The sequence below is a fragment of the Pseudomonas sp. RIT-PI-S genome (genome assembly GCF_025642975.1).
In the GTDB taxonomy this organism is placed as follows: domain Bacteria; phylum Pseudomonadota; class Gammaproteobacteria; order Pseudomonadales; family Pseudomonadaceae; genus Aquipseudomonas.
Genome location: NZ_JANZKJ010000022.1, coordinates 1 through 47,939, shown reverse-complemented (window position 1 = coordinate 47,939; position 47,939 = coordinate 1). Strand labels below are relative to the sequence as shown.

Here is a 47,939-nt window from a genome sequence, read left to right as displayed (position 1 = left end):
GACCTCACATCCTGTCAAGCGTTTATTTCGAAGTTTTCAGAATTTCTCGTTCAACTTCAAACACTTGACCGCTTCACTAGCTCTCGAAGCGGGAGGCGAATTCTACAGCACTACAACCTGCTGTCAACTGCCTTTTTCACCGCTGCCGATCCGCAGACCGAAGCCACTTCCACCGCTTCTTGAAAGCTAACCCTCTGATTTACAAGGAGTTTGCCGTTCCGTTGTCGCTGGAAGTGGGGCGCATTATAAGGGCTTTCGGAGGGGCGTCAACAGTTATTTTAAGCCGGCACCAAATTCCCTGCGTTGCCGAGACACGGCCATTCCGTGATCATGCCCCCTCGCACCTACATCCAAGGCTGATCATGGCTTCCCCGGCATTCCTGCGTTCTTCCCTGTTCCCCATCGGCCTCCTGGTTATCGCAATGGCGTCCATTCAGTCCGGCGCCTCCCTGGCCAAGTCGTTGTTTCCTTTGATTGGCGCACCTGGCACTACAGCCATCCGCCTGGTATTTGCGTCGTTCATACTCTTGGTCGTGCTCCGCCCCTGGCAGGCGCGCATGTCTTCCAAAGCGTGGCGTCACGTGGCGGTCTATGGCATGGCACTGGGTGGCATGAATTTCCTCTTCTATATGTCGCTGCGCACGGTTCCTATCGGGATCGCTGTCGCGCTGGAATTCACAGGGCCGCTGGCGGTAGCGGTACTCTCTTCCAGGCGCAAGGTGGATTTCTGCTGGGTTGGGCTCGCGGTGGCAGGGCTACTGCTGCTGGTCCCTGGCGCTACCAGCGCCGGCGCGGTCGATCCCACCGGGGGGTTGTTCGCGCTCGGGGCGGGCGCCTGCTGGGCGCTCTATATCCTGTTTGGGCAAAAGGCTGGCGAAGCGAATGGGATTCAAACCGCCGGCATTGGCGTCGCCATTGCCGCGGCGTGCATAGCCCCATTCGGGGTAGCGTCGGCAGGCAGTGCCCTGCTCAACCCGGCCATTCTCCCGGCGGCTATCGGCGTGGCAATCTTGTCCACCGCGCTGCCTTATAGCTTGGAGATGGTCGCACTTACTCGCATACCGGCGCGTACCTTTGGCATTCTGATGAGCATGGAGCCGGCCATTGGTGCGCTGTCCGGCCTGCTCTTCCTAGGCGAGCTACTGACGCTGAACCAGTGGCTCGCCATTGCCGCGATTATCGCCGCGTCCGCAGGTGCCACCCTGACCATGCCACGGCAACCGGCAGCCCCGGTGGCTGCCGATTAGCCCGCTTTTATATGGCAGCGGTGCGCTCGTTCAGCCAGGCGAGGGCGGCTCCACTAACCAGTGGGGCGATGCGCTCGCGAACCAGAGAATGGTAGCCATTGAGCCAGTCCCGCTCATGCGGGGCCAAGCGCTCAGGAAGCAGGCAGCGCGTATCGATAGGGCATAGCGTCAGCGTTTCAAAGCAGAGGAATTCACCAAACTCGCTGCGCCCCGCCGCCCGGCTGGCCACCAGGTTCTCGATACGTACCCCCCAACGCCCCGGCCGATAAGTGCCGGGCTCGATGGAGGTGATCATCCCCTCCCGCATCGCGGTGTGCGGCGCTGCCGCAGCTTGATAGGCGATGACCTGAGGCCCTTCATGCACATTAAGGAAGTAACCCACGCCATGCCCAGTGCCGTGGCCGTAGTTGACATTACCCGCCCACAGCGGCGCCCGGGCAATGGCATCGAGCAGTGGCGTGAGAATGCCTTCTGGGAATCGTGCCGCAGACAAGGCCATCATGCCCTGAAGCACCCGGGTGCAGTCTTCCTTTTGCTCCTGCGTGGGCTCGCCTACCGGAACCATCCGCGTGATATCGGTGGTTCCGCCCAGGTATTGCCCTCCTGAGTCGATCAACAGCAGACCGTTGCCTTCGATGACCGAGTGAGATTCCTCGGTCGCACGGTAGTGAGGCAGTGCGCCGTTCGCCGCGAACGCTGCAATGGTGGCAAAACTCGGGCATACATAACCTGGCTGCCGCGCACGGGCCGCGAGGAGCTGCTCATCGATGGTCACTTCAGTCACCCGTTCCTGGCCCAGGGCAGCCTCCAGCCAGGCGAAGAATTCGCAAAGGGCGGCGCCGTCATGCGCCATGGCGCGGCGAATATGGGCCAGTTCCGCCTCACTCTTGCTGGCTTTGAACAGGGTTGACGGGTTGATCTGCTCGATCAGTTGCACCGGAACCGGCAATGCAGAGATCAGCCCCGCGGTCACCCGGGCCGGGTCGATCAGCAGCCGAGTAGCGGGATCCACGGCCGCCAGGTCAGCCGTCACCTGAGCGTACTCGCGCACCTCGATGCCATCCGCCGCCAATTGCTGCTGCAAGGCCGGGGCGAGCTTCCCCTCCCCCACCCACAGCACAGCGCCCTGCTCCTTGACCAGGGCGAAGGAGAGGAAGACCGGGTTATAGCTGACATCGCTGCCACGGAGATTGAACAGCCACGCGATGTCATCGACGGTGGCGATGAAATGAGCATTCGCCCCAGCTTTCGCCATGGCCTGGCGCACCCGCGCCAGCTTGCTCGCCACAGGCTCGGTCGCTTCTGGAGCCAGATGCGCAACCACCGGCTGCCACGGCAACGCTGGCCGGTCGGTCCAGATGTCAGCCAACCAATCACGTTCAGCAAGCAACTTGATGCCACGCGGGTCAAGCTTCTGTTTCAGGCTGCGTTCGGTTTGCAATGCCAATACCCGTGCGTCAACGGCCACGCGGCCGCCCTCGGGTACTTGCTCGGCCAACCATTCCAGCGGGCCGGGTTCCCCCGGCTGAAGCTTCATCAGCACCACGCCGGTGTCGGCGAGTTCGCGCTCGGCTTGCTCCCAATAGCGGCTATCGGCCCAGAGCCCAGCGAAGTTTCCGGCCACCACCAGCGTGCCTACGGAGCCGTTGAAACCTGAAAGCCAGCGCCTTGCCTGCCAGTGCCCAGGCAGGTACTCGGACAAGTGAGGGTCGGCGGACGGCACCAGAAGCGCGTCGAGCTGCTCGCGCGCCATCAGGGCGCGGACGGCGGCAATGCGGTCAGCGACCGAGGCCAGGGGACGAGAAGACGGGTTCATCGGAACTCCAGCACCATGAATAAAGAGTAATGATGCGGCACCCGAGCCCGCAGCGGCAAGTCACCGGCCGGTGGTCAAAAGGCTGAACTTACCTAAAGGTGGCTCTTCATAAGTGAAGAGGGCAGCCCATTATTTGCCTCGGCCGCCCTACCTCGCACATCGCCAAGCTGGAGGTTCACCATGCCCCGTGGAAGCAAAGACAAGTACACCGACAAGCAAAAAGACAAAGCCGCGGCCATCGAGAAACAGTACGAGGCCAAGGGTGTGCCAGCCAAAACCGCCGAAGCCCGAGCGTGGGCCACCGTCAACAAGCAGTCCGGCGGCGGCGAGAAATCCGGCGGTGGACGCACCACCAGCCCACAGGCGAAATCCCGCGCCCGGCACGACAGCGCGGAGCGCGCCGCAGCCAGCCGCAAGGGAGAGTCCCGCTCTTCGACCCACGCTCTGGCAAGCCAGACCAAGGCGTCATTGCTGGCCGAAGCGCGGGCAAAGGGCATCGCCGGGCGCTCGACCATGGACAAGCAAGCGCTGATCAACGCCCTACACAAAGCCTCTTGAAACGGAAGCCCGCCATGACTGCAGCCGCAGCCTACGCCGGGGTGCAGCTTCTCGCTGGAGAACGCCCCACCCCGGAGCACGAGCAAAAGGTTCACGAGAAACTGGGCATCATCCTCTGTGACTTGCTGGAAATCCGCCCGCCTCGGCTCATCGAGGTGGGTGACACTCAGGCCCAACACCCGTATTACCTTCCCGCGCGGACCTTGACCGGCATTGTGGCCGAGCAGCTCGGCATCCGCTCCGAGCAGAACTTCTTTGGGGGCTGGGTCAGCGATCCCTTTATTGCCACCAAAGCCATTTCCCATCCTTTATTCCCTGGCAGCGGCGCCCCCAGCAGTTGGCATGCGGGTTTCGCCGACCTGGCCGGTGACGCACTGCTCCCCGGCTGGACGGTGTTCAGCAAGGCAGACGCCCGCCGCGCCGGCTTGGCCATGCTCGAGCGGGCGCCATTGCGGCTAAAGCCAGTACGTGCCACGGCCGGGCGCGGCCAGCAGGTAATTACGCAACTGCCAGCACTCGATGCCGCCTTGGACGCCATGGACGATACCGAGCTGGCCCAATGGGGGCTTGTGCTTGAAGAAAATCTTGCCGACGTTGAGACCTTCAGCGTCGGCCAAGTGAGGGTGGGCAGCCACATCGCCAGCTACCATGGCACCCAGCGCCTTACCCAGGACAACGCAGGGGAATGGGTGTATGGCGGCTCTAACCTGGTGGTTTATCGGGGTGACTACAGCGCCATTCTGGAGCAGGAGCTGGCGCCGGCCGTACGCACCGCCATCGAGCAGGCGCGTAGCTATGAAGCGGCGGTGGAGCGCAGCTATCCAGGCTTCTTCGCCTCCCGGCGCAATTACGACATCGCCATCGGCACCACGCATGAAGGAAAACGACTCAGTGGTGTGCTGGAACAATCCTGGCGAGTGGGCGGCGCCAGCAGCGCCGAGCTGCTGGCCCTGCAAGCGTTCAAGAATGACCCGACCTTACGCCGAGTGAATGCCTCGACGCATGAAGTGTTCGGCGCTGCCACGGTTCCGCCGGGCGCTGAACTGTTCTTTGAAGGTGACGACGCCGAGGTTGGCCCAATCACCAAGTACGCACGGATTCAAACCCATGGCCATAGTGAGTGAACCTATCGAGCTGGCAACGGACGATCAGACCATCGCCGGCACCTTGATAAGCCCCAGCCCAAAACTTCCCGGCATCCTGTTCGTACATGGCTGGGGCGGTAGCCAGCAACGGGACCTGGGGCGTGCCAAGGGCATTACCGGCCTTGGCTGCGTATGCCTGACGTTCGACCTGCGCGGCCACGCGCGAACCGAAAGCCAGCGGCAAACGGTTACCCGCGACCAGAACCTGGCCGATGTGCTGGCGGCCTACGATCGGCTGGTCAGCCACCCTGATGTCGATCCAGAATCCATCGCCGTGGTCGGCAGCAGTTACGGTGGCTACCTGGCCACACTGCTGACTGCCCAGCGTCGCGTGCGCTGGCTGGGCCTGCGGGTGCCCGCGCTTTACTGGGACAAAGAGTGGGACGTGCCCAAGTCTGCGCTGAACAAGGAAGGGCTCGCCCATTATCGGCGGACTGTGCTCACGCCGGCGGATAATCGGGCACTAGCGGCCTGCGCGGAGTTTTCCGGAGACGTCCTGCTGGTTGAATCGGAACACGATGACTACGTGCCGCATACAACGTTGATGAGTTATCGCTCGGCGTTCGTATGTGCGCACTCGCTCACGTACAGGATGGTTGACGGCAGCGACCACGCCCTGACCAGCGAAGCTTGCCAAAAAGCCTATAGCACCCTGCTCACCAGCTGGATCAGCGAAATGATCATCGGCTCGCGGCTTGAGAACTACCCGCATCATTCCGCGCTGTACTCCTGAATCAGCTGTCGCGGCCTGCCTGGGGCGCGGCGGCGTCCTGGGCCAGCCCAGTGGCGTTGACGTTCTGCCCGCGGATCAGTTTCGCCCGCGCCTGCATGTATTGGTCATAGGGCAACCCCTGCCGGTTCAACGCTTCCATGGACAGCTCGAAACGCTCTTCGGCGGTATAGGGGCGGGTTTCGGGCCCTGCGGTGGTGCAGCCCGCCAGCACGGCGGCGGATATGAGGGTAAGCAGCAGCATCGAGCGTTTCATGGGTACCTCCAGCCCCATCGGGCGGTTACGTTTCGGGAATGAACACAGGCTAAGGCCGTGCTCGTTCACCGAGAAATCACCGGGTCTGATAGTGGCTATTGCTCAAGCGAGGTACCGCAGCGGCTCACCCCGGCCGTGAGCACGGGCCGGGGCAGCACGTTAACGAAAGAGCGGCTAGAGGGTGCCCTGAACCTTGCCCGCCACGTCCGCGGGAAGCCAGGCCTTGAGCCACTCCGGATGGCTGCGCAGCAACTCGACGGCCACCGTGCGGGGATCCTGATGCTTCTGGCTCATGCCCGCCAATGCTTGGTTCAGGGGATCGATCGGCAGGTCAACCTTGGCAAAGAAGCCGGTGATGTCCGGATGCGCCTGCTCGAATGGCTGAGACACCCCGATTGACAGCCGTGAAGCCAGGGATCGGGTTGGCCTGGGGTTCGGATTATTGGCATCGGTGAGGGTGTTCCAGGCTTGCGCATCGAAAGGAGGCTCTTGCAGCTGCACGAAATCGTACCGGCCCAATAACGGCGTGGGGCTCCAGTAGTAGAACAGCACCGGCTTGCCGCGCTGCACCGCAGAGCTGATCTCGGCATCCAACGCAGCGCCGGAACCCGCACGGAAGTTGGTGAAGGTGTCGTTCAGGCCGTAGGCCTTGAGCTTCTGCCCATTGACCACCTCGGAGGTCCAGCCGGTAGGGCTGTTGAGGAACCGGCCCTTGTCAGGGGACTCAGGATCGCGGAAGACGTCCTTGTATTTGGCCAGGTCCGTCACGCTGTGCAGGTCCGGCGCCAAAGGTTTGATGCCTTTGGCGGGATCACCGTGAATCACATAGGCCGGGACCCACCAACCCTCGGTGGCACCTTTGACGATGTCTCCAAGGCCCTTCACCTGGCCCTTGGCTTCGGCGTTGATCCAGACCGGGCTGCGCCCCGCCCATTCCTCACCAATGACCTGAATATCATTCTTGGCCAAGGCGGACTCGAGCGTGACGGTGGTCCCCGGCAGGGTTTCAGTGGGCAGGCCGTAGCCCTTCTCAACGATATACCGAAGCATTTCGGTGATCAGGCTGCCGCTTTCCCAGTTCAGTTCAGCGAAGCGAACAGTCTCGGCTGCCTTGGCGTTCGCCGCGGCACTCAGGCCGACCGCGGCACACACGGCCGCGAGCCACATACTAGGTTTTTTCATTGGAGCACCTCAGGCTTGGACAAATGACAGACCACAGCCTAGTTGAGGTTGCGCCGCGCGCTGCGCTTACTGTTCGCTTGCTTTGAACGTCAGCTCGCCATTACGCCACTTCGCCGCCTTTGCCACCGCGGCCTTGAGCGGCTTGGTCAAGCCGCCCACAAGTTGCTCGTTGGCGGCGAAAATCAACATCACGCTCTGCCCTTGGCGGAACAGTACGCCGCTGCCAAGCGGCGTCTCCACGAAGGCATATTCGCCCAGGCCATAGATGGTGAACTTAAGGTCACGAAACTTGATTTCAAACTTGCCGCCTTCCCGGCTGGGCAACACGGCAGCGCGAAAATGATCCCCTACTTTCAGTTGCAAGCCGGGTTTGTCGTCGACCACCAGTGCAGCTTCGGTATCGACTTCAGCCATGTACAAGCTGTCTGCGGATTGTTCGGTAATGTAGACAAAACGTGATTGAAATAACTTAACCAACTTTGCGCGTAAATCGCCCAGCACAAATAGCGCGTGCATATCCAGATTGCTGACTGCCAACGAAAGATCCTCAACCAGATGAAAGAACCGGTCGCCACCGCTTCAGCCGCCTTGCAGTTGGCCGGCGACTCCGCGGAAAAAGCCCTTGGTCTGAACAACGGGCCGGCGAAAAGAAAAAGCGACCTGAAGACGGTCGCGGCCACATGACAGGCGCCGGTATCAAGGATTCTCATCAAAAACACTCGCGAAGAAAAGCCCTTTCCGATCATTGTGGAAATCTGTAGGAAAAACGGCGAACTCCTGGCGCGCCCTGAGGCTCAAACCAGCGATGTAATCCTGTTTACGGAACGTTCAATCGGAGGCTCCATGGAAGACGTTCACTTCACCCTTGAAAGTCTGTTCGCACAGCTAGGCCTGGGCACGACCGAGGAGGAAATCGACAAGTTTATCGACGAACATCAACTTCCTGCGGACGTGAAGGTTTCGGAAGCAAGCTTCTGGAGCGAATCCCAGGCCAGCTTCCTCAAAGAAGCGATCCAGGGCGACGATGAAAAAGCGCCTTGGGTAGATGAGCTCAACACCCGGCTTCACCATGAAAGTAACGCCAAGGCCAGCTAACGCTGGCTCACCCGCCGGCCGCCTGGGGCTTGTAGCCCAGGCGCAGGCCACCCCAATGGCGCCCGCGGAGCATGATCGGCACCGAGAGGTCATGCATCAGCTCTCCGGTATCGCGCGTATAAGTTTGCAAGAGCAAGGGCTTCTGGTGGCTGCCGCAGCGGATGCCGGTGCGATCGTCGAACTTGCGCTTGCTTCTTGAATACACCATGTCCTGCTTAAGGTCGCCGCTGGGTGGGCGGCTGAATGCCTGGTTGTGCGTGGGCACGTAGCCCTCGGGCGTGCAGGCGATCGCAAACACCATGCCCTCATGGCGTTTGAGCAGGGGTTCCTGGATCGCGGGCAGTACCTCGTCCGTATAGCGATCGAAACGGGTCTGATACTTGGCCGGCGCTGTGCCGGCAATCACCCGATACTGCCGGTCGAAGAGGTCTTCCAGGGTGATGCGGCCCGCTGCCAGGTCCTGCTCGAAACGCGCTTCTATCGCTTGCGCGCCCTCCACGGCCAGGCTGTACACACGCTGGTGATACTCATCCAGCCCGACCTCAGCCAACCGTTCGCTGATCACCTCGGCCTGGCGTTCCATCCGCGCCGCCGCCTCGGCCAATGCCCGGGTTTGCTGGTCACTGCTGGCGAGATCCTCGCGCATGCCGGCAACCGCCGAGAATAGTTCTTCGAGCTGCTGCTGGTTGCCCTGAGCGCCTTCGGCGATGGTCTGTACCTGCTGTTCTACGCCCTCGGCCAACCCGGCAATCCGTTCCAGCTCGCCGCCGGTATGCTCGACCTGCTCCAGACCGCGGTCCAGATCCTCGCTGAGCAGGCCGATCTGCTCAACCACCTCGGCGGTGCGTTGCTGGATTTCCAGCACCATGCGCCCTACTTCCTCGGTAGCGGTCGCGGTACGCCCGGCCAGGCTGCGTACTTCATCGGCGACGACGGCGAAACCGCGCCCGTGCTCGCCAGCGCGAGCAGCCTCGATCGCTGCGTTCAACGCCAACAGGTTAGTCTGGCTGGCGATGGACTGAATCACCAGCGCCACTCGCTGAATGTCCTCGCTACGCTGGCTGAGCACTTCAATGGACTGACGGCTGCGGTTGGCACGCTCGCTCAGCTGCTGCATCCGGCCGATGGATTCGGCCAGCACACCGCGGCCGTGGGCGCTGCTCTGCCGGGCCTGGGAGGCTGCTTCCAGAGCTTGCGCACTGAAGGAACTCGCCACTTCCTCGGTGCGAATCATGGCCTCGGCGTTGGCGACGATGCGCGCAGCGGCGGCAAGCTGGGACTGCACCCTCCCGGCCAGCTGGCGAACCGACCAGGCGACACCGGCCGCGGAAAGCGCATTGTGGCTGGTAGCTTTGGACAAGTCCTGGGTCAGGGCTGTCATGGCTGTTGCCGCTGCGGCATTGACTACAACGGCCCTGCCCCTCGGCACCATCGGTAACCATACGGCCAGCAAGGTCAGCGCCGCGGTAGCGAGTGGAGGCCATCCGGCCAGCGTGGCACCCGCCACCGCGGCCACCGCCAATACGCTTTGCAGCACCGCACGCCACCAATGCCGCGCAGCAGCGGTGGCCGGTACGTCATGGGAAGAAGGTAAACCCTGCACTGCACCAGGAAGGTTCATGCTCGCGACTCCAGCGGGGGGACGTTGTTATTGGTCTTCCCCCATCTTGGGCTATCGTCGCGAAGGCAGCCATGCGGCCTTGGTCGCACGCGATGACTGGTGTCGCAGGTCGGGCCTCAGGCCTGGCGCTGGTGGCGGTCGATCTGCTCGTGGCGCTCCTGGGCCTCGATGCAGTACTTGGTGGTCGGGCTGATCAACAGGCGCTTGAGGCCGATTGGCTCGCCGCTGTCTTCACACCAGCCGAAGGTGTCCTCGGCGATACGGCCCAGCGCTTGTTCAAGCTGCGGCAGCAGGCGCTGATCGCGTTCGATGGCGTTGACCAACCAGTGGCGCTCTTCTTCCACGGAAGCGGCATCTGCCGGGTCTGCCGGGGAGTCCAGGCTCTCGATGGCCGAACGGCTCTCGTCGATGCGCGCCTGGGTTTCGACCTTCATGGCCTGCAGCAGCTTGGTGAAGTAAGCCTGCTGGTCGGCGTTCATGTAGTCATCGGCCGGCATCGCCAGCAACTTTTCCTTCGTCATTGATATCTCGATAAACCTGGTGAGACGGATCGGTGGCCGGTCACCCTGGCAGGGCCGGGCGACGGTAATAGTCAAATGAGGGGCGGGAGTCTACGGCCGCGACGGGCAAGCAGCAATACCGCTGGCGCAATTGGCCGCCGTGGGGTGCATAGGTGCCCTCTGTCGGGAAGCGGCTGGAAACATGAAACTTCCCGGCGAGCGAGTTCAATAATGAGTCTCATTATGTTACAAAACGAAATCTCATTACCTTTACCGCGGTGCCAGATGCTCGTCCCGTTCCTGATCATGCTGCGCGAAGGCATAGAAGCTGCGCTGATCGTCGGCATTATTGCCAGTTATCTCAAGCAGACCGGCCGGGGCGAGTGGATGCCCGCCGTTTGGGTAGGGGTATTTCTTGCCTGCGCGCTGGCATTGCTGGCCGGGGGCGGGCTGGAGCTGGCCAGCGCCGAGTTCCCGCAAAAGCAGCAAGAGTTATTCGAGGGCCTGATCGGCCTGGCGGCGGTGGGCATTCTCAGTTCGATGGTGTTCTGGATGCGCAAGGTCGCACGGTCGATCAAGCAGTCGCTGCACGCTTCCCTTGACCAGGCCTTGGCGGGGTCGCGCAACCAGGTGTTCGCTCTTATCGCCATGGTGTTCTTCGCCGTCGCGCGGGAAGGCTTGGAAACCGTGTTCTTCCTGCTGGCGGTGTTCCAGCAGAGCGACGGTGCCAGCGCTCCGTTGGGCGCGCTGCTGGGGCTGATCGCGGCGGTACTGGCAGGCGTCGCCCTGTATCGCGGGAGCCTGAAACTCAACCTGTCGCGGTTCTTCCGTTGGACAGGGCTGTTCATTCTGGTAGTCGCGGCCGGCATCCTCGCTAATTCCGTGCAGGCGCTGCACGAAGCAGGCGTGTGGAATGGCTTGCAGCAAGTGGTATTCGACTGGAGCGCCCAGTTGCCAGTCGACAGCCCTACCGGGGCAATCCTGGCCGGCATGTTCGGCTACCAGGACACCCCGACCATAAGCACTCTCGGCGCCTGGGCCGGCTACCTGGTGGTCGCTCTCGTGCTGTTCTTTACCCCGGATCGCGCGCGCCGTGGCGCCGCACCTTCTGTCAGTCACCCTTAAGGGTCTTTCATGCCCAACTCTGCACCTCGGCCGCCCCGCCTCCTGCGCGTGGCGGTTGCCGGTTCGGTGGTCTTGATGATCGCCGCAGGCGGCCTGTTCTACTATGCCGCGAACGTCGCCACGCAAAAGCGCAAGGCGCACGCTGGCCAGGAAACGCTGGTTACCATCCTTGATCACAGCTGTGAACCCGCAGCGTTGAGCGTACCCGCCGGCAAGGCGGCGTTTCGCATCGTCAACGCCTCCGACCGTGCGGTGGAATGGGAGATCCTCGATGGCGTGCTGGTGCTCGAGGAGCGCGAGAACATCGCCCCCGGCATGAGCCAGCTGATCAACGCCAGCCTTGAGCCCGGCCACTATGCAATCACCTGCGGGCTGCTCAGCAATCCACGTGGCAGCCTGACGGTGACTGCCACCGCCGAGTCCGACGCCCGCGCGAAGGCGCGCCCGTCGCTGACCACCTTTATCGGCCCGCTCTCCGAATACCGGGTGTACCTCAGCCAACAAGGCTCGGCATTGATCAAGGCCGTGGGGGAGCTGACAGCCGCGCTAAGCGCCGGCGACCTGCCCCGCGCCCGTGAACTCTATGCGCCCGCCCGGGCCGCTTACCAGCGCATCGCCGGCGCGGCGCAACGCCTGGCGGAACTGAACAATGCCATCGACGCCCGTGCCGATTACTACGAGCAGCGCGAGCAAGACCCAGCCTTCGCCGGTTTCCACCGCCTGGAATACGGGCTGTTCGGCCAGAACGCAGGTGCTGCGCAGGCGCTGGCACCCGTTGCGCAAAAGCTGCTAGCCGATGTGAACCAGCTCAGGGCCCAGCTTCTCGCTCAGCCCATCCCACCGGACCAGCTGGTCGCCATGGTTTCGCGCAATCTGCGCACCCTGGCCGAGCACCGGTTCAACGGCGAAGAGGAGCGTTACAGCCATCAGGACCTCAATGGCTTCGCCGCCAACCTCGAAGGCACCAACAAGGTGATTGGGCTGCTGCGCCCCCTGGTGGAGAAGAACGCCGGCGACCTGCAAGCCAGGATCGACCAGGCCAGCGCCGCGCTCGCCGAGCAGCTGCAAGCCCAGCGCACCAATGGCCAATACCCCCCCTATGACCAGCTGGCCCAGCCGCAGCGCCAAGCCATCGCCGACCGCGCGCGCGCCCTGGCCGACGCCCTGGACGGCATCGACCCGGCCCTCGGCCTGTCCGATCTGTGAAGGCATGCAATGACTGACAAACCTATCCTCCCCTCCCCCGAACGTCGCCGCGTGCTGCTTGGCCTGGGTGCCGCGGGCGCAGCCCTGGCCGGGAGTGGCCTGGGCTGCCCGATGCTGGCGCAGGCTAACGAGGGCAAGGTGACCGAGGCGCCGAAAAGCGAGCGCACTGGGGACCGTCATCCGTACGAAGGGCTGCATCAAGCCGGTATCGTCACGCCACGCCCAACCGCGGGCATGGTGGTCGCCTTCGATGTGCTCGCCAATGACCGGGGCGATCTGGAGCGGCTGTTCCGCACCCTGGACGAGCGCATCCGTTTTCTAGTCCAGGGCGGCCCTGCCCCGGCCCTGGACCCGAAGCTACCTCCCGCCGATTCCGGCATCCTCGGCCCGGTGGTGAGCCCGGACAACCTCACCATCACCGTTTCCGTGGGCGCTTCGCTGTTCGACGACCGCTACGGCCTGGAAGCGCTCAAGCCGCGCCGGTTGAGCCGCATGGTGGGCTTCCCCAACGATGCGCTCGAAGAAGACCGCTGCCACGGCGATCTCAGCCTGCAGTTTTGCTCGAACACCGCCGACACCAACATCCATGCGTTGCGCGACATCATCAAGAACCTTCCGGACCTGCTCTTCGTGCGCTGGAAGCAGGAAGGCACGGTGCCGCCGCAGGCGCCGACCAAGCCGGGCGAGCCGGCACAGAACGCGCGTAACTTCCTGGGCTTTCGCGACGGCAGCGCCAACCCGGACTCTACCGATCTGGCCCAGATGGATCGCCTGGTGTGGGTGCAACCGGCCAGCGACGAGCCCGCTTGGGCGGCGCATGGCAGCTACCAGGCGGTGCGGATCATCCGTAACTTCGTCGAACGCTGGGACCGCACGCCCTTGCAGGAGCAGGAGGGGATCTTCGGCCGCCGTAAGGACAGCGGCGCGCCCATGCACGGCGGCAACGAGTTCACCCTGCCCGATTACCAGAACGATGCCGAGGGCAAGCTGACCCGGCTGGACGCGCACATCCGCCTGGCCAACCCGCGTACGCCGGGCAGCGAGGCGAACCTGATCCTGCGCCGCCCCTTTAACTATTCCAACGGCGTGAACAAGAACGGCCAGCTGGACATGGGTTTGCTGTTCATCTGTTACCAGGCCGACCTGGAGCAAGGCTTCATTACCGTCCAGCGCCGCCTCAATGGCGAGCCGCTGGAGGAATACCTCAAACCCACCGGCGGGGGCTACTTCTTCACCCTCCCCGGCGTGCGCGGCCCCGAAGACTTCATCGGCCGCACACTGCTACTCGCTACGCCTTCCAACAACACCACCACTTGACCTAGGGGATGCTCCATATGAAACAGACCTTGCTCGCGTCCATGATTGCCATGACCGCCCTCGCAGCACCCGCGTTCGCCGCGGCGCCAGCGGCCCTGGACCTCGTGCAGCCGATCTCCGACTACAAAATCTACGTGACCGAGGAAGTGGACAAACTGGTCACCGAGACCCAGGCCTTCACCGACGCGGTCAAGGCTGGCGACGTCGCCAAGGCCAAGAAACTCTATGCCCCCACCCGCGTGCACTACGAGGCGATCGAGCCTATCGCCGAACTGTTTAGCGACCTGGATGCCTCCATCGACTCGCGCGTGGATGATCATGAAAAAGGCGTGACCGCCGAAGACTTCACCGGTTTCCATCGGATCGAGTATTACCTGTTCGACAAGAACACCACCAAGGGCTCCGAAGCTTTCGCCGACCAGCTGATCAAGGACGTCAAAGACCTGCAAGGGCGCATCGCTGGCCTGACCTTCCCGCCTGAGAAGGTCGTGGGTGGCGCTGCCGCGCTGCTCGAAGAAGTGGCCGCTACCAAGGTCAGCGGCGAAGAAGACCGCTACAGCCACACCGACCTGTATGACTTCCAGGGCAACGTGGACGGCGCGAAGAAAATCGTCGAGCTGTTCCGCCCGCAGATCGAAACCCAGGACAAAGCCTTCGCGGCCAAGGTCGACAAGAACTTCGCCACCGTGGAGAACATCCTGGCCAAGTACAAGACCAAGGACGGCGGCTTCGAAACCTATGACAAGGTCAAGGAACGCGACCGCAAAGCGCTGATCGGCCCGGTGAATACCCTGGCCGAAGACCTGTCCACCCTGCGTGGCAAGCTGGGCCTGAACTAAGGCCGCGGCGCCCTTGCCTGTGCAGGCACAGGCGCTGGCCCGAGAACCGCTGCGAGCGGGTTCTCGGGCTTAGCCTGCTCCTGCAAACGTGTATGCCCCTCCAACACGCTGCTTGATAACACCCCTGCTACCCTTGTTCCGGCCCGGCTCGGCAATTAGATTGCCCAGCCATGAGCCATTCAACCCAAGGGACCCGCATGGCGCTCAACGATCAGACCATTAGCTTGCGCGAAGGCGAGGAACTCGATGGCCACGCCGTCGACGCCTGCCTCAAGGCACACCTGCCTAACCTCACCGGTACGCCGGCCATACGCCAGTTTCCCGGAGGCGCCTCCAACCTGACCTACCTGCTCGCCTACCCTGACCGCGAGCTGGTGCTGCGCCGCCCGCCCTTCGGCCACAAAGCCCGCAGCGCCCACGACATGGCGCGCGAATACCGCATTCTGGATAAGCTCAGCCGCGGCTTCGGTTATTGCCCGCGGCCGGTGCTGCTGTGCACCGATGAAAGCGTGATTGGCGCGCAATTCTATGTGATGGAGCGGCTGCGTGGAGTGATCCTGCGCAAGGACCTTCCGCCCGAGCTTGGCCTCGACGCCGAAGCGACCACGGCCTTGTGCAAGAGCTTCATCGACCGCCTGGTCGAATTGCATCAGGTCGACTACACCGCCCTCGGCCTGGCCGACCTGGGCCGCCCGGAAGGCTACGTGAAGCGGCAGATCGACGGCTGGTGCGAGCGTTACACCAATGCCATCACCCCGGATGCGCCGGCTTGGGAAACCGTCATGGCCTGGTTGCGTGACAAGATGCCCGCCGACAGCGGTCATGCCAGCCTCATCCATAACGACTACCGCTTCGACAACGTGATACTCGACCCGGCCAACCCCACGCGCATCACTGGCGTGCTGGACTGGGAGCTGGCCACCCTTGGCGACCCCTTGATGGACTTGGGCAATTGCCTGGCCTACTGGATCGAAGCCGGGGACCCGCAACCCGTGCAGCTCACCCGGCGCCAGCCGAGCAATGCGCCAGGCATGCTCACCCGGGCCGAAATGGTCGCCTATTACGCGGAGCGTTCCGGGATTGCCGTCGGCAACTTCGACTTCTACTACGTGCAGGGGCTGTTCCGCCTCGCCGGCATCGTGCAGCAGATCTACTACCGCTACTACCACGGGCAAACGCGTGACCCGCGTTTCGCTCCGTTCATTGGCATGAACGCCTTGCTCGAACAGATGAGCTTGCAGGCGATCGGCCGCTCGGCCCTTTGACAGGAGGTTTCATGTCCACCGACCTTTTCGACCTTTCCGGCAAGATCGCCTTCGTTTCAGGCGCCAGCCGCGGCATCGGCGAGGCTATCGCCCGCCTGTTGGCCCGCCAGGGTGCCCATGTGATCGTATCCAGCCGCAAACTGGAGGGCTGCCAGGCTGTCGCCGAGGCCATCGTCGCCGAAGGGGGCCAAGCCACCGCCATTGCCTGCCACATCGGTGAGCTGGAGCAGATCCAAGCGACCTTCGAAACCATCAAGGAACGCTTCGGCCGCCTCGATGTACTGGTCAACAATGCCGCGACCAACCCGCAGTTCTGCCATGTGCTGGACACTGACGTGTCGGCCTTCCAGAAGACTGTCGACGTGAACATCCGCGGCTACTTCTTCATGTCGGTGGAAGCCGGCAAGCTCATGCGCACCCATGGCGGCGGCAGCATCATCAACGTCGCCTCGATCAACGGCGTGACCCCAGGGGCCTTCCAGGGCATTTATTCGGTCACCAAGGCGGCAGTGATCAACATGACCAAGGTGTTCGCCAAGGAGTGCGCGCCACTGGGCATCCGTTGCAATGCCCTGCTGCCGGGCCTGACCGACACCAAGTTCGCTTCGGCGCTGGTCAGCAACGAGAAAATCCTGTCCCACGCCTTGACCCATATCCCGCTGGGCCGCGTGGCCGCTCCAGACGAAATGGCCGGCGCCGTGCTGTACCTGGCCAGCGCGGCTTCGAGCTACACCACCGGGACCGCGCTAAACGTGGATGGGGGCTACCTGTCCTAACCTGTGCGCGTGTGATTCGCGGGCTGCGCCAGCACCTACCCGGTTCAATCCATCGAACAGGGCGGAGCCTGTGAAGCCCGCGAACCTGCGGCGCGTGCGAACACGGCGGCCGCCTGGTTCGCAGGCTGGCGCCCGCTCGCGGAACATGGGGTAGAATGCCGCACCGTTCCCAAGCAGCCCACCCCATGCCTTTCGATCTCAGCGTTGCGCCGACCACCCTCGCTATTCTCGCCGCTGTTGCCTTCCTTGCCGGTTTCATCGACGCCATCGCAGGCGGAGGCGGCTTGTTGACCACGCCGGCGCTGCTCACCGCCGGCCTGCCGCCGCATTTGGTGCTGGGCACCAACAAGCTCAGCTCAACCTTCGGTTCGGCAACCGCCAGCTTCACCTATTACCGGCGCAAGCTGTTCAACCCCCGGCAATGGCGCAACGCGCTGGTATGCACGGCCATAGGCTCACTGATCGGCGCCGTGGTCGCCCACTACCTCCCGGCGCAATGGCTGAACAAAATGCTGCCGGTGATCGTGTTCGCCTGTGGGCTTTACCTGTTGTTCGGCGGCACCCCGAAGGCCCCCCTGGACAGCAACGCGCTCATTCGTAAAACCTGGCAAGGGCCACAAGGGCTGGGGCTGGGGTTCTATGACGGGGTAGCCGGCCCAGGCACCGGTGCCTTCTGGACCGTCAGCACACTGCTGCTGTACCCCATCGACCTGGTCAAGGCCAGCGGCGTGGCGCGCAGCATGAACTTCGTCAGCAACATCGCTGCCTTGGTGGTGTTCATTGCTAACGACCAAGTGGACTGGCTGATTGGCCTGAGCATGGGCTTGAGCCTGATGGTGGGCGCCTTCCTCGGCGCGCGCACCGCAATCAGCGGTGGCGCGGCGTTCATCCGCCCGGTGTTTATCTGCGTGGTGCTTGCGCTGACGGTGCGCCTAGCCTGGCAGCACTGGTTCGGCCAAGCCTGAGCGGCGAGCCACATAAAGGTCGATCAGATAGCGGGCGATCGAGCGAGCGGCTGGCAGAGGCGGCAAGGCATCGATGCGGAACCAGCGCGCATCCTCGATTTCGTCCACCTGCGGGATGATCTCGCCACTGGCGTATTCGGCATGGAAGCCCAGCATCATCGAGTGGGGGAACGGCCAGCACTGGCTGGCGATGTACTGGATGTTGCGCACCTCCAGGCTGACCTCTTCGCGAACTTCGCGGATCACACATTCCTCGGCGGACTCGCCCGGCTCGGCGAAGCCCGCCAGGGTGCTATAGACCCCCGTGACGAACCGTGGCGAGCGCGCCAGCAGTATTTCATCGCCACGGGTGATCAACACGATCATGCTCGGCGAAATGCGCGGGTAGCTGCGCAGGTCGCAGCGATCACAGTACATGGCGCGCTCGCCGGGCACTTGGACCATAGGCTTGCCACAGCTGCCACAAAACCGATGCTCCCGGGCCCAGGTGCCGATCTGCGCGGCGTAGGCCAACATGCGGAAGTGAGCAAAATCGGCCTGCAACATAAACTTGCGCAGCCCTTGCCACTGGCAGTTGTCGACATGCACCGGCCCCTCGAACTCCACCAGGTATACCGGCTGGTCATCGAGGCGGCCAATGCCATGCTCGAACAACACCGGCAGCCCCAGGCCCTTGAGCCAGTCGCGGGCGAACAGTACGCCCTGGCTGTCATGCATGAAGCCTTCCGGGCTACGGGCCACGGCCCAGCCGCCGGTGGGCGTGGTATCGAGTACAGCAGTGCTCCAGCGATGTTCCATGTTCAAACCCTGCCAATGAGCGCGGTCAGTTGAACCAATCTGCGAGGCCCAGCCTGCGATGCCCGGTTTGCGAGACCCGGCCTGCGAGAGACGCGATCAGTCTTCGAATCGCGCGGTCTGTTTGCTCATGCTTGCCATCATGGCCAGCTTGAGGTCGGCCGACTGCAGCATGGCGGCATTCCAGGTAGCGACGTACTCCAGGCCATCGGCTACCGAATGGTCGCGCATGTAGCTGAGCATGCGCTTGGTGCCAGTTACCGCGATGGGAGACTTGCAGGCAATCTGGCCGGCCAGGTCGAATACTCCTTCCAACAGCGCCTCAGAGGTAGGGAACACCTGGTTGACCAGCCCCAGGCGCAGCGCCTCGGCGGCCCTCACTTCGCGCCCGGTATAGGCAAGCTCGCGCAGCATGCCGTCGCCGATGATCCGCGGTAGCCGCTGCAAGGTGCCCACGTCAGCGGCCATGCCCATGTCCACTTCCTTGATGGAGAACCGTGCGTCTTCGCTGCAATAGCGCATGTCGCAGGTGGCGATCAGGTCCACCGCCCCGCCGATGCAGTAGCCCTGGATAGCCGCGAGCACCGGCTTGCCGCAACGTTCCACGGCCGTCAGCGCGTTCTGCAGGGAGTGGATCTTGCGGCGCAGCAGGCGCGCGTTGCGCCCTACGTCCGGGCCGAGTTCAGCGGCCACGCCTGCCAGCAAGGCAAGGTCGATGCCGGCGCTGAAGTGCTCGCCCGCGCCGCTGAGCACCACGGCGCGAACGTCGTCAGCGGTGTCCAGCTCGGTGAAAATGGCTTCGATTTCCGTCCAGAACGCCGCATTCATCGCATTGCGCTTTTCTGCCCGGTTGATCTGCACGTGGGCCACCGCCCCCTGCCGCTCCACGCGAAACGCACTGTACTCGGTCATCGCCAGCTCCCTGATTATTATTGAGGCCGGACTATACCAAGCCGCCCGGCCCGGGTCATCGCTCGCCAGCGGGCAGCCCCCGGGGCAGGATAAAGCGCTCGATCGCCGTGGCGACCCCATCTTCCTCGTTACTGCCGCTGACCTCGTCGGCGGCGGCGCGCACCTCACTGGAGGCCTGCCCCATGGCGATAGCCAGGCCCGCGCGCTTGAACATGGCGATGTCGTTATGGCCATCGCCGAGCACCGCGGTGGCCTCCAGCGCGATGTTCAAGTGCCTCGCCAGGCGAACCAGCGCTTCGCCTTTGTCCGCCTCTAGCGCAGTCACATCCAGGTAGTAGGCTTGTGACCGCGCCGCGTGGGCTTGGCCCGCCAGCAAGGGCTGAAGCGCCGCTTCCAACCGCTCCAGCAGCGCGTGGTCCGCCGTGGTAGCGACGATCTTGTCGACCCGGCCCAACCATGGGCTGAAGTCGCTGACCTGCACCGCGTCGTAGCCCAGCGCGTGGCGTTCGGTTTGCAAATGCGCGGCGGAAAAGTCCTTGAGCAACCATTCACCGTCGGCGAACAGCCACACGTCCACCGGATGCTCGGCAAAGAAGGCCAATGCGGTGCGGACTGCCTCTGGCGCGATGGTGTGGGCCTCAAGGACGCGCCCGTCAGGGCAAACCAGGCGGCCGCCGTTGAAGCCTGCCAGCGGTGCGGTGATGCCCAACGCTCGCGCCTGCTCCAGCATGGCCCGGGGCGGTCGCGCGCTGGCCAGGGTGAACAGCACGCCGGCGTCATGCAAGCGGCCAACCGCGGCCACTACCGCGGGCGCCAGGCTGTGGTCACGGCGCAGCAGGGTGCCGTCCATGTCGCTGAGTACCAGCTCGATCGGCGCGCTCATCCCAGCGAATGCCAGGCGCGGCCGTCACGGGCCAGCAGCTCGTCCGCCCCTGCCGGGCCGTCGGTGCCCGCCGGGTACTCCTCCACCTGCGCATTGCTGGCCCAGGCATCGAGGAAGGGCTGCACGGCGCGCCAGCCGTTCTCGATATTGTCCGCCCGCTGGAACAGGGTCTGGTCGCCGGTGAAGCAATCGTAGAGCAAGGTCTCGTAGCCGGTGGAGGGCTGCATCTGGAAGAAGTCCTTGTAGGCGAACCCCAGCTTGACGTTATCCACCACCAGCGCGGGCCCTGGCCGCTTGGCCTGCAGGTCGAACCACATGCCTTCGTCCGGTTGAATCTGGATATGCAGGAAATTGGGCTTGATGTAATCCACGTTGGTGTCGCGGAACTGAGCATAGGGCGCCGGCTTGAAGCAAATGGCGATTTCCGTGTCCCGCACGCTCAGCCGCTTGCCGGTGCGCAGATAGAACGGCACGCCCATCCAGCGCCAGTTATCGATCATCACCTTGAGTGCCACGTAGGTTTCGGTCTGGCTCTGCGGGTCTACCCGCTGCTCTTCCCGGTACCCCGGCATGCCCTGCTCCCCCGCGCGGTACTGCGCGCGTACGGAGTTGGCCAGCGCCTCCTCCGTCGACCACGGGCGGATCGCACCTATGACCTTGGCTTTCTCCCCGCGTACCGCATCGGCGCCGAAGGCGGCCGGCGGCTCCATCGCTACCATTGCCAGCAGCTGGAACAGGTGATTGGGCACCATGTCACGCAGCGCGCCGATCTGGTCGTAGAAGTTACCACGGGTTTCCACGCCCACGGTTTCTGCGGCGGTGATCTGCACGTGGTCAATGTAGTGGTTGTTCCAGAAGGCTTCGAAGATGCCGTTCGAGAAACGGTTGACCATGATGTTCTGCACGGTTTCCTTGCCCAGGTAATGATCGATGCGGTAGATCTGCCGCTCGTCCATCACCTCCAGCAATTGCCGGTTCAGCTCCTGGGCGGTGGCAAGGTCAGAGCCGAACGGCTTCTCCACCACTACCCGGCGATACGCCTGGGGCTGCTCGTAAAGCAAGCCGGCGCGGTTCAGCCGCTGCGAGACTTCAGTGAAAAACCGCGGGGACGTCGCCAGGTAAAACACCGCGTTACCCGTCCCGTTCGCCTGTAGCTTGCGGGCAATCGTCTGGTAGGTTTCGTCGTCGGTGAAGTCGCCGGTCACATAGCCGATCCGCTCGGCCAGGGGCCCCCACACCGCGGGGTCGATAGCCGTATCGGCTTGTTCGGGATGCTTGGCGCGGACCTGCTCGACGATAAACGCCTTGAGCCGCTCAGCGAATTCGGCGTCGCCGACCGGGTTATGGTCCACACCGACGATATGCAAATGGGGATCGAGCAGGCCGTCGCGCGCCAGGTTATAGATCGCCGGCATCAGCAGGCGCTTTACCAGGTCGCCATGGGCGCCGAAAAGAAAGAGGGTAGCCGGTGGGGCCGGATCGGCCGTGGTTTTGCCTCGCTTCATACTGGTGTCTCCAGTGTTGGGGGCATAGCTGCGCGGCCAGTGGCGCGAGCAACGTCAAGTCGCCATGGCCCGGCGCGCCGCCTGGGCCATGGCTTGAGGGTTATTTCTTCACTTCGATGTGGCCGCCGAAACCAAAGCGCATCGCCGAAAGCATCTTGTCTCCATAGGTGGCTTCCTGGCGGGAACGGAAACGCGCAAACAGCGAGCTGGCCAGTACCGGCACCGGTACGGCCTGCTCAACCGCTGCATCGATGGTCCAGCGACCTTCGCCGCTGTCGGACACCGAGCCGGAATAACCCGCCAGCTCGGGATCGGACACCAGCGCATCGGCCGTCAGGTCCAGAAGCCAGGAGGACACCACGCTGCCGCGGCGCCACACCTCGGCGATTTCCGCAAGGTTCAGGTCGTAGCGCTGGTCTTCAGGCAGTTGTGGGGAGTTCTTGGTCTTGAGGATGTCGAAGCCTTCAGCGAAGGCCTGCATCATGCCGTACTCGATGCCGTTGTGAATCATCTTCACGAAGTGCCCAGCGCCGGCAGGCCCCGCGTGGATGTAGCCCTTTTCGGCGCGCACGTGCTCGGCTTCGCGACCCTTGGTACGGGGGATCTCGCCCACGCCAGGAGCGAGGGTCTCGAACAGCGGCTCCAGGCGCTCGAAGACGGCGGTTTCGGCACCGATCATCATGCAGTAGCCGCGGTCCAGCCCCCATACGCCGCCGGAGGTGCCGACGTCTACATAATGCAGTTGTTGCTCAGCCAGCGCCTTGGCGCGGCGGGCGTCGTCTTTGTAGAAGGTGTTGCCGCCGTCGATGATGACGTCGTCCGGCTCCAGCAGGCTAGCCAGCTCGTTGATGGTGTCTTCGGTAGGGGCGCCAGCGGGCAGCATGACCCATACCGCGCGCGGCCGCTCGAGCTGAGCCACAAGATCGCCCAGGCTCTTCGCGCCTTTGGCTCCATCCGGCACCAGGGCCTGTACGGCTTGGTCATTACGGTCGTATACCACCGTGTGATGGCCGTTACGCATGAGGCGTCGTGAAATATTCCCACCCATGCGACCCAAGCCCACGATTCCCAATTGCATGCCGGTAACTCCAGAAAATGTAAGAAAAGCCGTTACAGCTTATAGCAGCCCGCCGCTGAAGGTTAGTCCGGAGCGCCTCCGGAAGGTTTCAGCAGCCCCAGGAAATCTTCCCGACAAACGGCAAGATGGCTCAAAGCCACGTGCGACGTGGGTTTGGCGCCATTTCCCTGCCGGGCAGGGCGACAACCTCAAAATAAAAAGTTCCCAAAGCTCATTAAAGAAATCAGAATCGGAGCCGATCAAGGATGTAACCCGGCGGGGAACCCCCCACGAGGTAATCCTTAACGTAGTGGTCCGCCATCTCGAGGTGTGCAATGGGTAACGTAGTCGTAGCAAAACAACCTCAAACGCTGTACGTCACTATCCGCCGTGATGAACTGCACGACCTCAAGGCCGAGCGCGATCAACTCAAGCGCAAGGTTGCCCAGCTCACCACCATGCTCGCCGGAGCCAACCAGGGCGTTCTCGACTTCGCCCCGGTCGCCCGCCTCGCCTGATGGCTACCACAAGGCGCGGCCCATCGGCCGTGCCTTGCAGGTTTTCAAGGTAGAACGAAGAACAGCTCCCTCGCATTAACCGGGTCGATCCGGCTTCGATAGATCTTCACCACTTCAGCATTACTCGCCGCCTGCGCCATTTGGGTATTGAGCCCAACGAATCGCTGGCTGGGGGTTTTCAAATGCGCGGCCAGGTATTGGCCATCTTCGGCCTCCAGGTTGGGGTAGTGGAAATGCGCATACCACAATGTGGCGCCACTCAGCTCCTGCACTGCATATTCCTGCACGATATCCTTACGCTTGCCTTGCCCTTTAAGCGCTATGCGACTGCCAAGCCGGCGGATCCGCGCCTCGCCCTCGTTCACCAGATAACGCACCCGGGCAATGGTCGGTAGCGAGGTTTTCGTCAAGCGAATACGCAGCGCGCGCCCCTCCTCCTTGAGCTTGACAGCCATTTCGCGCAATGCCTTGGCCTTCGCCTCCGCGCTGCCATAGCCCCGCACACCTACATCGGTTTCATTGATGCGAGTCAAGGCTCTGTCGATACGCTCGGCCACGCTCGATAGATCCCGGGCAGCGTTGTTCAGCAGTTCTTCTAGCTCCAGGGGAATCCGCGTGACCTGCGCCAGCCGAGGCGCCTGCTCCAGTTGGCGCCTGGCGCTCTCCAAACGGCGGTCGGCTTCCTGTACCAGGCGCTCGACATCGGCTTGGCCGGCGGTGCCGGAATCGCTGTCGGGGTCTGGCCGCGGCCCACCCAAGGGCTGCTGCACCCAATCGCCAAGGGCCTGATCATGGGAAAACCGCGCCACTACCGTGTCACCCAGCGGCGACACGATCTCGGCCACTTCCTCGGTCGGCTGGCCCGTTACCTTGCGGACCTTGGCAACCAGAGCGCCGCGGTTGCGAGTACGGATGAGCCTTGGCCCGCTACCCTTGCGCGGCGGCTGCTTGGTAGGCGGGGCCGTAACCTGTTCGGCGGTCTGCTTGATCAAGCTGCTGAGCCGCCCTTCTGCCTCCTCCCTGACTGCCACGATCCTTTCTACTAGCTGGTCCATGCCAGCGCTGACATACCTTGGCTCGAGCGTTTGCTTAAGCCATGCCACGGTATCTTCAGCGGCTTGATAGGTGCTGATAAGGCCGTCCAGCAGCTCAACGGCATGCCCTTCGGCCAGCGTTGGGTCCTGGGCGATTTCCCGGTGCGTGGTCATGCCGAGAACCAAAGGTGTCATTGCTTCACGCCACCCGTCACGCACCTGGTCGTCATGAATCATCGGCTCTTCGAGCAGGCTCAGCTGAATGTACAGGCGGAGTATCTGGTATTCGACCCTGCTGCGCAGCGAAGAAAACTTAGGCTTGAACTGCGCCAGCAGACGCGGCCCGAACACGGGTATTTCAGCCAGGCGCGAGAGCCGCTCTTCGAGCCGGGCTCGCCATAGCTCTGCCGCTTCAGCGCTTTCAATGTGTTCGTGGAGAAACGCAAACCACTCCCGAGCCTGCTGGGCGTTCATGAAACCCGCTTCCCCGCTCGAAGAAAACGCCGAGTGGGCTTTGAGGTTATCCAGCAGGCGCTCCCGGCTTAGGTACAGGTAGGAACCGCAGATGTTGATTTCCCCGCCCAAGGCGGTGCTGAGGTGGCGGCTGTAGTCACTGAGCGCCACTTTCTTGCCGATGGCCTCATAAGCGTCGCGCAAGCGCACGCCGTTGTCGAAAGCCTCCTCCAAGCGGTGCTGCTCGGAAATCCGCCGCGCTCGGGCGGTGGCCAGATCACCAGCCTTCACGGCGTTATCGATTACCCTCTCGCTCTCCTCTCCCCCCTGGCGGAAATGACGGTAGTTTTGCTCGATGTCTCGCAAATGCTGATCTGCCTGGGCGCGTAGCTGCTCATTCAACTGCCGTTGCTGCTCCAACCTGCGCTTGGGGCCGCCACCCCGCAGGCGCAAGCGTAAGTCGAGGCGCCAGCGCCCGCTTTCGTCCCGACGCAGCCAGGGCCCCTGGCGGTCTGCCGCGGCGGGGTCCAGCACCACGGCTTCGCCGTCGCCAGGGGTGACCTCGAACAATCGGCCATCTACCTGGGCCAGCCAGCGCTTGCCCACCAGCACCAGGCCGCGAAATGGACCGGAGGGCACCGGCGAGGGCAACTCGGCGGGCCCTTGCACCACTAGAGCCTCCAACCGCTCACGCAGCTGCGGGGTCAACGTCTGCACCGCGGTAGCCCAACGCGTATCCAACTCAGGAACCAAGGCGCGGGACCGGGCCCGCTCGGTGCCCGCCGCGATATCAGGCAACCCGCGGGTAAGCGCACGGTTAGCCCCTTCTGTCAGGAGCGCGAGAATCAGGACAAAGATCAGCTCCTCATTGCTGAAGGCGTCGCTCACTTCAGTGGCGTCGGCGGCGTTGTAATGTTCATCCAGTGAATGGCCGAGCTGGATCAGCCATGCCGCGGTGGCAGCAGTGCCGCTGATAAACGGCAAGGTTTGATTGAACAACAGCCACCCCAACTCCCGGGCCGAGATCCAGAAGCTTTCCCGGTTAGACACGCTCTGCCGGTCAGCGGCGAGGGTGATGGCTTGAACCACACCGTCATAAAGCGCGTCGAGCGGGTCGCCCTCTACCGCGACCGGCATCAGCCTGGCTGGTGCTATCGCCGGCGCCGGGGCGAATTCGTCGCCCAGGCCGAAGCGCAGCCAGTGTGGCGCTTGCAGGCCGCCGTCGCGATAGCGCGCCTGGGCCGTATCGCTGAGCCAAGTCAACACGGTATGGCGCAGCTCAGGCTCGGCGACGATAGCGTCCATCAGCGCGGCGCGCTGTGGGAACTGACGCAGCGGCTCTCGCCCCAGAGGTGTATAGAGAACCGTCGTGCTACCGACGGCGGGATCGAACAGCACGAACATGCCGGCTACAACATCGGGCGCCGCACCTGGGGTCGCTTCCAATGCCAGGCGAGCCACCATCGGGCGAGCGCCCTGCGGGGTACCGCTAAACGCCCTGCGCACCAAAGCGATGCCCGCTTCATCCACCCCGCTTTCGCCCCTGAGCTTGAGTTCCAATGCCAACAGCGGCACCTGCGCCGCCACGGTCGCCTTGAACACCTGCCTGCGCCTGGCCGCCTGTGGCCCGATGCTCAGCGCGCCCCGTAGCAAGCCCAGGTAGCTGGAGCCCACGTCGATGGCCTGTACAAGTGCCAAGGCGCTAGTGTCGTCCAGCCAGGCGGGCAACGTCTTGCCTGGCCGGGGAGCCACCTCCATCCAGCCTGGGGGCCTTCCTCCGGTATTCAGCAAGCTCAGGTCGACCAGGCTGATCTTCTGTTCTTCCAGCGTCACCGTGCCTCCGCCACCGGCGATCGAGATAAGCGCATCATCGGAGCGAGAGAAAATACTCACAACCACGTCATCGGGGTCGTGCAGGGGGGCTTCGGGATGCTCGATCGCGGCTTGTTCGATCAAGCGCCGTCGTGCATAGGCTTGCACTGTCGGGATACCTGCCAGGAACGGCATTCCTGCACTGGCCTGCTGCGCCTGCAGCACTTGGCGCAACGCCAGCCCATAACGCAGCCGGTCAGGGTCGCTCGCTTGTGACAGCCACTGGGGCAGGCGCGACGAGATGGCCTCGCTGCGTTGGGCATGCGTGGCGTTGTCGAGCAGCAGGGCTGCGGGAAACGTATTCATCACCGCTTCGAACGTAGCAGGGTCGGCATGGGCGTTGCGCATCTCCACCGCTCGAGCGCGCTGCCGGGCCAGATGACCGTCGAGTATTGCCCCAGCCCAGGCACCGAAAATATCCTGCGTGAGCGGATGCTCCTCCCCTTGGGCCGGCTCGAAACCCGCGTCCGTTTGCCCCAGGTAAGCGGTAAGCGCTGCCAGGCGGTCGAAGCTGGCAAAGCCCCGGTTAGGCGAATATAGCACCCAGGCCGGTGTTGGCCCGCTTCGCTCTATCAGCAGCATCGGCACCGGCCACTCTATTGCAAACACCAATCGCGCCTGCCAGGCCTGTTCCTCGGGGTGCCTGGCCTGCGGATCAACCGGGCGAAGGCCAAGCGCCATCGCGACGTGCGGGGCATGCGCGGAGTCTACTGTGCCAGCTACCGTGGCGGCCCGCAGCCCATGAGAAGCCCTTCGGCGCAGGTCGTCGGCGAGCCATGCCCAAGGGCTCTGCCCGTCTGGCCCGGGCTGCCCCCAGAATGCCGCCAGCCGATCGCACCAGGCATCCACGATAAAAGGTCCGATCAGGTCAATTTCTTCAGCTAGCGCTCTGAGGTTGGCGGTGAGGTGCCGGGGGTATTCGCTACCCGGGTGCTCAGTGACGAAATTGAGTTCCGTATAGAGGTCGATTGGCACGCCGGTCAGGTAGCGTTGATACACCACTTGAGCTAGCGGCTGCAGCGCATAACCAATGAACGTTTGCTCGTCGCCAGAGGTGCGCCACAGGCTGGTGCCAAGCGTGAGGGCTTCTGGCTGAGCGGCTTCTTTGATCGCCATCGCGACCGTCGATCGCAACAGGTCACAGGCCACCATGGCGAGGGTGGGTTGGGCAGCCATACGCTGCACCACTGGGCCTGAAAGGCGTTGGATGAACACATCTGAGTCAGTCAAGGTCAGGGCTCCTTCGAAGATGAGCCCCAGTCTTGTCTGGGGTGCCCTGGCCGGGGCAGTACGGGGGTACTACCTCGGCCTGCGGAGGGTCAAGGCAGGGACAGGAACAACTGTCGGGCCAACACCGGGTCGATCCGGCTGCGGTAGATGCCCACCACTTCCTGATCATTGCGTGCCTGCTGCAGCTGTCGCTGGTAGCCGTCGAAACGTTGGGTCACCGTCTTCAGGTGCGCGACGGTGTAGTGCTCAGGCGCAGCGCTGGCGGTGTCGTAGTGAAAATGGGCATACCACAAGGGGTGTTGCTGACGGTCGACGATCTCATACTCCTGTATGAAATCCCGGCGCCCCTGCCGCCCTATGGGAGCCCGGCGGCCGATGCGGCGAATGCTGACCTCGCCGGCATCGAACAGGAACTTTACCCGCCCTGCCGTCGGCATCATGCTCTTGCTCAGCTCGATGCGTGCCTCGGTACCGATGCGCCGGGCGGTGCTCGCCTGGGTTCGCAACTCCCGCGCTTTCACCTCTGCCGATCCATGCTCTTCAGTGACTGCATCGGTGAGGTTCATCCGGGTCAGGGCCAGCTCTACCCGTTCAGCCAGCGCCTCCAGGCTGGCGGCACGCAGGTGGTACTGGTCTTCGATGTCGGCGGGTACACGCGTGGCTTGCTTGAAACGGTTGATCTGGCTTTCCTCGCGCCGTGCAGTCCTCAGTGCCTGGTCGGCCTCCCTCACCAACGTATTGAGCCTCAGGTTGCTCTCCGGGGAGGGGCGCAGCGGCTCACGTGCCGGTTTGCTCCAGAGGCCGGTGGTAGCGTCCTGACGCCAACTGGCTAATACCCGACCGTTGGATACGACTTCCGCGATCATCATTTTCGTTTGTGGATCGGTGCGTACGTGCGCCAGGACCGATCCGCCGTCGGCCGTGCGAATGACCTGGAGCTCGCCCCTGCCCTCAGTGGCCGGCTGCTCGCTTGGGCCAGGCCCTCCATCCGGGCGCCTGGCACCGCCGCGCGACCCGCCTGGCCTCGTGGCCGGCCGTGGACGCGGCTGGCCGGTACGCCGCCCCGCCTGGGTGGATCGCGCAGGCTCGGCCGCGGTGCTGCGTATCAATTCGCCCATACGCTGTTCGGCATCTTTGCGCAGTGCCGCAATCACCTCCTCCAACCGGCGCATCGCCGGTGATTGCTGCTCGGGCGTGAGGGTCTGCGCAAACATCCGAAGCGCATCTTCGCCCCGCTGGTAATGATCGATAGCGGTGTCGAACACACGAGTTCTTTCTTCCGGGGTGAGCGCGGTGTTCTCAACAGAATCAGCATGTGAGGCCGAGTGCACCAGCACCGGCTCAAGAACAGAATGCACCTGCTCGGCCAGTGCCGGTGTTTCGCGCAGAGGCTCCAGCATAAGGCCCAACCGGCAGTAGACCAGGGACGACCACAGCTGCAGCACTGAGTTAAACGTCTCTACGCTATTGCGATTGGCTTCCAGTGTTCTCGCGCCCAGGCCAGGGAAGGCGTTGATCACCTCGATGGTCTGCTGGTGCTTCTGAAGATAGGTGACCGCATGTTCCGTAAGCGTTTCGAAGTGCAGCAGGAACGCCTGCCAGCGCTGGATATCCTCGGCAACCGCTTGGTGCAGGGCCGCTTCACCCGTGCCAAGGTAAGGCGACTCGTCAAGATACTCCCGGATGAGCGTGGACAAATTATCGGTGATGACTTTGCTCAAGTGCATCAACCGCGCGGAAAGCTCGCATATGCGCTCGGGAAAATTAGGCAGCGGCGAGCTCCCATGCAGCGCCTTGTAGCGGTCGATAAGCTCAGCGCACTGTTCGTAGCCTTCACGCAAGATCCTATCGAACTCTGCCCGGCGCTCGATCTGCGGCTGGTCGGCACGGGCGGCTGCATCGACCACCTCAGCCAGCGGGTTGGCGCGATCACGCAGGGCGTCGAAGGCCGGAATGGCCTGGGCGTAAATCCTCTCGGCTTGTTCGCGATCTCGCTGGTTCTGGCGGCGACGGACTTCAATTCTGCTCTTAGGCCCGCCGCCGCGCAGGCGCAAACGCAGGTCGAGGGCCCAGCGACCTACCTCGTCTCGGCGTAGGTAGGGGCCTGGTTCTCCCTGGGGCCCGATGATTTTCGGCTCTCCCTCTGCGAAGTTCACCGCGAAGAACTGGCCTTGCCACGACCACAACAAGCGGTTGTCATGCAGGTACAAGCCTTGGGTTGGCCCATGGGGTATGGGGCTCAGTTCGCGCAACGGCGGCTCGGCGCGCAAGGCCGCCAGCGCGGCCACCTGTCGAGGCTCGAGCGCCAGGGCGGCGTTTGCCCAGGCCAGGTTGAAATCCTGCGGCCGGCGCATCGCCGCTTGTTCATCGACCGGCTCCTCGCTCAACCGTGGCAGGTCGTTCGTGCCCACCCCCAGCGCCGGGACCGCTGACTCGCCCGTAGCCAGGGGCCCGTTCACACCTGGCCCAGCAGCTATCTCGCCCGGCTCGACCTCCCCCTCGCTTTCGATCGCATGCCCGCCCTGCTCGTCGAGCGGCCAGTGGAAGGATTCGCTCATCAGCAGCATCACCACACTGAACAGCAAACTGTTGCGCGCGTCTTGCGCGGTTGTGCCGGTTTGCTCGCTGACCTGAAGGTAATCGCCGAACTGGTCGCTGAGCTGGATCAGCCAGCCGGCCGTGGCCAGCGGCCCACTGAATACGGGAAGCAAGCCGTTGAACAGCGTCCAGGCCAGCGTTCCCAACGATACCCAGCGGTCTTCGGCGTTGGACACCGTGCGCCGCTCTGCCATATCTACCAGCGCGGTGACCACTTCCCGGTAAAGCGTTGGCAACACGGGCCCCACCAAGGGCGTCAGCACTGGCCGAGCCGGCTGCGGCTGCTCCAGCGGCGCGAACTCGTCGCCCTGGCCGAACCGGGCTACCCGAGGCGCCCGCCAACCGCCGTGGCTGTAACGCGTGCGACCCAGGTCCGTCATCCAAAGCAGGGCTTCGTCCTGCAAATCCCCGGGCGCGGCGAGGTCCTCCCATAGCTCGTCGAGAGAACCGTACTGCCGTAGCTGCTCGGTGTGCATCGGCCGGTACAACACACAGGGGCCGGCGGTCTTGTCTGGCCGGGTAAACACATAGGTCGCGGCGATCGTGTCCACGCCATAGGCCGCCCCGGCAGTGATACCCAGGCTCATCAAGCGGGTGGTGTCTTCAACGGGCCTGGCTCCAACTCCCGCTTCTACCAGGTGGTAGCCGTGACGGTCCATGCCGTACGCGCCCCGCATGAGCAGCTCCCATGCCAGCAGAGGCAGTTGCGTCGCCACTTGGTCACAAAAGGAAGCCGAACGCTCGGCTACCTCTGGGCCCTCCACCAGGTGTTCGCGCAGCAGCGCCGGGTAGGTCGCACCCACGTTTATCTGCCGGACCAGCGCCTTGAGTTCCGTGCCATCCAGCCACGATGGTAGCGTCGTGCCCGGCTTGGCTTTTACCTTGAGCCAACCATGGCTATGTGCCGCGAGGTTATCGATGGCGAGATCGGTAATGCTGACGGGGTCCTCGCGAAACTGTGGCTCCCACGGGCCGCCGGTGATGGCGATCAGATCCTGCACCACATACTCGAGTGACGCTTCGATATTCTCTGGCATCAGCGCTGGGCCGTCGGGGTGGGCGCGTGCGGCCTCTTCACGCAGACGGGTCAGCGCATAGGTTTCCAGCGTGGGAATATCCTCGAGAAACCAACGGTGAGGGGTTTGATTGCGGGTAATCGCGATCTGCGCCAGGGCTCCGGCGAAATGCCAACGATCAGCGGCAGGAGCCCGCCGCAACCATAGCGGCAAGCTCCGTTGCAGCCACCCACGGGCACGGGTCGCGATTTGCGTATCCAGTGCGTAGAACCCGGTCAGCGCTTCGGTGGCAGCCTTCAACCGCTCGAGGGCCAGGCCATCTCCCGCGCTCTGCAGCCGCTCGCTTAGGGTGGTGACCTGGATCAGCTGGGTTTGCAATAGTGTGCGGGCCAAGGCATCGAACACGTCACCTTCCACTTTCACTCGGCGGATGTAAACGCTCTGCGGGGAGTGCTTATCGAAGACTGTATTCAAGGCCGTCAGCAGGGCTTGAGTGGACTCGAAATACCTCAGCCCGGTTCTGGGCGAAAACAACATGAAACCCTCGACTTGTTCACTCAACGGCAGGCTGATCAATAGATAAGGGTCAAGCCGCACGTCGAGCGGCAGGGCCGCGCTGCCGCGCTCGGCTTGCAGCAGGCACGTATCGATCCGCCTGCCTGGCAGCACCTCCGTCGTCGTTTCGCTGGTGCCCCGGGCGGCAACCGTCAGCCCTCCCAGGTACACCGGCGGGGCAATACGCCGGTCCAGCCGGGCCACCTCCAGCGCATGCACGAAAGCCCGACGCAAGTAGTCGCCCATCCACTCCCAATGGGTTTTTCCCTGCGTATCCGCTTCGCTCCAAAACTGCACAAGCTCCTGTTTGAACGCTGAGATCAACGAGGGGCGTAGCGCATCCAACTCCTCGGCCAGGCGACCCAGGTGCAGCTGCAACGGCACCCATCGCTGGTTCTGCCACTGCAGCGCCTGCTGGTAACCGGGCACGATAGTCAGGACCCCATCGCGCACGAACAGATCGATCAGCAGCTCCGGCAGGATCAGATACTCCACTTCGCCAGTGGGCGAGACCTCCGCTGGCCAGCCCAGGGCGACGTCCAGCGGGTTCAACCGTACCGGAGGGTCAAGACGGGCCAGGGCCTCGGCCACCATGGCCGAGGCGGTGAGGAGCAGGCTGGGTTGGTCGCGAAAACGTTTGACCGCTTCCCCGGCCAGGGGAGAAAAGTCGCTTACCGCAATGGAAAGGCTTGGAAGTACAGGCATGACAGGCTCCGGTCAATGGTGGAAGGCCAATACCACCTCACCTGCGGCCAAGCCCTGCGGTAGCCCCTTACCGCTTCGTTTAACCCGCCGTTGAAATGAAACTCTCCTACACTCAAAACGGGCCGGTCCGAGGCAGGCAAATGCAAAGAAATCCGAAACTTCTGAAGGGCCGTCGGGTCAGCTTTACAGTGAGCGGCGCGCACCTTTGCGGCGGGCCCTCGCCCACCCCTCCAGGAGCGTGCAACACCCCGGTTTCGTAGCCGTGGGGCCGGTAGTCGACCGGCCATGGGGATCGGATTAGAAAAACCAGAAATCTGCCAGAAGTTATTTACGCTACGGGAGCAAGTTTAATGATCAGTGCCGCTGTCGAAACTCACGGAGAGCGCTTCAACCAGCAGGTCAGCGAGGCCCCCTCGTTGCCTGGCATTACTTCGACCAGCAAGGTACTGCAACCAGATCACATGGCGAACCCGAACCGCAAGAAAGTGCTGTTCGTGACGTCCGAAATGGCGGATCTGATCAAGGCCGGCGGCCTTGGCGATGTCTCGGCGGCATTGCCCCGGGCCATGAGCAAGCTGCACGACGTGCGCATCCTGATACCGGGCTATCCGCAAGTGTTGGAAAGCGATAACCCGATCCATATCGTTGGCGAGTTGAGCGGCCATGCCGCGCTGCCGCCGTGCAAGGTCGGCCGCATGGACACCCCCGACGGGCTGGTGATCTATGTGCTCATCTGCCCGGAGCTGTACGACCGTGCGGGTAACCCCTATGGCGCCACCAACGGCCGCGACTGGCCAGACAACCACATCCGCTTCGCCCGCCTGGGCCTTGCCGCCTGCGACATCGCCGCCGGCCATGGCATGGTCCACTGGAAGCCCGACCTGGTGCATGCCCACGACTGGCCGAGCGGCCTGGCACCGGCCTACATGCACTGGCGCGGGGTCAACGTTCCCACCCTGTTCACCATCCATAACTTGGCCTACCAGGGTGTGGTGAGCCTGGCATGCTGCCCCGAGCTGGGCATTCCCGAGCACGCCCTGCAGCAGGAAGGCATGGAATTCTACGGCAAGTTGTCATTCCTCAAGGCGGGGATGGCCTACGCGAGCCATATCACGACCGTAAGCGCCACCTACGCCCAGGAAATCACCACGCCTGATTTCGGCTGCGGCCTGGAAGGTTTCCTCACTAGCAAGGCCCATCAAGGCCTGCTGAGCGGCATCCCCAACGGCATCGACGAAAGCTGGGACTCCGCCACGGACCCACACCTGGTTTGCCCCTTCAGCCTCAACGACTGGGACGGCAAGGCGGTGAACGCCGACCACGTGCGCAACCTCTTTGGCCTAGAGCCGTCGAACGGCCCGCTCTTCGCGGTTGTATCGCGCCTGGTGTACCAGAAAGGCCTGGACCTGACCGAAGGCGTCACTGATTTCATCGTCCGCTCCGGCGGCCAGATCGCGATCATCGGCCGCGGCGAGCCAGAGGAAGAACAGGCGATGCGCGACCTCGCCAAGCGCTACCCCGGCCAAGTGTCTGCCCGCATCGGCTTCAACGAAACCGACGCACGCCGCATGTTCGCCGGCAGTGATTTCCTGCTGATGCCGTCCCGCTACGAGCCCTGCGGCCTCAGCCAGATGTATGCGCAACGCTTCGGGTCGCTGCCAGTGGCACGCAAGACTGGCGGCCTGGCCGACACCATCGAGGATGGCGTCACCGGTTTTCTCTTCGATGAACCTTCCGTGGGCGCCTATGAAGCTGCCTTGAAGCGAGCATTCTATGCGTTCAGCAAGCCCGACTTACTCAATGCCATGCGCTGCCGCGCGATGACTCAGCCGTTTAACTGGTCGCAAGCCGTCGAGCCCTATGCAGCGCTTTATACCAAGCTGGTAAATCGCGCCCATGGGCGGGCCGGGCGGCACTACTGATCGAGGAGTGCCGTAATGGCTGATCAACAACTGGTTCCCTGGGCGCACGGGGCAACCCGCCTGGGCGACGACTTGACCCGCTTCGCCCTGTGGGCGCCCGACGCCAAGCGTGTGAGCGTGGTATTCGACGACGGCGAGGTTCTGGCGATGTCCGCTGAAGCGGACGGCTGGTACGTCGCTGAAAGCGATTGCTCGGCGGGCACCGCCTACCGCTACGAGATCGACGGGGAGCTGCAAGTGCCGGACCCCGCCTCCCGTGCCCAGCAAAGCGACGTGCATTCGGCCAGCGTGGTGGTCGACCACCAGAGCTACCCTTGGCGCCAGGCGCAATGGCAAGGCCGCCCCTGGCACGAGGCGGTGATCTACGAAGTGCATGTAGGGCTGATGGGCGGCTTCGAAGGGGTGGCCAAGCAACTGCCGCGCCTGGCTGCCTTGGGCATCACGGCCATCGAGCTGATGCCTATCGCCGAGTTCCCCGGCGACCGTAACTGGGGCTACGACGGCGTGCTGCCTTATGCCCCGGAGCATGCCTACGGCACGCCGGACCAACTCAAGGCGCTGATCGACACGGCCCACGGCCATGGGCTGATGGTCATCCTGGACGTGGTCTACAACCACTTTGGCCCGGATGGCAATTTCCTCGGCCAATACGCCAAGGGCTTCTTCCGCCATGACAAGCACACGCCCTGGGGCGATGCGATCGACTTCCGCCGGCCGCAGGTGCGTGAGTTCTTCATTGGCAACGCCTTGATGTGGCTGTTCGACTACCGCTTCGACGGGCTGCGCTTCGACGCCGTGCATGCCATCGAAGACCCAGACTTCCTCCAGGAAATGGCCCGCCGCATTCGCAAGGCGACCCCTTCGGGCCGGCACATCTGGCTGAACCTGGAAAACGAGCACAACGAGGCGCATCTGCTACAGCAGGGCTTCGACGCCCAATGGAACGACGACGGCCACAATGCGCTGCACGTGCTGCTTACCGGCGAGCATGAGGCCTACTACGCCGAATACGCCGAGGACACCACCGCCAAGCTGGCTCGCTGCCTGGGCGAGGGCTTCGTGTATCAAGGCCACACCACCACCCAGGGCGTGGCGCGGGGCGAACCCAGCGGCCACCTGCATCCCTCTTCCTTTGTGCTGTTCCTGCAAAACCATGACCAGATCGGCAACCGGGCATTCGGCGAACGCCTGGTGCAGCTCTGCCCGGAGCCGGCCTTGCGCGCGGCAACCACGTTATTGCTGGCTTCGCCGATGATCCCACTGATGTTCATGGGGGATGAATGGGGCGCCTCCGAGCCGTTCCAGTTCTTCACCAGTTTCCATGGGGAGTTGGCCGAGGCGGTGCGCAACGGTCGCCGTGCCGAGTTCAAGGCGTTCAACGCCTTCCAGGACCCGCACCTGCGAGAGAAAATCCCGGACCCCAACGCCCCGGCCACCTTCGAAGCCTCCCGGCCAGCCTTCGAGGATTTCGCCAAGCACCAGCGCGGGCCCTGGGTCGAGCTTTACCTCCACCTGCTCACGTTGCGCCGGCGCGAACTGTTCCACCGCCTGGCAGGTAGCCGCTCGCTGGGCGTGACGGTGCTGGGCGACAAGGCGGTTTCTGCCAAATGGCGCCTGCGCGACGCAACGGTGTGGCAGATCGACCTGAACCTGGGCGAACAACCGGTGCCAGCGCAACTGCCCTTCGAAACCTATCACTTGTTCGACAGTCGCGGCCCGGGTGCTCCACTGGAATCATCCAGCGTGCTGCCTGGCTATACCGCCCTGGTCAGCCTGATTCCCGCTGATGCCCCGGAGGCAGCCCATGAGTAACCAGGCCCTGGAGCAACTCGCCGAGCGCGCGGGTATCGCCATTGAGTGGACCGACGCCAACAATCGCCCGCAGCGCGTATCGCCAGAAGTGCTGCGCAAGGTCCTGACCGCGCTTGGGTATCCAGCGAGTACCGACGAGGACGTCGCCGCCAGCGTGAAGAATGCACAAGAGCAAGCAGACAGCCATGAGCTTGCGCCGCTGTTGACCGCCGACTACGGCCAACCCCTGTCTTTGCAGCGTTGGTTGCCCGCGGGCGCTGCCTGCACGGTGCTGTTGGAAGACGGCGCCACCCTGGAACTGCGCCTGGACAGCCAGGGCGCGTTGCCCGGCATGCTGCCGGTGGGTTACCAGCAAGTACGGGTGGAAGGCCAGCACTTTACGGTAGCGGTGGCCCCGGCGCGGTGCTATGGCGTGGCCGATGCCCTGGAAGCCGCCGCCCCGCGCGCTTGGGGGATCGGTGTTCAGTTGTATTCCCTGCGCCGCCCCCACGATGGCGGCTTCGGCGACACCCAGGCGCTGGAAGCGCTGGTTCGCGCCGCGGGAGAACGCGGTGCCGACGCAGTAGCGATCAGCCCGATGCACGCGATGTTCAGCAGCGACACCACTCGCTACAGCCCCTACTCCCCTTCCAGCCGGTTGTTCCTCAACAGCCTCTATGCAGCGCCCGGTACCGTGCTGGGTGAGCGGGCCCTGCGCGCGGCCATCGAGCGGGCCAACCTGGAAAGCACCTTCACCGAGTTGGAAAACCTTGAGCTGGTGGATTGGCCAAAGGCCGCTGAAGCCAAGCTGCGCCTACTGCGAACGCTGCACGAAGACTTCGGCCAGGGTGAGCACCCGATGCAGGAAGACTTCGCCAGCTTCCGTCATCGTGGTGGCGAGGCCCTCGCCGACCACTGCTGTTTCGAAGCCTTGCAGGCTGAGTGCGCGCGGCGCGGCGAGCCGCAGGACTGGCGACAGTGGCCACCCGCCTGGCGCGACCCACGCAGCGCGGAGGTAGCCCAATTTGCCCAGGCCCATGCCCAGGAAATCGAGTTCTACGCCTTTGGCCAGTGGCTGATCGCCCGGAGCCTGGAGCGTGCCCAAGACGCTGCCCGCGCCAGCGGCATGCGCATCGGCCTGATCGCTGACCTGGCGGTGGGCGCCGACGGTGCCGGCAGCCAGGCCTGGAGCCGTCAGGACGAGCTGCTGGCCGCGCTCACCGTGGGCGCACCGCCAGACATTCTCAACCGCTCGGGGCAAAGCTGGGGCATCTCGGCGTTTTCGCCCGAGGGCTTGAAGCGCCATGGCTTCCGCGCCTTTATCGAGATGCTGCGGGCGAACTTCGCCCATGCCGGCGGCTTGCGTATCGACCATGTGCTGGGCCTGAACCGGCTATGGGTCATCCCCCAGGGCGAAAAACCCACGGAAGGCGCCTACCTGCACTACCCGCTCGATGACCTGCTGCGGTTGCTTGCGCTGGAGTCGTACCGCCACAAGGCGATCGTGCTCGGTGAAGACCTGGGCACCGTGCCAGACGGCCTGCGCGAAAAGCTCGCCGCGCGCGACATCCTCGGCATGCGTGTGCTGTTGTTCGAGCAATACCATTCCGGCGCCTTCAAGCCTTTGCTCGAATGGCCGGACAATGCCCTGGCTACCACCAGCACTCATGACCTGCCCCCCCTCAAAGGTTGGTGGCGCACCAACGAGATCGACTGGAACCGCCGCCTGGAACTGATCGACGAAAAGACCGAGCGGGAGTGGCGGCAAACCCGGGTGGCCGAGAAGAACGGGCTTGAGCATATCCTCAAGCAGGATCCGCAGAACTTCGCCGACGAGCATCACGAGCACGACATCGCCGACCACATCATCGATGCCAGCGTGCGCTTTATCGGCCATACCCGCGCACCGCTGGTGCTGTTGCCGATCGAAGACGCCCTGGGCCTGGTGGAGCAACCCAACCTGCCCGGCACCATAGACGAACACCCCAACTGGCGTCGCCGCCTGACAGGAACCGGCGCTGCCTTGCTTGACCAGCCCGACCCGGCGCGGCGCTTGGAACTCCTTGCCGTAGCCCGCCGCCAAGCTCATGAGCGTGACCGATGAAACCATTTACCGCCAGCATCCGGCTTCAGTTCCACAAAGGCTTCACCCTCGATGATGCAGTCCCGTTGGTACCTTACTTCGAGCGGCTTGGCATCAGCCATGTGTATGCCTCGCCCTTGCTCAAGGCCCGCGCTGGCTCCATGCACGGCTACGACGTAGTCGACCCCACCCAGATCAACCCCGAGCTCGGTGGCGAGCCTGCCTTGCGCCGGCTGGTCGCTGCGCTGCGCGAGCGCAGCATGGGCCTGGTGCTGGATATCGTGTCCAACCACATGGCCGTGGGCGGCTCGACCAACCCCTGGTGGCTGGACCTGCTCGAATGGGGCCGGCGCAGCCCTTACGCCAGCTTCTTCGATATTCAATGGCATTCCCCGGATCCCCTGCTCGAAGGGCAGCTGTTGATCCCCTTCCTGGGCAGCGACTACGGCACCGCGCTGCAGAAGGGGGAAATCCCCCTGCGTTTCGACGCCGAGACCGGCAGCTTCTTCGTGGAGCACTACGAGCACCGCTTCCCGATCAGCCCGCCCGACTACGCCAATATTCTCAGCATCGCCGTGGACAACCGCCTGGAGGCGCTCGGCGAGCGATTCGGCGAGCTGGCCCACGCTTCCGATGCCTATACCGCCGCCCCGGCGCTGCGCCAGGCGTTGGCTGACCTGGCCGCCGAGGGCGCGGTGTTCCGCGCGCTGGAAACCGTGCTCAAGCTGTACGACTCCACGACCCCGGAAGGCTTCGAGCGCCTGCATCGGCTGTTGGAGCGGCAACATTACCGCCTGGCCAGCTGGCGTACCGCAGCGGACGACATCAATTGGCGGCGCTTCTTCGACATCAACGAACTGGGCGGCCTGCGGGTCGAGCGCGCGGAAGTGTTCGAAGCGACCCACGCGAAGATCTTCGAAATGGTGGCCGAAGGGCTGGTGGACGGTCTGCGCATCGACCACGTCGATGGCCTGGCCAACCCCCGTGCTTATTGCCGCAAGCTTCGTCGCCGTGTGCAGCGGCTGCTGGCAGCGCGACCGGCCCAGGCGCAGGTCGAGCACTTCCCGATCTACGTGGAAAAGATCCTCGGTAATGGCGAGCAGCTGCACCGCGAGTGGCAGGTGGACGGCACTACCGGATATGAATTCATGAACCAGGTCTCGCTGTTGCAGCACGACCCCCGCGGCCAGCAATCGCTGACCGACCTTTGGGTCCGGCTCAGCGGCCGCAGCGCCGACTTCATGGAAGAGGTGCGCGCAGGGCGCCGCTTCGTGCTGCATGGCACCCTCGCCGGCGATTTCGAATCGGTTGCCCAGGCCCTCTTGCAGGTCGCACGGGGCGACCTGATGAGCCGCGACTTCACCTTGGGCAGCATCCGCCGCGCCCTGGAAGCGTTGATCGTTCACTACACCGTTTACCGGACCTACATCACCCCTTGCGGCCGCCCGGCCCAGGATGAGCCCTTCTTCGTCCAGGCCGTGGAGGGCGCTCGTGCCAGCATGAGCGAAGGCGACTGGCCGGTGCTGGACTTCCTCGTGCGCTGGCTTGGCGGGGAGCCCTGGCGCTCGCTGCCGCGCGGCCGCCGTCGACAGATGTTGCGCCTGGCCTGTGTGCGCTTCCAGCAGCTGAGTTCGCCCACTGCTGCCAAGGCCATGGAAGACACCGCGTTCTATCGCAGCGCGGTGCTGCTGTCGCGCAACGACGTCGGCTTCGATCCAGAGGTGTTCAGCGCGCCGGCCGAAGCCTTCCACCAAGCTTGCCAAGCCCGCGCCGAAGCGTTCCCACGCAACCTGCTGGCGACCGCCACCCACGACCACAAGCGTGGCGAAGACACCCGTGCGCGGCTGGCGGTGATCAGCGAGCGCAGCACCTGGTATGGGGCACTCATCACCCATTGGCAGGCACTGGCCAGCAGCCTGCGCGGCGAATATGCCGATGGCCCGGCGCCGTCCGGTGGCGACGAAGCCATGCTCTACCAGGCCCTGCTGGGCAGTTGGCCGCTGGACCTGGGCGCTGAGGATTCGACGGCCCTTGAGCAGTACGCCGAACGAATGCTCCAGTGGCAGCAGAAGGCACTGCGCGAGGCCAAGCTGGTCAGCAGCTGGAGCGCGCCGAACGAGGCGTACGAAGGCGCCTGCAGAGATTTCCTGCATAACCTGCTGACGGCACCGAGCGCACTGCCGCTGCGTCAATCCATTGTTTCTGCGGTGCAGGTACTGGCACCCGCCGGCGCCTTGAACAGCCTTGTGCAATGCACCCTGAAGGCCACCGCGCCAGGGATCCCCGACCTGTATCAGGGCACCGAGTACTGGGATTTCAGCCTGGTCGACCCGGATAACCGGCGGCCCGTGGACTACACTGCCCGCAGCGTTGCCCTGGGGGAAGAGCAGGCGGCGCCCGCGCTGCTGGGCCATTGGCAGGACGGCCGGGTCAAACAGGCGCTGATCGCGGCGCTGCTCCACGCCAGGGCGCAGCACCCGGCACTGTTTCTGCAAGGCGACTATCTGCCTTTGGAAACTGGCGGGGAGCAGGCGAACCGGATCGTGGCGTTCGCTCGTCACTATCAGGGCCGCTATGCCATCGTGGTCGTGCCGCGCCTATGCAGCGATTTGCTCAGCGAGGGGGAGCTGCTGATTCCCGCGGAAAAATGGGGGGATACCTATGTCCGGCTTCCTGAAAACCTTTTGCAGCCTGAATTTAAGGGACTTTTTGCAACTCAGGCAGTCACATTGGACAAGGACTTGCGGATGAGCGCGGCGCTGAAGGAATTCCCCGTCAATCTCTATCTACAAAGTGACTCGTGATCAGGAGCATGGATATGAGCGTAAGCGATAAGCGCATTGAAGAGTTTGCCTACTATATCTGGGAGTCCGAAGGGCGCCCGGAAGGCCATGCCTCGCGGCATTGGGAAATGGCGCGCAAGCTCGCCGAGGCCGAGGACAAGGCCCCAGCCAAGTTGCCAAAGAAGGCACCTAAAAACCCTAACAAGGGTAGCGCCGTTCAAACGGCTGCCAAGGCTCCGGCTCCGGCAGCCGCCCCAGCCCGTGCCAAGAGCAGCAAGCCTTCGGGCAAGGCTGCCGCCAGTAACTCCGCGGAGGCGCCGAAGGCACCTGCCAAGGCCGCTCCGAAAGTAGCCGCCGAGAAAAAACCTCGAGCTGCGAAAAAACCCGCGGCCAGTTGATCCGCACCCGGCGCGTCGACACGACGGCCGCCGGGTCACACCGAAGTAGTGCCCCGGCCGCTTCAAGCGGTCGTTCGGGCTTGCGTACTCCCGCGGTCCAGCCGCCTCCACACCACTTTCTTTTTTCTAGCGTTTGAAACGTGAAGGACACCCCATGAGCCGGCAAAACAAACCCGAACCCGCCGCGGACAGCAGCTCCGCCAATATCCCTGCTTCTGTTATCGATCCAACGCGCATGCGCGAGGGCCTACCCTTCCCGCTCGGCGCCACCTGGGACGGGCTGGGGGTCAACTTTGCGCTCTTTTCCGCCAATGCCACCAAAGTGGAGCTGTGCCTGTTCGACCCCAGTGGCGAACATGAAGTCGCCCGCATCGAGCTGCCTGAATACACCGATGAGATCTATCACGGCTACCTGCCAGACGCCCACCCGGGGCTGATCTACGGCTACCGCGTGTACGGGCCCTATGACCCGGAGAACGGTCATCGCTTCAACCCAAACAAGCTGCTGATCGACCCCTACGCCAAACAGCTGGTCGGTGAACTGAAGTGGTCCGAAGCGCTGTTCGGCTACACCATCGGCCACCCCGACGGCGACCTGAGCTTCGACGAACGCGACAGCGCCCCCTTCGTGCCCAAGTGCAAGGTGATCGACCCGGCCTATACCTGGGGCCAGGACCAGCCAGTGCGGGTGCCATGGGACAAGACCGTCATCTACGAAGCGCATGTGCGTGGCCTGACCATGCGTCACCCTTCGGTGGCCGAGCCGGTACGCGGCACCTTTGCCGGCTTGAGCAACCCAGATGTGCTCGACCACCTGAAAAAGCTGGGCGTGTCTTCTATCGAGCTGTTGCCGATCCACGGTTTCGTCAACGACCAGCATTTGCTGCAAAAGGGCCTGAACAACTACTGGGGCTACAACTCCATTGCGTTCTTCGCGCCCCACGCCCGTTACCTGGCCAGTGGCAAGATCGCCGAGTTCAAGGAAATGGTCGCGCACCTGCACGATGCCGGCCTGGAAGTGATCCTCGACGTGGTCTACAACCACACCGCCGAGGGCAACGAACAGGGCCCTACCCTGTCCATGCGGGGGATCGACAACGCGTCCTACTACCGCCTGATGCCCGATAACAAACGCTTCTACATTAACGATTCCGGCACCGGCAACACCCTCGACCTGAGCCACCCCTGCGTGTTGCAGATGGTCACCGACTCGCTGCGCTACTGGGCCTCGGAAATGCACGTGGACGGCTTCCGCTTCGACCTGGCCACCATCCTGGGGCGCTATCACGACGGTTTCAGCGAGCGCCACAGCTTCCTCGTGGCCTGCCGCCAGGACCCGGTGCTGCGTTCGGTCAAGTTGATCGCCGAGCCGTGGGACTGTGGCCCCGGTGGTTATCAGGTGGGCGGCTTCGCACCCGGCTGGGCCGAGTGGAACGACCGCTTCCGCGACACTGTGCGCGCGTTCTGGAAAGGCGACGACGGCAAGCTGGCCGACTTCGCAGCCCGCATGACTGGCTCCGGCGAGCTGTTCAACCAGCGCGGCAGGCGTCCGTTCAGCTCGGTCAACTTCATCACCGCCCACGACGGCTTCACGCTCCGGGACCTGGTGTCCTACAACGAGAAGCACAACGAAGAGAACGACGAAAACAACCAGGACGGCACCAGCAACAACCTGTCCTGGAACCATGGCGTGGAAGGCCCCACCGACGATCGCAACATCGTTGAACTGCGCCTGCGGCAAATGCGTAACTTCTTCGCGACCCTGCTTTTCGCCCAAGGCACGCCAATGATCGTGGCCGGTGACGAGTTCGCCCGCACGCAAAACGGCAATAACAATGCTTACTGCCAGGACAGCGAAATCGGCTGGGTGAATTGGGACCTGGACGAAGACGGCACCCAGCTGCTCAAGTTCGTGCGCCGCCTGACCAAGCTGCGCCTGGCCTACCCGATGCTGCGGCGCAACCGCTTCCTGGTGGGCACCTACAACGAAGAAATCGGCGTCAAGGACGTGACCTGGCTGGACCCGCAGGGCAACGAGATGACTTCCGAGCAGTGGCAGGAAGGCCACGGCCGCGCGCTGGCGATGCTGCTCGATGGCCGCGCGCAACCCACGGGCATCCGCAAGCGCGGTGACGACGCCACCTTGCTGATCATCGTTAACGCGCACCACGACGTGGTCAACTTCAAGCTGCCGGAAGTCCCGCAGGGCAAGCACTGGAACTGCCTCGTCGACACCAACCGGCCCGCGCTGCGCGAGCATGAACCGCTGACCTTCGGTAGCGAATTCATGGTCACCGGCCGCTCGTTCCTGTTGTTCGAGCTGCATCGCGAAGAAGAGGATTGACCGATCCACTTACAAGCGTAGTGACGTAGCGGCCGGGCTTGCCCACGACTGGGCCTGGCACCGTGTAACGCCCGGTCGCCGGCAAGCCGGGCGCTACGAAGAGCGAGCGTAAGGGTCTGTAGCAGCCGGGTTCGCCCGCTACTGGTCTGACCACCGCGTCACACCCGGTCGCCGGCAAGCCGGGTGCTACGTTTTCGAGGCATAGGTGCCAGGGATCTGGGCGCCTGTCTCGGATAAAGCCGCTGGCAGGGCGCTCGGAACTGCTTTTGCAAAGGCCAGTCTTAGCCTATGACCCTTTTCGTTTCGAGGAGCGACCGTGTACGCCGAACCAGCCGAGGGTGCCAGCAACCTGCATGGGGGCGCTAAACGCGACCGTGAAGTCCATCGTATACGGGTGCTCACGGTCAATACCCATAAGGGATTCACAGCGTTCAACCGCCGTTTCATCCTCCCGGAATTGCGCGAGGCGGTGCGAAGCACCAGCGCCGATATCGTGTTCCTCCAAGAAGTGCTTGGCGGCCATGACCGCCATGCCACGCGGTTCGCCAACTGGCCGCAGATGTCCCAATACGAATTCCTGGCCGACAGCATGTGGCCTGAGTTTGCCTATGGCCGTAATGCGGTATATCCGGACGGGCATCATGGCAACGCTCTGCTGTCCAAATACCCGATCCTGCATTATCGCAACCTGGACGTGTCCATCACCGGGCCGGAACGCCGCGGCTTCCTGCATTGCGTGCTACAAGTGCCTGGGCATGAAGATGGGGTGCACGCCATCTGCGTGCACCTGTCGCTGCTGGAGCATCACCGTCAACAACAGCTGCAGTTGCTGCGTCAGCTTCTGGATTCCTTGCCAGCACATGCACCGGTAATCATCGCAGGGGATTTCAACGACTGGCAGCTCAAAGGCAACGCTACCCTCGCCCGCCAGGGGGACCTGCACGAGGCCTTCGAGCACAACCTGGGGCGGTTGCCGAAAACCTATCCCGCGCGTTTTCCGATGTTACGGCTCGACCGCATCTACCTGCGCAACGCCACCAGCCACGAGCCGCGGATACTCGGCACCAAGCCTTGGACCCATCTCTCGGACCACCTGCCCCTGGCGGTCGAAGTCCATCTCTGACCCTGCATACCGCGTGCTTGTAGCTACAAGGAGCGGGCGCAGCTCGCCAGCGCGGTACACCTGCCAAAGAAAAGGGCGCCGGTTCGCGGGCTTTGCCCGCTCCTACAGCCATTGCGGCGTGCTTGTAGGAGCGGGCGCAGCTCGCTACTGCGGTACACCTGCCAAAGAAAAAGGGCGCCGGTTCGCGGGCTCTGCCCGCTCCTACAGCCATTGCAGTGTGCTTGTAGGGGCAGGCGCCGCTCGCTAATGCGGTACACCTAACGAAGAAAAGGGCGCCGGTTCGCGGGCTTTGCCCGCTCCTACAGCCATTGCGGCGTGCTGTAGGAGCGGGCGCAGCTCGCTACTGCGGCACACCTGCCGAAGAAAAGGGCGCCGGTTCACGGGCTTTGCCCGCTCCTACAGCCATTGCAGTGTGCTTATAGGGGCAGGTGCAGCTTGCTAATGCGGTATACCTGCCAAAGAAAGGGGATGGTTCGCGGGCTTTGCCCGCTCCTACGGCCATTGCGGCGTGCTTGTAGGAGCGGGCGCAGCTCGCTAATGCGGTACACCTGCCACAGAAAAGGGGACGGTTCGCGGGCTTTGCCCGCTCCTACGGCCATTGCGGTGTGCCTATAGGAGCAGGCGCAGCCTGCGAAACGCGAGCGCGGCGTATCAGGCTATCAACCCTCCAGGCGGGCCTGCTTGACCACCTCGGGCTGCATGATCAACACACCCAGCGGCGGCAGGTTGAGGGTCAGCGAATGGGCCTGGCCATGGCTTTGAATAGCCTCGGCGAGCACACCGCCGCTGTTGCCGTAGTTGGAACCGGCATACACCTCCGCGTCGCTGTTGAACACTTCGCCCCAATACCCTTGCGCCGGCACGCCGATGCGGTAGGCCTCGCGCGGCACCGGGGTGAAGTTGGCGACCACCAGCAGCGGCTCACCCTGCCGGCTCCAGCGCAGCCAGGCGTACACGCTGTTGACCGAATCGTCGCCGATCAGCCACTGGAAGCCCTGCGGCAGGCTGTCCTGCTCGTGCAGCGCGGGCTCTTCGCGATACAAGCGGTTGAGGTCGCTTACCGCCTGTTGAACGCCCTTGTGCTCCGAGTACTGGGTCAGGTACCAGTCCAGCTGGTGATCGTGGTTCCACTCCCGCCATTGGCCGAATTCGCAGCCCATGAACAGCAACTTCTTGCCCGGGTGAGTCCACATGAACGCCAGGTAAGCCCGCAGGTTGGCAAATTTCTGCCAGCGGTCGCCGGGCATTTTGTCGATGAGGGACTTCTTGCCATGCACCACTTCGTCATGGGAAATGGGCAGCACGAAGCGCTCTGAGTAGGCATACACCAACCCAAAGCTCAGCTCGTTATGGTGATGCTGACGATGGATCGGGTCGTTCTGGATGTAATGCAGGGTGTCGTGCATCCAGCCCATGTTCCATTTGTACGAGAAGCCCAGGCCGCCTTGCTGTGTGGTCTGGCTCACGCCCGGCCACGCCGTGGACTCTTCCGCAATCACTAGCGCACCGGGGGTTTCCTGTGCGACCACGTCGTTGAGGTGGCGGAGGAATTCAATGGCTTCGATGTTTTCTCGGCCACCGTACTGGTTCGGTATCCACTCACCCGCCTTGCGGGAATAATCCCGGTACAGCATGGAGGCCACCGCATCCACACGCAGGCCGTCGATGTGGTAGTGCTTCAGCCAGTGCAGGGCCGAGGCGATCATGAACCCATGGACCTCGGTGCGGCCCAGGTTGTAGATCAGGGTATTCCAGTCCTGATGGAAGCCTTCCAGCGGGTTGTCGTATTCGTACAGCGCGGTACCGTCGAACCGGGCCAGGCCGTGCTCGTCGGTGGGGAAATGCGCTGGAACCCAGTCTAGGATTACCCCGATCCCCGCCCGGTGGCAGGCGTCCACGAACGCCGCGAATTCATCTGGCTCACCAAAGCGCGCCGAGGGTGCGAATTGCGACAGCGGCTGATAGCCCCAGGAACCACCGAAGGGGTGCTCCATCACCGGCATCAACTCGATGTGGGTAAAGCCCAGTTGCTGGATATAGGGAATCAACCGACCCCCCAGTTCACCCCAGCGGTATTGCCGGCTGACTTCGCCGGCTTCGTCCGTTTCCACCATCCAGGAACCGGCATGCAGCTCGTAGATCGACAGCGGCTTGTCCACACCAGCGTTAGTCTGGCGCTGCTCCATCCAGGCCTGGTCGCCCCACTGATGGTGCAACCGGGTCGCGACACGAGAACCGGTGGCCGGCGGCAGCTCCGTCCAGCGAGCAAGCGGGTCGGCCTTGAGCGGCAGGATCCCGTGCTGGCCCAGCACTTCGTACTTGTAGATCTCGCCCACTTGCAACGCGGGAATGAAGATCTCCCACACGCCACTGGGGTGGCGCAGGCGCATCGGATGACGGCGGCCATCCCAGCCGTTGAAATGGCCGACCACGGAAACGCGCCGGGCATTGGGCGCCCAGACCGAGAAACGCACGCCTTCCACGCCATTGACGTTGATGACCTGCGAGCCCATGGCATCGCTCAAGTTGCGGTGGTTGCCCTCGGCGAAGAGGTAGAGGTCCATCTCGCCGAGCTGTTCATCGAAGCTGTAGGGGTCGTGGCAAACCTGCACCCCGGTGGCCCAGTGGATTTTCAGCCGGTAACCCCGGGCGTCCGTTACCTTGCCCGCGAACAGCCCCGGTACCGAGGGATGTTCTTCAAGTTGGCCGAACACCTCGT

At 63.5% G+C, this 47,939-nt stretch carries 35 protein-coding genes and 1 pseudogene; 22 read left to right on the top strand and 14 right to left on the bottom strand.

Features of this window, described 5'->3' with window-relative positions; all coding sequences use genetic code 11:
* A partial coding sequence (locus OGL93_RS21715) for a hypothetical protein (protein ID WP_263265087.1) occupies window positions 1-183 on the top strand: 183 nt, incomplete at its 5' end.
* Between the two features lie 179 nt (window positions 184-362).
* Window positions 363-1,247 carry a threonine/homoserine exporter RhtA gene (rhtA, locus tag OGL93_RS21710; protein WP_263265086.1) on the top strand — a complete coding sequence of 295 codons (885 nt, stop codon included), beginning with the start codon at window positions 363-365 and terminating at the stop codon, window positions 1,245-1,247.
* A gap of 7 nt (window positions 1,248-1,254) precedes the next feature.
* Here the strand turns inward: rhtA and OGL93_RS21705 are convergent, their stop codons facing one another.
* On the bottom strand, window positions 1,255-3,063 hold the full coding sequence (locus OGL93_RS21705) for an aminopeptidase P family protein (RefSeq protein WP_263265085.1): 1,809 nt from the start codon (window positions 3,061-3,063) through the stop codon (window positions 1,255-1,257).
* A gap of 180 nt (window positions 3,064-3,243) precedes the next feature.
* Between OGL93_RS21705 and OGL93_RS21700 the strand changes: the two genes are divergently transcribed.
* Genes OGL93_RS21700 through OGL93_RS21690 form a run of 3 tightly spaced genes read left to right on the top strand, consistent with a single transcriptional unit; the run spans window position 3,244 to window position 5,499 of the window.
* The gene (locus tag OGL93_RS21700; protein ID WP_263265084.1) at window positions 3,244-3,621 is read left to right on the top strand and encodes a termination factor Rho; all 378 of its coding nucleotides are present in this window, start codon (window positions 3,244-3,246) and stop codon (window positions 3,619-3,621) included.
* 14 nt (window positions 3,622-3,635) lie between these two features.
* The gene (locus tag OGL93_RS21695; RefSeq protein WP_263265083.1) at window positions 3,636-4,745 is read left to right on the top strand and encodes a DUF3182 family protein; all 1,110 of its coding nucleotides are present in this window, start codon (window positions 3,636-3,638) and stop codon (window positions 4,743-4,745) included.
* Window positions 4,729-5,499, top strand: coding sequence for an alpha/beta fold hydrolase (locus OGL93_RS21690; RefSeq protein WP_263265082.1), 771 nt, complete (start codon window positions 4,729-4,731; stop codon window positions 5,497-5,499). Before OGL93_RS21695 ends, OGL93_RS21690 begins: the two co-directional genes overlap by 17 nt.
* 1 nt (window position 5,500) lies before the next feature.
* Here OGL93_RS21690 and OGL93_RS21685 read toward each other — a convergent pair whose 3' ends face one another.
* The 3 genes from OGL93_RS21685 to OGL93_RS21675 all read right to left on the bottom strand — a co-directional run bounded on the left by OGL93_RS21685 (window position 5,501) and on the right by OGL93_RS21675 (window position 7,471).
* A complete protein-coding gene (locus tag OGL93_RS21685) occupies window positions 5,501-5,752 on the bottom strand; it encodes a hypothetical protein (protein ID WP_263265081.1) in 252 nt (83 codons plus the stop codon).
* Window positions 5,753-5,926: 174 nt separating this feature from the next.
* Window positions 5,927-6,934, bottom strand: a complete 1,008-nt coding sequence (locus OGL93_RS21680; RefSeq protein ID WP_263265080.1) for an ABC transporter substrate-binding protein — start codon at window positions 6,932-6,934, stop codon at window positions 5,927-5,929.
* Between the two features lie 66 nt (window positions 6,935-7,000).
* The gene (locus OGL93_RS21675; protein ID WP_263265079.1) at window positions 7,001-7,471 is read right to left on the bottom strand and encodes a hypothetical protein; all 471 of its coding nucleotides are present in this window, start codon (window positions 7,469-7,471) and stop codon (window positions 7,001-7,003) included.
* Between the two features lie 18 nt (window positions 7,472-7,489).
* Between OGL93_RS21675 and OGL93_RS21670 the strand changes: the two genes are divergently transcribed.
* Window positions 7,490-7,618, top strand: coding sequence for a hypothetical protein (locus OGL93_RS21670; protein WP_263265078.1), 129 nt, complete (start codon window positions 7,490-7,492; stop codon window positions 7,616-7,618).
* Window positions 7,619-7,777: 159 nt separating this feature from the next.
* Window positions 7,778-8,029, top strand: coding sequence for a DUF2789 domain-containing protein (locus OGL93_RS21665; RefSeq protein ID WP_263265077.1), 252 nt, complete (start codon window positions 7,778-7,780; stop codon window positions 8,027-8,029).
* 7 nt (window positions 8,030-8,036) lie between these two features.
* Here the strand turns inward: OGL93_RS21665 and OGL93_RS21660 are convergent, their stop codons facing one another.
* Window positions 8,037-9,650 carry a methyl-accepting chemotaxis protein gene (locus OGL93_RS21660; RefSeq protein WP_263265076.1) on the bottom strand — a complete coding sequence of 538 codons (1,614 nt, stop codon included), beginning with the start codon at window positions 9,648-9,650 and terminating at the stop codon, window positions 8,037-8,039.
* A 116-nt stretch (window positions 9,651-9,766) separates the two neighbouring features.
* Complete coding sequence (locus tag OGL93_RS21655; RefSeq protein WP_263265075.1) at window positions 9,767-10,171, bottom strand: TraR/DksA C4-type zinc finger protein; 405 nt, start codon at window positions 10,169-10,171, stop codon at window positions 9,767-9,769.
* 264 nt (window positions 10,172-10,435) lie between these two features.
* Between OGL93_RS21655 and efeU the strand changes: the two genes are divergently transcribed.
* From efeU to OGL93_RS21620, 7 genes are all read left to right on the top strand, one after another.
* Window positions 10,436-11,275 carry an iron uptake transporter permease EfeU gene (gene efeU, locus OGL93_RS21650; protein ID WP_263265074.1) on the top strand — a complete coding sequence of 280 codons (840 nt, stop codon included), beginning with the start codon at window positions 10,436-10,438 and terminating at the stop codon, window positions 11,273-11,275.
* Between the two features lie 9 nt (window positions 11,276-11,284).
* Complete coding sequence (gene efeO, locus OGL93_RS21645) at window positions 11,285-12,481, top strand: iron uptake system protein EfeO (RefSeq protein WP_263265073.1); 1,197 nt, start codon at window positions 11,285-11,287, stop codon at window positions 12,479-12,481.
* 9 nt (window positions 12,482-12,490) lie between these two features.
* On the top strand, window positions 12,491-13,798 hold the full coding sequence (gene efeB, locus OGL93_RS21640) for an iron uptake transporter deferrochelatase/peroxidase subunit (RefSeq protein ID WP_263265072.1): 1,308 nt from the start codon (window positions 12,491-12,493) through the stop codon (window positions 13,796-13,798).
* Between the two features lie 17 nt (window positions 13,799-13,815).
* Window positions 13,816-14,637, top strand: coding sequence for an iron uptake system protein EfeO (gene efeO / locus OGL93_RS21635; protein ID WP_263265071.1), 822 nt, complete (start codon window positions 13,816-13,818; stop codon window positions 14,635-14,637).
* Window positions 14,638-14,834: 197 nt separating this feature from the next.
* Window positions 14,835-15,902, top strand: coding sequence for a phosphotransferase family protein (locus tag OGL93_RS21630; RefSeq protein WP_263265090.1), 1,068 nt, complete (start codon window positions 14,835-14,837; stop codon window positions 15,900-15,902).
* An 11-nt stretch (window positions 15,903-15,913) separates the two neighbouring features.
* The gene (locus OGL93_RS21625; RefSeq protein ID WP_263265070.1) at window positions 15,914-16,678 is read left to right on the top strand and encodes an SDR family oxidoreductase; all 765 of its coding nucleotides are present in this window, start codon (window positions 15,914-15,916) and stop codon (window positions 16,676-16,678) included.
* A gap of 185 nt (window positions 16,679-16,863) precedes the next feature.
* Window positions 16,864-17,643 carry a TSUP family transporter gene (locus OGL93_RS21620; protein WP_263265069.1) on the top strand — a complete coding sequence of 260 codons (780 nt, stop codon included), beginning with the start codon at window positions 16,864-16,866 and terminating at the stop codon, window positions 17,641-17,643.
* On the opposite strand, the gene nudC is transcribed toward OGL93_RS21620, so the two are convergent.
* The 5 genes and pseudogenes from nudC to gnd all read right to left on the bottom strand — a co-directional run.
* Window positions 17,611-18,441, bottom strand: coding sequence for an NAD(+) diphosphatase (nudC, locus tag OGL93_RS21615; RefSeq protein WP_263265068.1), 831 nt, complete (start codon window positions 18,439-18,441; stop codon window positions 17,611-17,613). The genes OGL93_RS21620 and nudC overlap by 33 nt on opposite strands.
* 96 nt (window positions 18,442-18,537) lie before the next feature.
* Entirely contained in the window at window positions 18,538-19,350 is an 813-nt protein-coding gene (locus OGL93_RS21610; RefSeq protein WP_263265067.1) for a crotonase/enoyl-CoA hydratase family protein, read from the bottom strand.
* Between the two features lie 55 nt (window positions 19,351-19,405).
* On the bottom strand, window positions 19,406-20,233 hold the full coding sequence (locus OGL93_RS21605; protein ID WP_263265066.1) for an HAD family hydrolase: 828 nt from the start codon (window positions 20,231-20,233) through the stop codon (window positions 19,406-19,408).
* Window positions 20,230-21,738: a glucose-6-phosphate dehydrogenase gene (gene zwf, locus OGL93_RS21600; RefSeq protein WP_263265065.1), complete on the bottom strand. Its 1,509-nt coding sequence runs from the start codon at window positions 21,736-21,738 to the stop codon at window positions 20,230-20,232. Before zwf ends, OGL93_RS21605 begins: the two co-directional genes overlap by 4 nt.
* A 100-nt stretch (window positions 21,739-21,838) precedes the next feature.
* Window positions 21,839-22,819: pseudogene (gene gnd / locus OGL93_RS21595) on the bottom strand (phosphogluconate dehydrogenase (NAD(+)-dependent, decarboxylating)); the annotation flags it as partial.
* A 311-nt stretch (window positions 22,820-23,130) separates the two neighbouring features.
* Here gnd and OGL93_RS21590 point away from each other — a divergent pair.
* The gene (locus OGL93_RS21590; protein WP_263265063.1) at window positions 23,131-23,313 is read left to right on the top strand and encodes a DUF6026 family protein; all 183 of its coding nucleotides are present in this window, start codon (window positions 23,131-23,133) and stop codon (window positions 23,311-23,313) included.
* A 44-nt stretch (window positions 23,314-23,357) separates the two neighbouring features.
* On the opposite strand, the gene OGL93_RS21585 is transcribed toward OGL93_RS21590, so the two are convergent.
* Window positions 23,358-27,902 carry a DUF6543 domain-containing protein gene (locus tag OGL93_RS21585; protein WP_263265061.1) on the bottom strand — a complete coding sequence of 1,515 codons (4,545 nt, stop codon included), beginning with the start codon at window positions 27,900-27,902 and terminating at the stop codon, window positions 23,358-23,360.
* A gap of 89 nt (window positions 27,903-27,991) precedes the next feature.
* Window positions 27,992-32,776: a DUF6543 domain-containing protein gene (locus OGL93_RS21580; RefSeq protein WP_263265059.1), complete on the bottom strand. Its 4,785-nt coding sequence runs from the start codon at window positions 32,774-32,776 to the stop codon at window positions 27,992-27,994.
* A gap of 350 nt (window positions 32,777-33,126) precedes the next feature.
* Here OGL93_RS21580 and glgA point away from each other — a divergent pair, with 350 nt between their 5' ends.
* From glgA to OGL93_RS21545, 7 genes are all read left to right on the top strand, one after another.
* Window positions 33,127-34,698, top strand: a complete 1,572-nt coding sequence (glgA, locus tag OGL93_RS21575; RefSeq protein WP_263265057.1) for a glycogen synthase GlgA — start codon at window positions 33,127-33,129, stop codon at window positions 34,696-34,698.
* 15 nt (window positions 34,699-34,713) lie between these two features.
* Entirely contained in the window at window positions 34,714-36,510 is a 1,797-nt protein-coding gene (gene treZ / locus OGL93_RS21570; protein WP_263265055.1) for a malto-oligosyltrehalose trehalohydrolase, read from the top strand.
* Window positions 36,503-38,593: a 4-alpha-glucanotransferase gene (gene malQ, locus OGL93_RS21565; protein ID WP_263265053.1), complete on the top strand. Its 2,091-nt coding sequence runs from the start codon at window positions 36,503-36,505 to the stop codon at window positions 38,591-38,593. Before treZ ends, malQ begins: the two co-directional genes overlap by 8 nt.
* Window positions 38,590-41,376, top strand: a complete 2,787-nt coding sequence (locus tag OGL93_RS21560; RefSeq protein WP_263265051.1) for a malto-oligosyltrehalose synthase — start codon at window positions 38,590-38,592, stop codon at window positions 41,374-41,376. Before malQ ends, OGL93_RS21560 begins: the two co-directional genes overlap by 4 nt.
* Window positions 41,377-41,390: 14 nt before the next feature.
* Window positions 41,391-41,753 carry a DUF2934 domain-containing protein gene (locus tag OGL93_RS21555; RefSeq protein WP_263265050.1) on the top strand — a complete coding sequence of 121 codons (363 nt, stop codon included), beginning with the start codon at window positions 41,391-41,393 and terminating at the stop codon, window positions 41,751-41,753.
* Window positions 41,754-41,988: 235 nt separating this feature from the next.
* Window positions 41,989-44,097 carry a glycogen debranching protein GlgX gene (glgX, locus tag OGL93_RS21550; RefSeq protein ID WP_263265089.1) on the top strand — a complete coding sequence of 703 codons (2,109 nt, stop codon included), beginning with the start codon at window positions 41,989-41,991 and terminating at the stop codon, window positions 44,095-44,097.
* Window positions 44,098-44,446: 349 nt separating this feature from the next.
* Complete coding sequence (locus OGL93_RS21545; RefSeq protein WP_263265088.1) at window positions 44,447-45,220, top strand: endonuclease/exonuclease/phosphatase family protein; 774 nt, start codon at window positions 44,447-44,449, stop codon at window positions 45,218-45,220.
* Window positions 45,221-45,879: 659 nt separating this feature from the next.
* On the opposite strand, the gene glgB is transcribed toward OGL93_RS21545, so the two are convergent.
* Window positions 45,880-47,939, bottom strand: a 2,060-nt coding sequence (gene glgB, locus OGL93_RS21540) for a 1,4-alpha-glucan branching protein GlgB (protein WP_263265048.1), incomplete at its 5' end; no start/stop codon positions are given.

Bases quoted from the DNA above. Each gene is read 5' to 3' on its own strand.
- OGL93_RS21660 (WP_263265076.1), bottom strand. From the start codon at position 9,650: ATGAACCTTCCTGGTGCAGTGCAGGGTTTACCTTCTTCCCATGACGTA.
- zwf (WP_263265065.1), bottom strand. From the start codon at position 21,738: ATGAAGCGAGGCAAAACCACGGCCGATCCGGCCCCACCGGCTACCCTC.
- glgA (WP_263265057.1), top strand. From the start codon at position 33,127: ATGATCAGTGCCGCTGTCGAAACTCACGGAGAGCGCTTCAACCAGCAG.
- OGL93_RS21630 (WP_263265090.1), top strand. From the start codon at position 14,835: ATGGCGCTCAACGATCAGACCATTAGCTTGCGCGAAGGCGAGGAACTC.
- efeO (WP_263265071.1), top strand. From the start codon at position 13,816: ATGAAACAGACCTTGCTCGCGTCCATGATTGCCATGACCGCCCTCGCA.
- OGL93_RS21655 (WP_263265075.1), bottom strand. From the start codon at position 10,171: ATGACGAAGGAAAAGTTGCTGGCGATGCCGGCCGATGACTACATGAAC.
- OGL93_RS21680 (WP_263265080.1), bottom strand. From the start codon at position 6,934: ATGAAAAAACCTAGTATGTGGCTCGCGGCCGTGTGTGCCGCGGTCGGC.
- OGL93_RS21625 (WP_263265070.1), top strand. From the start codon at position 15,914: ATGTCCACCGACCTTTTCGACCTTTCCGGCAAGATCGCCTTCGTTTCA.
- OGL93_RS21665 (WP_263265077.1), top strand. From the start codon at position 7,778: ATGGAAGACGTTCACTTCACCCTTGAAAGTCTGTTCGCACAGCTAGGC.
- OGL93_RS21685 (WP_263265081.1), bottom strand. From the start codon at position 5,752: ATGAAACGCTCGATGCTGCTGCTTACCCTCATATCCGCCGCCGTGCTG.
- OGL93_RS21610 (WP_263265067.1), bottom strand. From the start codon at position 19,350: ATGACCGAGTACAGTGCGTTTCGCGTGGAGCGGCAGGGGGCGGTGGCC.
- OGL93_RS21620 (WP_263265069.1), top strand. From the start codon at position 16,864: ATGCCTTTCGATCTCAGCGTTGCGCCGACCACCCTCGCTATTCTCGCC.
- rhtA (WP_263265086.1), top strand. From the start codon at position 363: ATGGCTTCCCCGGCATTCCTGCGTTCTTCCCTGTTCCCCATCGGCCTC.
- efeB (WP_263265072.1), top strand. From the start codon at position 12,491: ATGACTGACAAACCTATCCTCCCCTCCCCCGAACGTCGCCGCGTGCTG.
- efeO (WP_263265073.1), top strand. From the start codon at position 11,285: ATGCCCAACTCTGCACCTCGGCCGCCCCGCCTCCTGCGCGTGGCGGTT.
- OGL93_RS21605 (WP_263265066.1), bottom strand. From the start codon at position 20,233: ATGAGCGCGCCGATCGAGCTGGTACTCAGCGACATGGACGGCACCCTG.
- treZ (WP_263265055.1), top strand. From the start codon at position 34,714: ATGGCTGATCAACAACTGGTTCCCTGGGCGCACGGGGCAACCCGCCTG.
- OGL93_RS21580 (WP_263265059.1), bottom strand. From the start codon at position 32,776: ATGCCTGTACTTCCAAGCCTTTCCATTGCGGTAAGCGACTTTTCTCCC.
- OGL93_RS21695 (WP_263265083.1), top strand. From the start codon at position 3,636: ATGACTGCAGCCGCAGCCTACGCCGGGGTGCAGCTTCTCGCTGGAGAA.
- malQ (WP_263265053.1), top strand. From the start codon at position 36,503: ATGAGTAACCAGGCCCTGGAGCAACTCGCCGAGCGCGCGGGTATCGCC.
- OGL93_RS21690 (WP_263265082.1), top strand. From the start codon at position 4,729: ATGGCCATAGTGAGTGAACCTATCGAGCTGGCAACGGACGATCAGACC.
- efeU (WP_263265074.1), top strand. From the start codon at position 10,436: ATGCTCGTCCCGTTCCTGATCATGCTGCGCGAAGGCATAGAAGCTGCG.
- glgX (WP_263265089.1), top strand. From the start codon at position 41,989: ATGCGCGAGGGCCTACCCTTCCCGCTCGGCGCCACCTGGGACGGGCTG.
- OGL93_RS21700 (WP_263265084.1), top strand. From the start codon at position 3,244: ATGCCCCGTGGAAGCAAAGACAAGTACACCGACAAGCAAAAAGACAAA.
- OGL93_RS21670 (WP_263265078.1), top strand. From the start codon at position 7,490: ATGAAAGAACCGGTCGCCACCGCTTCAGCCGCCTTGCAGTTGGCCGGC.
- OGL93_RS21590 (WP_263265063.1), top strand. From the start codon at position 23,131: ATGGGTAACGTAGTCGTAGCAAAACAACCTCAAACGCTGTACGTCACT.
- nudC (WP_263265068.1), bottom strand. From the start codon at position 18,441: ATGGAACATCGCTGGAGCACTGCTGTACTCGATACCACGCCCACCGGC.
- OGL93_RS21560 (WP_263265051.1), top strand. From the start codon at position 38,590: ATGAAACCATTTACCGCCAGCATCCGGCTTCAGTTCCACAAAGGCTTC.
- OGL93_RS21555 (WP_263265050.1), top strand. From the start codon at position 41,391: ATGAGCGTAAGCGATAAGCGCATTGAAGAGTTTGCCTACTATATCTGG.
- OGL93_RS21705 (WP_263265085.1), bottom strand. From the start codon at position 3,063: ATGAACCCGTCTTCTCGTCCCCTGGCCTCGGTCGCTGACCGCATTGCC.